The organism is Pseudoalteromonas sp. 20-MNA-CIBAN-0454, assembly GCF_040308685.1.
GTDB classification, from domain to species: Bacteria; Pseudomonadota; Gammaproteobacteria; order Enterobacterales; family Alteromonadaceae; genus Pseudoalteromonas; species Pseudoalteromonas nigrifaciens.
Genome location: NZ_JBEOOB010000037.1, coordinates 1 through 41,648, shown reverse-complemented (window position 1 = coordinate 41,648; position 41,648 = coordinate 1). Strand labels below are relative to the sequence as shown.

Here is a 41,648-nt window from a genome sequence, read left to right as displayed (position 1 = left end):
AAGAAGCAGCCTAGTCTCTAAGTCAAGGCTGTAGAAGCCCATTGATCGACACGGAGTGGCGTCGATGGGTAGTTCACGTTTAAGGTATTAGGTATCAGGTTAAATCCTGTGTTTGCGTGGTTTTAACCTGAAATACCAGCTTTGCTTACGGTTCAGTTACCGCTACTCCCTCAGTGTCACTCAATTCCACAGAAGACAAAGGATCTAGATGAATTAGAATATCAACTTCTGACTCAAATTCTTTAGTGATCATTGCCTCTACTTCATCGGCTACGTTGTGCGCGCGGATTAAACTTAGGTGATCGTCAAGCTCTAAATGCAGTTGAATAAACTTAACTTTCCCACCTTGGCGGGTACGAACGCCGTGTACACCGCGTACGTCAGTATGGCTTTTCGAAACATCTAAAATGCGTTGTTTTTCTTCATCTGGCAGTTCTTTGTCCATTAAGTGTTCTGCGCTATCTCGGGCTATATCCCAGCTGTTATAAAGTAGATAACCGGCAACGCCAACTGCAAAAATAGGGTCGGCGTACAACACACCATAATACGAGAGTAAAATAGCCAGTAGCACCGCAGCATTTAAAATCAAATCTCCTTTGTAATGTACTGAGTCGGCCTTTATTGCAATAGATTCGGTATGTTTAACTACTTTATTTTGTACAAATACAATCACTAACGTACAGGCAATGGCAAAAATACTTACCCATACACCTAACAATGAATGAGTGAGCTCTAAAGGATTAAACAAGCGCTCTATACTATGAAACGCTAATAAACAGCCAGAACCTGCAATAAATGCGGCCTGCCCTAGCCCAGCGAGCGCTTCGGCTTTGCCGTGACCAAAACGGTGGTCGTCATCGGCGGGGCGCAGCGCATAACCTAATACTAAAAAACTCATAGCTGTGGCGGTAATATCCATGAGTGAATCGGTTAATGAGCCCAGCATTGACGCTGAACCCGAGGCAAGCCATGCCCAGGTTTTAGCTGCAATCATTAAGCTCACCATGACCATAGTGACTAAACTAGAGGTTTTTACCCAAAATTCGTAACTGCGATTATGCACGTATTTATCCGTTAATAAGTGTATTGAATAAAGTGAGTATATCAGTTTTTTACACGCTTTCTGTGTATACTGCAAATCGTTAAATTACTGAATATTTTATAAGGCTCGTTATGCTGGATATTGTTTTATACCAACCTGAAATCCCACCGAATACGGGTAATATTATTCGCTTATGTGCAAATACGGGCTATTCACTACATTTAATTGAGCCACTTGGCTTTGCATGGGATGACAAACGAATAAAACGTGCCGGCCTTGATTATCATGAATTTAGCCATGTACAGCGCCATGCTTCGTTTGATGCTTACTTAGAGGCATGCAAACCTAAAAAAATATACGCTTGCACCACTAAAGGCAGCCAATTTCATCATCAGGCACAATACGAGGCTGGCGACTGTTTAGTATTTGGCCCTGAAACGCGCGGCCTTCCGGATGAGCTAATTCAATCGCTTCCAAACGAGCAACGGGTACGTATTCCAATGCAAGCCAATAGCCGCAGTATGAACTTATCTAACGCGGTTTCGGTGTTTGTGTATGAATCCTGGCGCCAGCTTGGGTTTCCGGGCGCAAAGTAAGAAGTAAAGAGTTTTAGGCGCAAGGTTTTAGGTAAATGATATAAACCAAGCGCCTAACTTGTAGGTGGAAGTTTACCTCGCGCAGGGTTTAAAGATTAACCTGCGCGACATTAAGCCCGCCTACGGTTTAAAAAAACACCGAGCTAGGCTAATGTCTACCTAAAACCTGATACCTAAAATCTGACACCTAAAATTTAGCTTTATGAAAGCTGCCCTTTTATTCTGAGCGCTGCTCTCGGCCTAATAAGGCCATAGCCGCTTCTTTCATGTCTTTATTTTCGTACAGTACTTTATAAATTTGCTCGGTGATTGGCATTTCTACACCGCTGCGCTGCGCTAATAAATACACTTCTTTAGTGTTTCTAAAGCCTTCGACCACTTGGCCTATAGACTCTATTGCAGCCTCTACGCTTTCGCCTTTACCTAACGCTAAACCAAAACGACGATTACGTGACTGGTTATCTGTGCAGGTTAAAATTAAATCGCCAAGGCCTGCCATCCCCATAAAGGTTTCGGGTTTTGCACCCAAAGCACAGCCTAAGCGTGTTAGTTCTGCAAGGCCGCGAGTAATTAGTGCCGTGCGTGCATTAGCGCCAAAACCCACACCGTCGGAAATGCCTGCACCAATAGCAATAACGTTTTTAACCGCACCACCTAGCTGTATGCCAATAAAATCATCATTGTTGTACACTCTAAATGAGCGACCGCAATGCAGTAAATCAGCTAACTGTTGTGCAAACTCTGTAGAGGTGGATGAAACCGAAATAGCAGTAGGTGATCCCATTGCCATTTCTTTAGCAAATGTTGGCCCCGAAAGCACCGCTAATGGAATTGCATCACCAAGCTCTTGTACTGCAACTTCTTGTAATAAGCGTCCGGTATTTGGCTCTAACCCTTTAGTTGCCCACGCAACTTTTGCGCCTTGCTGTAAAGCTGGTTTAATTTGCTTTAAGGTGTCGCCAAATGCATGACTAGGCACAACCACTAACACTATTTCATTACTTGCAGCAGCACGTTGTAAGTCGGCTTCAAGAGTTAAAGTGTCGGGAAAAGGAATATCAGGTAAGTAACGTTGATTTTTTCGCTCAGCTGCAAGCGTGGCAACGTCGTCGCTATTGCGCCCCCAAAGTGTCACTTGGTGACCATTTCGGGCTAAACAAATAGCAAGGGCGGTGCCATAAGACCCCGCCCCTAATACAGTAACAGCTGAAGTTGCTGTACTCATAATTTAAGCGTCTACTGATGCCTGCTCAGCTTGCGCTGTGCGTTGTTGCATGTATTGTGCAAATAATGCGTCAAAGTTAACTGGCGCAAGGTTAAGCTGTGGAAAAGTACCACGGTTAACAAGGTTAGAAACTGCTTCACGCGCATATGGAAACAATACGTTAGGGCAAAATGCACCAAGCATATGAGCAAGTTGTGTTTCTTCAACGTCAGCAATAGTAAAAATACCTGCTTGTTGAATTTCACATAAAAAGGCCGTTTCTTCGCCAATAGATGCAGTCACTGTTAGTGCTAAAACCACTTCAAATACACCTTCGTCTAACTTATTAGAGCGAGTGTCTAGGTCTAACTTAACTTCTGGTGTCCATTCTTTTTGAAAAATAGCTGGAGAATTTGGCGTTTCAAACGACACGTCTTTTGTGTAAATACGTTGAATAGTAAATTGTGCGCCAGTTTCTTGTTGTGCTGCTGCGTTTTGCGTTTCTTCGTTCATTGTAATCCTTAACCTGTTCGTTATTATAATTAGTTAAATTTAAGCGTTTAGTGTGGCATTTAGCTTTTTATCAAGTTGACCTTGTGCTTCTATTGCCATCATGTCGTCGCAGCCACCTATATGCTCATCATTAATAAAGATTTGCGGTACCGTGCTTGCGCCGCCTGCTTTGGCGATCATTTCATCGCGCAGCTCAGGCTGTACACCAATATCAAAGTTTGTGTATTGCACACCTTTACTGTCTAAAAGTGCACGAGCACGTTGACAAAAAGGGCAATACGCTTTGGTGTATAAAACAACATTACTCATAATATATCCTCTATCGGACTGCTAATATTTATTAGCGACCGGTTGTAGTTGGTAAGCTCGCAGATTGCCACGCGCCCATACCACCAGATAACACACTTACCTGCTCAAAACCCGCTTTATGCATAGCGGTTGCAGTTCCTGAAGCGGTCATGCCTGTAGTACATACCAATATAATGGGTTTACTCTTATACTTTTCAAGGCTTGAAAAGTCAGATTTTTTCGCATTTTCAGGGCTTAAATGCTGAGCACCGGCAATATGTCCGGTGTTAAACTCTTTTTGCGCACGCATATCAATAACTTGACCGTCTTCACGGTTGATAAGCAGCGTTAACTGCTGAGGGTTTATTTGGCGCACTGCTGAGAGTTTACTTTTTATCCAACCACTAACAATAAGAAACACAATACCCACCCAAGCTGCACTTAAAATTGGGTGATTGGTGATAAATTCAATATATTGATCCATTCGACATCCACTATAAAATTACATCCTAAAACGTGATGTTTTAGCTATTTTTTTCGTTCAATACCAATTGCATTAACCCTATAAGCAAGTATAACAAGAGGTAAGCTACTCACAAACAACATAAAATTAAACAGAAGCGCTAACTTTTGTGAAATTTTAAACACAATATATACCTAATTTACCTTACTCGCATACACAGCGCTTTAATAAAGTTGGTATTATACCAATTGCATTAAATTAATGGGCTATTGTAGCGTCAATAAATGATTCAATAACAAGTAAAAATATGATGGTATATAGTTGTTCTATATAAATTATTTTTAACGCAGTTAGTGAGCTATTTAATCAGCTAGAATGTGCATGTTTTTAATAAAATTGGTATTAGCTGCGCAAGTATACCCAAATCAGCTAAAAATGCGAGTTAAGGCAAAGCATAATACGCTTTTACGAGGCGCTTTTAGTAAGAACAAAGTAATAGCTTGTTGTTAATTTTTAGCCAGATATTAAAAAGTTTTAATATCTTATTTTGATTGCTGATCCTAGCTATAAAACACGGTATGCTTAGCATCAGCATGTTAGCGGTAATGTTAGCGTGTTTTATCGCAACGTTAACCTTGAGGAGTGACTATGTCAGAGCATAAAAAACCACTGGTATTAATGATTTTAGATGGCTGGGGATACCGCGAAGATGAGCAAAGTAATGCGATTCTGGCTGCAAACACCCCTGTATTAGATGAATTATGGGCCACCCGCCCGCGCACATTAATTTCAGCTTCGGGTTTTGATGTAGGCCTTCCTGATGGTCAAATGGGCAACTCTGAAGTTGGCCACGTTAATTTAGGCGCAGGACGCGTTGTTTATCAAGACTTTACCCGTATAACAAAAGCGATAAACGATGGCGAGTTTGACTCTACCCCTGCACTAGTCGATAACATAGATAAAGCCGTAAGTGCCGATAAAGCCGTGCACATTATGGGGCTATTAAGCCCAGGCGGCGTACACAGCCACGAAGATCATATTGTGGCAAGTATTGAACTTGCTGCAAAACGCGGTGCAAAAGAGGTGTACTTTCATGGCTTTTTAGATGGCCGCGACACACCTCCACGCAGTGCTAAAGCTTCTATTGAACGCATTGAAGCAGTATTTGCAAAGCTACAATGTGGCCGCTTAGCATCGCTAATTGGCCGTTATTACGCAATGGACAGAGACAACCGCTGGAACCGCGTAGAAAAAGCCTATAACTTACTTACGTTAGCACAAGGCGACTTTAGCTACCCGACTGGCGTAAGCGCACTTGAAGCTGCTTATGAGCGCGACGAAAACGATGAGTTTGTAGCCGCAAGCACCATTACTCCTGCAGGCGCAGAGCCTGTACAAATTAACGATGGCGACACGGTTATATTTGCTAACTTTAGAGCCGATCGCGCCCGTGAAATTACACGTGCATTTGTTGAGCCTAACTTTGACGGTTTTGCCAAACAAAAATCACCTGCCCTTAGCGCCTTTGTAATGATGACCGAATACGCTGCAGATATAGACGCCCCGGTTGCATTTGGCCCCACGCCACTGGTAAACGTACTTGGCGAATGGTTTGAAAAACACGGTAAAACTCAACTACGTATTTCTGAAACCGAAAAATACGCCCACGTAACGTTTTTCTTTAGTGGTGGCCGCGAAGACGAATTTAACGGTGAAACCCGCGAACTTATTCCTTCACCACAAGTTGCAACGTACGATTTGCAGCCCGAAATGAATTCAGAAATGCTTACCGACAAACTCGTTGCGGCAATTAAAAGTGGTAAATACGACGCTATTATTTGTAACTACCCTAACGGCGATATGGTGGGTCACTCTGGTGTATTTGCAGCGGCAGTTAAAGCCTGCGAAGCAGTTGATCACTGTATTGGCCGCGTAGTAGCTGCACTTAACGAATATGGCGGTGAAGCGCTTATTACTGCCGACCATGGTAATGCTGAGCAAATGGCCAACCTTAAAACAGGCCAAGCCCATACTGCACATACTAGCGAGCCGGTGCCATTTATTTACGTGGGCCGCGACGCAACACCATCTGAGGGTAAGGCGCTTAGTGATGTAGCGCCTACTATGCTGCACTTAATGGGCATGGAGCAACCAACTGAAATGACAGGCAAACCTATCATGACGTTGAAATAATCTATGCAAAAATGTATTAATAGCGTTACTAAGCTAATTTTAATACTGACTTTTTTAGCGACTGCAACTGCAGTCGCTAATGAAGATCGTACCAAAAAAGATCTCAGCGAAGTACAAACGGCACTTAAGCAAAGCCAATCTGAATACAACGCGCAACGCAAAAAAGTTGCCACGCTACAAAAAAACCTACAACAGCACGAACTCGAAATAGCTAAAAACGCCAAAGCCCTAAATATGGCTGAGCAGTCGGTTAAAAAAACCGAACAACAGCAACAACTGCAACAGCAAAAAGCCGATCAACTCGAACAACAACATGCACAGTTTCAACACGCATTAGCTGCGCAACTTAAAAGTGCTTATATGGCCGGTGGCGACGATGATTATGCAAAAATGCTGCTCAACCAAGAAGATACAGCTAAGTTTGAGCGCACTCTAAGCTATTATAATTATTTAAATAAAGCCCGTATTGAACAACTCGAAGAGCTAAAATCGCTGCAGTTACAAATAGCGCAAAACCAGGCTGAACTGGCTAAAACAAAGCAAAAACTAGTCAACCTGCATGACGAACAAAAAAGACGCCAAACCGCATTAGTTAGTGCTCAAAGTGAACGCCAAGCCAATTTAAAAAATTTACAGGCACAGCTAAACAGCACTAAAAGCTCAATTAACTATTTAAAAGAAAACCAACAAACACTGATCACAACTATTGAAGAGCTAGAGAAAGAAAAAAATAAAAAAGTTGAATTACTCGGCCTCAATAATAGCAAAGGCAAACTTAACTGGCCAAGCCGAGGTAAGTTAGAGCACACTTTTGGACAACGAAAACACGGTGGTATTGACTGGAAAGGCGTATTAATTGGCGCAAAAGAAGGCAGCAATATTAACAGTGTTCATAACGGCCAAGTGGTATTTGCCGATTGGTTAAAAGGCTACGGCTGGGTAATTGTAGTTGACCATGGTGAGGGCTTTATGAGCCTTTACGGCCATGCACAAACCTTATTGAAAGATGTTGGCGACATGGTAAGAGAAGGCGAAACTGTAGCGCTAGTTGGCCAAAGCGGCGGGCAAGCAAGTTCTGGTCTATACTTTGAAATGCGCCATAAAGGGCGTGCAGTAAATCCTGAAAAATGGTGCAAACGCATTTAGCAAATACCAATCTTATTTAAAACATACCATTGGTATAAATTAACCGCTGCGCCGCATTGGAGCAGCCGATGGACAAAAAAAGCACCGTAGCAAAATGGTTTAAAAATACAGGCTTTACGCTTAGCTTAAGCCTGTATTTACTTGCCCTATTTGTTTTTATTAGCTTTTCAGCTAATGTGTTTTCTAGTTCGATTAAAGAATTAAAAAACCAACAAATAACCGAAATCCTATTTAATATTCATACCTACTACGTTGAAGATCTTGCACTCCAAAACACCACACATACTAGCTATAACAACCAACAATTTGCGCATTTATATGCCCAGCTCGATCCCTATTCTAAATACCTTGATGAACACGAATTAAATACTTTATTTGATAACACTAATGGCCGCTATACCGGTTTAGGTATTGAGGTTAAACAAATAAATAACAGTGTAACCATTGTAAATGTAGTGAATAACTCACCTGCTAAAAGTGCTGGGGTTATGGCCGGTGACATTATCATTAGCGTTAATAATCAAACAACACAACACAGCTCCGTAGAGCATGTTGCTCAGCTAATAACAGCAAGCAAACTTAGCAATATTAGCTTAACCATAAAGCGTGATAACCAACCGCAACCACTTAATTTTAATGTGAGTCGCCGTAAAATAAAACTTGAAAGCGTTACTAGTCAGCGCTTAGATTTAGGCAGCGGTTATTTAGCTATCAATAGTTTTTCTAACCACACTTTACATGAAGTGGCTTTGCAAATAGCAGCCATGCAAAATCACTTTGGGCACCCACTTAAAGGCCTAGTTATTGATTTACGTGATAACCCCGGCGGTACACTTAGAAGCGCTGTTGCGGTATCGGATCTGTTTTTACAAAACGGTACTATTGTTACAACCAAAGGGCGCTATAACGAGGCAAATAAAGCTTTTTATGCCAAACACGGAGACATTTTAAAAGGCGCCCCTATTGTCGTGCTAATTAACGAAAACTCGGCATCAGCAGCCGAAATTTTAGCTGCCGCATTAAAAGATAATAACCGCGCCAAGGTTGTTGGCAGCCAATCTTTTGGTAAAGGCTCAGTGCAATCGCTTATTCCACTTGGTGATGGCAGCACTGCATTAAAGCTCACTACAGCTAAGTACTTCACTCCTTTGGGGAAATCAATCGAGGGTGTTGGTATTACGCCCGACGTGGCGATTAATCAAACAACCCTTTCACAAAGTGATAAAGCCGTTATAATCAAAAACCAGCAAGCTAAAAGCAAACAAACACAACTAGCCAGCAAGGTAACTGATTTACAATTAGCTAAAGCTAAACAATTACTTAACCTGCAATAATTTTAGCCTTACTGATGTTGAATTAATAAGCTCTAAAAATAATAAAAACTATAAATTTAAAAAGCGATAAAGATGAAAGTAATTATAGGGCTGATATTGATGCTTGGTTTTGCGTCACTCAATGCTAAAGCCAAGCAAATAGCGATAGTAATAGACGACATAGGCTATCACCAGAGAGATTTAGAACTGTTAACTTTGCCTGGCCAAGTGTCGTATTCAATTTTGCCTCACACGCCTTATGCACAAGCTTTTGCCACTTTAGCCAGTAAAACAAATAAAGAGTTATTACTGCATATTCCCATGCAAGCACTTAACGGCAAGGAGCTTGGCCCTGGCGCACTTACGTTAAATATGAATAAAGAGCAGATACAGCAAATACTTGGCACTGCTTTGGCCAGTTTACCGCAAGTTAAAGGGGTTAATAATCACATGGGATCGGCGCTCACCCAGCAAGGTCAAGCTATGAGGTGGATAATGGAAGTGCTTAAAAAGCGACATTTATACTTTTTAGATAGCCGCACCACTGAATTAAGCCAGGCACAAAATGCCGCTAACTTTTTAGGCGTTGAAAATATTGGCCGTCATATTTTTTTAGATAACATAACCACACCAGAACAGTTACAACTGCGCCTAGATGAGCTAAAACAACACGCTACTGAGCATAAGTTTGCCATTGCAATTGCCCACCCCTACCCTGAAACAATCGCATTTTTACGCCACGTTTTACCACAGCTCAGCAAACAAGGTTTTGAATTAGTACCCGTATCTAAGCTGGTAGAGCGTAAATATATACAACTGGCAGAGAAGTACTAAAGAGTAAATTGCAGCGGTTAGTAAAAGCCAGCTCTTTAATAAGCGCGGCATAAAGCCCTGCCTACGCACAACTTAAACACTGACCGTGGCTAATTTCGACCTAGTACCTAATGTAGCTAATCCCTGGATATACCCACGTTATGTCGCAGTATGATTTCAGCGACAAAAAGTAGAAATTTGATAATGCATTAGAATAATATTTATTTATTCATCGCAGCTTTTACATATACGTCGAAGCGGTTTTTTTTCGTTTTAATTTGCATGCTAGGAGTTTTATCGTTTAAAAACGGGGCATAGTCGGGGCGCTTTACTACCACGCGCTTACTGGCAAGTGGGTAGGCAAATTCGAGTAAATCGTCGGCGTCGGTGTCGGCGCCTACTAAGTCTTGAAATACGCGCATTTCTTTTTTAACTAAAGCTGATTTTTCGCGATGCGGAAACATAGGATCTAAGTAAACTACATCTGGCATGCTTTCGCATTGAGCAAGTAAGGTATGGCTTGAGCCAAATATGAGGCTCATGTTTTGCTGCATCCACGGACCAATTTCAATGTCGTTGTATGCGCGCTGCAGACCATCGTATAAAAGTGCTGCAACTACGGGGTGGCGTTCGTGCAATATAACTTTACAACCAAGCGACGCTAATACAAAACCATCACGTCCTAGCCCTGCTGTAGCGTCGAGAACTACCGGAGTAGCCCCTTTATTTAAGCCTACTGCTTTGGCAATTGCTTGGCCTTTACCGCCGCCAAACTTTCGTCTGTGCGCTGCAGCGCCCGTAACAAAGTCAACGCTTATTGCGCCTAGTTTAGGCTCATCGGTTTTATATAAGCTCAGGCCTGTATCATCGTAATGCAGGCTAAAGCCACTGCTTTGATCTGCCCAATGGGCTAAGCCAAAACGTGTTTCTAACTCATTTAAATAAGGACGGCATTCTTTAAAGGCACACTTAATAACCACTCTACACTCCGACGATAAAATACTTTTTCAGTATATCAAGCGCCTTAGTTTAAAGCATTAAATTAGCAATGAAAGGAAAACAATAGTCTTGAATTTGAGAGTAATTAAAGTTCAAATGCTGTAAAAAAGCGCTCAGTTTTGCAATGAAAACTGAGCGCCATGTGCTTGTGTGTAGCTCAAAGTATATAGAGTTAACTTTATACTTTAGGCAGCAATACCGCTGTGGCGAAGAAGTGCGTCAACATTTGGCTCGCGGCCACGGAAGTTTTTAAATAATTCCATTGGCTCTTCGCTGCCGCCTTTTTCTAGGATGTGCTGCATAAATGCTCGCCCTGTTTCTGGGTTAAAAATGCCCTCTTCTTCAAATTTAGAATAAGCATCGGCAGAGAGTACTTCTGCCCATTTATACGAGTAATAACCTGCGCTATAACCACCGGCAAAAATATGGCTAAAGCCATGCTGAAAGCGGTTAAATTCTGGCGCTTTAATCACCGAGGTACGGCTACGAACCTCGTTAAGCACAGCTTGAATATTACATGGCTCACCGGCTACGTAGTCGTTATGTATTTTAAAGTCGAATAACGAAAATTCTAACTGACGCAGCATTTGCATGCCCGAGTTATAGTTTTTAGCCGCTAGTAACTTATCTAGTAGCTCTTTTGGTAGTGGCTCGCCGGTTTCGTAATGCCCTGAAATAAAGCTAAGTGCTTGCTCTTCGTAGCACCAGTTTTCTAAAAACTGACTTGGTAGCTCTACCGCATCCCATGCAACGCCGTTAATGCCTGCAACAGGCGCTGCATCTACCTGAGTTAGCATATGATGAATACCATGGCCAAACTCATGGAATAATGTAGTTACTTCGTTATGAGTAAACAAGGCCGGTTTATCGCCTATTGCCTTGTTAAAGTTACAAACTAAATACGCCACTGGTGTTTGCAATTCGCCGCTAGCGCGTACTTTACGCCCCATACAGTCGTCCATCCATGCGCCACCACGTTTATGATCGCGAGCATATAAGTCGAGATAAAAACGGCCACGTAGCGTATTACTGCTGTCGTATATTTCAAAAAAGCGTACATCTTTGTGGTAGCTGTCAAAATCACTGACTTCTTTTACACTAATGCCAAATAAACGGTTAACTGTTTCAAACAAACCACTTAATACTTTATTAGCTGGAAAATACGGGCGGAGTACTTCGTCTGAAATGGCGTATTTGTCTTGCTTAAGCTTTTCACCGTAATAACCAAAATCCCACGCTGCTAGTTCGGTAATACCGTGTTTTTGCTCTGCGTAGGCTTGTAGCTCTGCAAGTTCTTGCTCTGCTTGTGGTTTTGATTTAGCCGCTAGGTCTTCTAAAAATGAGAATACTTGTGCAGGCGTCTCAGCCATTTTAGTGGCAAGTGACTTTTCAGCGTAGCTATTAAAGCCAAGCAACTGTGCTAGTTCATGACGTAGCGCTAGCTCTTCGCTCATAATTGCTGAGTTATCAAATTCACCCGCATTAGGGCCTTGATCAGACGCACGTGTAGAAAACGCTGTGTATGTTTCTTCGCGTAATTCGCGATTATCGGCGTAGGTCATAATAGGTAAGTACGATGGAAAATCGAGCGTAAATACCCAGCCGTCTAATTCTTTACTTTTTGCGGTATCGGCAGCTAAAGCCAACGCCGACTCTGGTAAACCAGCCAGTTCACTTTCATCGGTAATGTGTTTATGCCAAGCCAATGTGGCATCCATAACATTGTTGCCAAATTTAGAGGCCAGCTCTGATAAACGCGCGCTAATTTCGCCATAACGTTTTTGCTGCGCGGGCTCTAGTGCAATACCCGATAATTTAAAATCGCGTAATGCATTAGTAATCGACTTTTGCTGAGCGGTAGTGAGGGTTTTAAATTCATCACTGTTATATAACGCGTTGTAAGCTGCAAACAAACCTTGATGCTGCCCTACAAAAGTTGAGTACTCAGAAATAAGTGGTAAACATTGCTCGTATTGCTCACGTAGTTCGTCGTTATTCATTACTGAGTTTAAATGCGATACCGGCGAAAACATCCGTGATAATTTATCATCGGCTTCTTCTAGTGGCAGTACTAAATCGTTCCAAGTGTATGATTTTTTAGCAAGCACATCTTCAATGGCTTGGCGGCACTGCTCAATCCCGTGCTTTAGTGCTGGCACTACGTGCTCTGGCTTTATTTTTGAAAATGGCGGTAAGCCTTCAAGCCCAATTAATGGGTTAGTGTTTGCATTGGTCATATTTATCTCAAATTTGTGCATTATAAGCATTAAAGTTGGGGCAAAGTGACTAAATACAAGAGCATTTAAGCTTATGCTGATCGCAATAAGATCTTTTTCGTTTATACAGGGTGTATGGTAATTTTACCTATGCTGATTAAGTGATTTGCCTTGAGCATATGCTATCATCGGCACAATACAGTTAAATAAACTTTGAGGATTAAACATGGCTCAGCATTTTGATTATATTGCAATTGGCGGTGGTAGCGGCGGTATTGCGTCGGCAAACCGTGCGGCAATGCGTGGCGCTAAAGTAGCACTTATTGAAGCAAAACATATGGGTGGCACATGTGTAAACGTAGGGTGTGTGCCTAAAAAAGTAATGTGGCATGGTGCTCAAGTTGCTGAAGCAATTAATTTATATGCGCCTGATTACGGCTTTAATGTTGAAGTAAAAGGTTTTGATTGGGGCAAATTAGTAGAAAGCCGCGAAGCCTACATTGGCCGAATCCATAAAGGTTACGATAATGGCCTTGCAAACAACGGCGTTACCGTAATTAAAGGTTTTGCTAAATTTGTAGATAATAAAACAGTTGAAGTAGATGGTGAGCATTATACTGCTGATCATATTTTAATTGCTGTTGGCGGTCGTCCAAGCATTCCAAACATTGAAGGTGCTGAGCACGGCATTGACTCTAATGGCTTTTTTGAGCTTAAAGAGCAACCTAAACGCGTTGCTGTTATTGGCGCAGGTTACATTGCTGTAGAGCTTGCAGGCGTACTACATAGCTTGGGCACTGACACGCATTTATTTGTGCGTAAACACGCACCACTGCGTAACTTTGACCCATATATAATCGATACGCTAGTTGAAGTAATGGCAAAAGAAGGCCCTACGCTGCATACCGAATCTGTACCACATAAGTTGGTTAAAGAAGACGACGGCTCAGTAACCTTGCATTTAGATAATGGTAAAAGCCATAACGTAGACCAAGTAATTTGGGCTATTGGCCGCGAGCCAACCACAAATGCAATTAATATTGCTGCAGCAGGCGTAGAAGTTAACAGCAAAGGTTTTGTTAAAGTAGACGAGTACCAAAATACCACAGCTAAAAACGTATACGCTGTGGGCGACATTATCGAAAACGGCATTGAGCTTACCCCAGTAGCAGTTAAAGCTGGGCGTACTTTATCTGAGCGCTTATTTAATAAAGAACTGCCAGATGATTTAAAAATGGATTACAGCTTAGTTCCTACAGTAGTATTTAGTCATCCACCCATTGGTACTATTGGCTTAACAGAGCAAGAAGCTATATCGCAATACGGTGCAGAAAACGTAAAAGTATACCAATCAGCTTTTGCCGCTATGTATACCGCGGTTACGCAACATCGCCAGCCTTGTAAAATGAAGCTAGTGTGCGCAGGTCCAGATGAAAAAGTGGTCGGCTTGCATGGTATAGGTTTTGCTGTAGACGAAATGATTCAAGGTTTTGCTGTCGCCATGAAAATGGGCGCTACTAAAGCTGACTTTGATGCTGTGGTTGCTATACACCCGACTGGCTCAGAAGAGTTTGTTACTATGTAAATTTTTCTCTGGAAAAGTGAAACTTTACATTTGCTAACTCTGGAAAACGAACTAAGCTGACCAAGTAACGTACAATTTTTGGTCGGCTTTTTCATGCTCACAATAGTTCAATCAGATGATTTTAAAACTGAGATCCAAACTCCCTTTTGCAAAACAAAATCAAGCATTCAGCTAAAAGGCTTTCCAACTTTTTATGAAGATGGTGAATACGTCATGCCAATAAACCTTTGGATGAATCACCTCATTAACGTTAAGCGCGCAAAAAACATCAATTCAAACGTTCGTGCCATAAGTCGATATTGGCGCTTTTTAAAAAGCCATGAACTCTCTTGGAAAGACTTTCCAACTATCAAATCAAATAAGCCCACATATATTTTCCGAAACCAAGATCTTTTGGCCTCAGTGAAAGCCGGTGAGCTAAATAGTTCAACAGCAGCTGTATATATGAACCATATAATTAAATTCTACGAGTGGGCATATTACGAGAGGTTAATTAACTTCTCTAAGGAAAATAAACCATTTGAAGTAGAGTTTGTTAGCATCAAAACGACTGGGATGCTTGCGCATATCAATCGTAATTATGTTGTTAGAAGCTCAGACTTAAGGATCAGGGTCCCAAGGCGTACACCAGAGCAAAGCTTGAATCCCCTTACAGAAGATGAGGTAAAATTATATTCGCGAGCACTCAAAGAACAGTCAATTGAGTTCCAAATACATCAACTATTACAACTCATGTGCGGCCTTCGTATAGAAGAAGCCTGCACCTTTCCTGCTAATCTAGTGAATAGATGTGACCCGAATAAATACCATATTCAAGTTAGTATAGGACCTCATAACGGTGTACTCACCAAATTTGGCTCAGTCAGAACTATCGAAATTCCAACACTGTTAATGAACAAGATGCATCGCTACTTGATTAGTGAGCGTCGCCAGAAAAGAGAGTCTAAAACCGATAAACCGATTACGGAATTATTAATTACCAATCGAGGTAAACCATATACTACCAATGCAATACAGCGTCACTTTAGCTTAACTCGTAATTACATACGCAATGAGCTAAATACCCACTTTCAGCATAGAACTCACGATTTACGTGCAACTTACGGTACATTTCGCCTTGCGTCCCTTTTAGACGAAAAAGTTGGGTTGTCACCATTCGATGCTATGTCATTAATCATGGGGTGGATGGGACATAAAGATGAGAAAACAACTTGGCGATACCTGAACTTTATAAACCGAAGCAAGGCATCGATACGTGCAGTTTGCTTTTTAGATCAAGTTATGGAGTCAGTCATTAATGAGGATCTCTCGTGATTAACAAATCAAATTTAAATATTGACCTTAAACTTAAGTTAAATATTTATGGTGATCAATTTGTATACCCAGACTTTCAAAGATTTAGATACAAAGGCGTGCCTAAACTTTTTGAAATGCATCGGGGTACTTTGCTTAACCGAGACAACCAAATTATTAAGTGGTATCAAGCATTCAAAGCTAATACAGAATATACTGACACAACAATGAATACCCTTTTTAGAACATTTACACGGTATGTGAATATTTGTGACAGTATTCCAGTAAATCCAGATTCAAAAGAGGGTATCAATGCATTTGAAACAGCTCTAGTTCACAGCGTTAGAATTGGCAGCAAAAGTTCAAACACAGCAAAAGGTGAATTAAGTAGTATAAGAACAATAATGAAGATGCTAGATCACCCTGTTGATGAGTGGTTTTCTAAATTCAAACTATTTCGCAGCCAAATAAATCCAACTCAAGCATACTCAGAATCTGAATTGAAAAAGTTAATTAAAATACTAAAAGAACTATATTTTCAGCTTTCCAAGCAAATTCAAACCTCACCTAAAGAATACATTCAAGCAAGGAGAAGCGACCAATACGCGAGCTTTTCTTTTAATAAAATCGAAGTGCCTGTAAGTGGTGCTATTACCAAGTGTTACTGTGCTGCATATTTCTTACTTGCCTATTACACATGGGCAAACGCTAGTACGATAAGAGATATGGATATCCCCAAAGCTTCACAAAAAAAGGGACAGCAAGGTAAGTGGTTTGTGCAAACAGCGTTAAAGAAGAGAGCTAATAAATTTGTTACCATCGAGCTCGGCGATAATCTTAGCACAGACATTCCAAAGCATGCGCTAAATTTTATTAATGACCTTATCACCCTTACGCACGTGCTGTTTCCAGATGCCAATAGACTACTTCATCAATGTCTAAACGGGATAAATAAGCCCTTGTGCCCAACGCATATTCGTTCCAATATGAATTGGCTAATTAATATATTCGATTTGACTGATGACAATGGTCAACAACTTAGGCCTGAAGCTAAACGCTTTAGAGCTACAGGTGCATCTAATTACTTAGCACTCACAGGAAACTCACTCGAAACATCCATGTTGCTCAATAACACACCTGATGTAGTTCGAAAGCACTATAGCAGAGGTAACGAGTCAGAAAATAACGCCCAACTTCAAGCCACAGCTAACACCTTAGAAAATGCAATTAAATGTGGCGATATTAGTAGAGCACGAGAACAAACTCTTGAGCAAATGAATCTAGAAATACTACCCTATGATGAATTCGTAAACCGCTATGCTAAATCAGGGAATGGTCAAAAAACACCTTTAGGTACAGGTTGCAAAGACCCCTTTGATAACCATGGTGACCGTTTTCGACGAAAGGCCTCTATCGATAGCGTTGACATGACCCATCTTGCCTGTGCAGACTTATTAAATTGCTTTTCCTGCCCAAATCAAGTGCTGGTTGAAGAAGTTGATGATATTTGGTGTTTATTGAGTTTTTATGAAGCGTTAGAGGATGCCAAAGAAGATCACCTCAACATGTCACACTTTAAAAACAATTTTGATCGAGTACTAAGAAAAATAAAGCAAGTGCTTTTTAGTATCGACTTAAAAGTGCGCAGGCAAGCTGAGCGGAAGCTACATACAATTGGTCGCCACCCTTTTTGGCCCGATACGCTTAATTTGGTTTTATAAGGAAATGCTATGAAACCGTTACTTGCTGCACCAGAACAAGTTATAAAAGAGAATACTGTTTTTGTTGAACAGGCAATACAGTATTTTGAAAATAAGGATTGGGACAATTTAAACAAAATCCCAGTAATGATTGACCAAAATGGTAAAACCATAAGTTACTTTGGCGATAACACATGGGATTTAACACACTATGTAGATGTCAAAATTGTTTCGAAAAAGCGGGCTTCTTTTACTCATTTAACAACTATTTCCTTGTTGCAAGAACAAAAGTTACTCGCATTCCTTGGTTTATTTGCTGTCGGCACCTTAAGGCAAGGGGCAATGATAAAAACCACAACATTTTTAGAGAGAAATATCAATTTAACCCAAGTATATAAATACATAGAATCCATCAAAGCAGATTCGATTTGTGTCCTTAACCATCCCATACAGTTTTCTAGGTTTTGCGAATATTTAAAGTCACTTAAAATGAGTGGGCCATATACTTCAAAACTTATTTTCGCATTAAACTGGATCGAAGCGGTTAAGAACCAAACCCCCATAAAACTATCATTACCTTTGACGACATCAATTACAGAATTAGGCCGTCAATTAGGTTGCCCAACCAAACTAGAAAGTGAGCAGTATTACGCTATACCATCACGCTTGATGCAACTCATATACTCAAAGGCTATCGAGTATATAGATACTTACTATCCTATTCGAGATACATTATTAGATATCCATACCGAGCAGCAAGAAAACTATGAAATTGGCAAAGCGGCTGTTGATAACAAAATAAAATCAGGTCAATGGAACTGGTTAACATCTGATTCCCCTCACTACAAAGCTGAGATAACTAAAGCTAAACCCCAAACTTCTACCAATATACTTAAAAGCTATATTTCCAACGCTGATATCGAAAAATTAATTCCTAGTGATATACGAAGATTCAATTGGTTATACTCCCATATTCTAACTTGCTGCTTTATAATTTGTGGAGCCTTTTCGGGCATGAGAAGAAGCGAGATCTATAGTTTACACTCTGATAGCTTTAAAACATTAAAATTAAAAGACCAAGTGTTTTATTCGTTACAATCCTACCACAGTAAAATGACACCTGCGGTGCCTGAAAAAGCAGAGTGGTTGGCATCTCCAATTACTGGGAAAGCAATCGAGCTCGCATCACTACTCACTCAAAATATGAGAACTCAACTCATGCTCTCAGATGACCGAGTCGAAAATGCTAGAGCCTCAAGCATCTGGCTAGTTCAACAAATGAAATGCAGAAAGCCAAACATGCTGACAGGTCCACCTTTTGCTCTTCATCATAAGCAGCTAGTAGAAGAGGCTGGCGCCATCGTAAATGAGCAAGATTATGAAGAGTTTAAACTTCTAAATCCAAACCTAAACATACACGCTTACAAGCAAAAGATAGTTATAGGTAAGCCTTGGGCTTTTACAACCCACCAACTCAGGCGAACTTTTGCAGTATTTGGTAAACGCTATAATTTACTCTCTGACGTTGCCATTAAACAACAGTATAAGCATATATATTTACCAATGTCTCAATGGTACTCAGAAGGAGGCGTAGCAGCCAAAATAAAACATGTAAAAGTGGACTCAGAACTCAATAATTTACTTCAAGAAGTGGATAAAGAAGTCACTACACAACTATTGCATCAGTGGTATAACTCAGATGACAAGCTATATGGTAAGAAAGGTATAGATGTTGTTAAAGATAGAGAAGATACCGCTGTTAAATACTCATCCTGGGATGCTCTTTATGCTCAAGTATCTGCTGGTAGAATATCTATTGCTGGTACACTTCACTCATACTGCATGGCTGGTTATGAATGCAGAATGGAAAAGGTCGTATCACCAACCAACTGTTTTAACTGCGAGAACGTTGTCATAGACGAAACTAAAGCACAAGCTTGGCAAAAACGACATCAGTGGATTGTTGAGACTATAACTGAAATGGAGCAGCATACTAAACTATCTCAATCGCAGCTAAGCCATTTTATTACGCAATTACGTGCAGCTGAAAAGGTTATGGACTACTTTGAGATAAGCTACACTCCATACAAACCCGAAATTGAGATCAGACAGCTTTGAGTAAGTCAGAGAATACAAGGTTAGAGCTTCTAAGCGCAATTGACAGGATACTTTCTGGCGATACAGTACGTATTGATGCCAAACGAGGTTTAAGTGCCATTGCAGTTGAGGAAGAAGCTAACCTTGGTAATGGCTCAGCTTACTATTACTCAGACGTCATTGAAAAAATTAAACTACTAAAATCAAAAGCTATAACAAAAAAGCAAGCACAGCAAAACTCAGATGTTACTAAGTTACGTGAAAAGCTTGCCAACGAGAAACGGTTAAAAGAAAAATATCGAGCGGAAATAGCCAGCTTAAAAGAGCAAATGGCACAAATGGCTTCTACCCACAATGCCCTAGCGCTTTCAAATCACCAGCACTTAAAAAAGATTAATGACCTCGAATCTGAGTTATTTCTGCTTAAGGGAAGTAACTAGCAGAATGTACCAATTTATAGCATGTATTAGTTTAGACTTGAACTTACAGCTATATATTTTTATATCATAAGCTTAAATTTCATAATGAGAAAACGACAAAAGTACTGACGCTTAGGTGAGAATAAAAAGCCCTCTTCAATATTATGTACAACTAAAGCCTTCCTTTTCTCGAAAAAGAGCCAACTTTCATTAGTAAAGCGGCTTAAAGACCAGCTAATACAAAAATATTTTATAAAAAACAAATGCGACACCCATTTTAGTTATTACCTACTAAGCCTTACCTTCTAATTTAATTAGTGTCAAAAATACAAATTGAAAATTGACACTGTAAAAGCTCACAGTGCCAATTTACCTTTAAGCTTAGAAATCGTTCTTCGGTTTTACATCTAGTAGCTGACCATTTTTAGCTATTTTGAAATAAACGTGATCACTACCGTTATTATTTGATGCTTGAACAACATAATAGTCACCGTTCTTGCTTATGACTGAAAACGCTTCTGAAGAAATATCTTGCCAAGAATCATTTAATTTTCCAACTTCAAAACCATAGTCTTTAAAGGTCAATTTTTTTATTGATTTAGCTGCGATACTAATCGCTTGTTGATCATTAATGTAGCCATGGGCATGATCACTATGTGCTAAAACACCAGTACTCATTAACGTAATACAAACTAAGACGATTGAAATTAATTTATTCATTGTTTTCTCCGGTTAAATTTTAAGTTTACTTTTTTAAGCCAATCACTTTAAATTGACCTTTTACTAAAAGTTGTATAGCCACGGGGTTATCTGAGTTGTTTTTCCAGTACCAGCCATGTGAGCCCCCAAATGGGGCGGTAAAGCTGCCCTTCATTTCGCTTAAATTGGCAATTGCATAGCTTTCGAAGTAACCGGTTGTGTCTCCTGCTGGCTCTCCGTGTAAATCAAAATGTAAAGAAGCGCCATCGGTCATCCATTCGTAGGTCATTTTTTCATATTGTTGCATCTCAAATTTATATTCAACCCCGCGATTTGCAGGGATAGTGACTTCAATTGTTTGAAACTCATCACTGCCCACTTGCAATGAATCTGATGTTTTAAGTGGTTTTTGCGCTGATGCCTGAGCTATTTTAGTAACGCCCAGTTGTTTACCGATCCCGGTTGGATCAATGTTATATTCTGCCGGAAGGATAAATAGCACAAAGGCGATTATCGCAACTAATGAAGCGGTGATACTGGCTTTTATAAGTGTTTTTGAACTAACTGTATGTTGCATATATTTCTCTAAATTAATTAATTATATAGCCGGTTAATTGAAGGCCGACTAGCATTAAGCCGGCACTCATTAACGCACCGTTGATAAATGTTGAAAAACGATGAAATGACGGCCGTTTACGCCACACATTAATGGCAATTAAAATAACTGCGAGCGCTAAAAATTGGCCAAGCTCTACGCCAATATTAAAGGCGATTAGGTTTGTCAGTAATCCATCTTCGGGTAATTGAAACTCTTGTAACTTGGTTGCTAGACCAAAGCCATGAAACAAACCAAAAATAAGCACCGCCATTTTTGTATTTGGCTGCCAATTAAAACAACGCTTAAACCCACCTAAGTTATCAAAGCCCTTATAAATAACTGAAAAACCAATAATAGCGTCAATTAAATAGGCATTAATCTGAATATCGCCAAGCACACCTAATAGTAACGTTGTGCTGTGGCCGATGGTGAACATGGTGACATACAGCAAAACCTCTTTACTGCGATACAAAAAGAAGATAACACCGATTAAAAACAATATATGGTCGTAACCGGTGATCATGTGCTTTGCACCAATATAAATAAATGGCACAAACTGTACGCCTTGGTTTTGCTCTAAAAAAGCGCGAGTGCTGTCATCAACTCCATGGGCCAAGGTCTCAAAGCTAAGAAAAGCCAAAACAAGCACCATAATCATTATGCTAACGTTTATTATTTTAGTTGACATCATGTTGCTCCAACGTTTCACTTTCAGTCAAAATAGACTCCTTTTCATTGTGTAAAAGTCGATACAGTGCGGGGATCACAAATAATGTTAGTAAGGTCGACGAAATAATGCCGCCAATTACCACGGTTGCTAAAGGCCGCTGTACTTCTGAGCCAATCCCTGTATTAAGTGCCATAGGAATAAATCCTAATGAGGCAACCAGTGCTGTAGTTATCACTGGGCGAAGACGTGTTAATGCCCCCTCTGTTATCGCTTGATTAAGCCCCATTCCTGAGCTGCGTAATTCACGAATAAACGATACCATTACCAAGCCGTTTAATATGGCAATGCCGGATAAAGCAATAAAACCGACCGCTGCAGATATTGAAAATGGAATATCACGTAACAGCAGTGCTGCAATTCCACCGGTAAGCGCTAAAGGCACACCGGTAAAAATAATCGCAGCATCTTTAAGTGAGTTTAAAGCTAAAATAAGCAAGCCTATAATCATTAACAATGTAACGGGCACAACCACACTCAAACGCTCAGAGGCCGATTGTAACTTTTGATACGTTCCTCCGTATTCAATCCAATAACCAGCAGGAATAGTGACTTTATCTTCAATAATTGTTTGAATATCTCCAACAAAGCTTCCTAAGTCACGTCCTCGTACATTGGTAGTCACTACAATACGACGTTTAGCATTTTCGCGATTAATTTGACTTGCGCCATTAGTGAGTTTGATTGTTGCTAACTCTTGGAGCGGCACAGCGCGACCATTAGGTAAATTAATAGGTAAGTAACCTATCTCTTGCACATTATTACGCTGCTGCTCTTCTAAACGAACAACAATATTAGAGCGGATATCCCCTTGATAATACTTACCTGCAATAGTCCCTCCTAATGCGGTGGCTAACTGTGACTGAATGTGTGCTTTGCTGATACCAAACTGGCTTAGCTTTTCAGTATTGGGTACAATTTCAAGCATTGGCAACCCGCTTGTTTGCTCTACCATTAAATCGGCAATACCGTCAACATTTCCAATAGCGGATTCAATCTCCTTACCTAACGCAGCAAGTGTTTCAAAGTCATCACCAAACACTTTAATTGCCAGCTCAGCGCGTACACCTGCTAATAATTCATTAAAGCGCATTTGAATTGGTTGTAAAAACTCATAGCGGTTACCTGGAATTGGCTTAACTAAGGCTGCTAACTCTTCAACAATTTGTGCTTTTGACTTATCAGGGTTTGGCCATTGCTCTCGTGGTTTTAGAATAATAAAGTTATCGGCTACGCTAGGGGGTACTGCATCTGTTGCTACATCTGCGGTGCCGATTTTTGCAAATACACGCTCGACTTCAGGCATCTGCGTAATTTTTTCTTCCAACACTTTTTGTAGCTCAATCGCTTGGCTTAATGATGTACCAGGAATACGAAGCGCATGCATGGCAATGTCTCCTTCATCAAGATTTGGTGCAAACTCGCTTCCTAAGCGTGTCGCTTGATAACCAAAGAATGTTACGAGTAAACAAGTTATTAGCACCACAGCCCAGCGGCCTTTTAATGCTAATGAGAGTACCGGCTTATAAATACGACTTAACCCCAGCATAATATGATTAGGTTTTTCTTTAATTGGCTTTTTAAATAATAGGGCGATCATTGCAGGCACAAATGTGATCGAAAGCGCCATTGAACAAAGCAAAGCAATCACAACCGTTAATGCCATTGGATGGAACATTTTTCCTTCAACGCCTTCAAGCGCGAAAATAGGTAAATAAACAACGGTGATGATGAATACACCGAATAAAGCGGGTCGAATAACCTCTCGTGTAGCCGTAAAAACAATGTCTAAACGTGCTTTTAAAGAAAGAGGGGTATCACCTCTCATACTTAAACGACGTAAGCAGTTTTCGACGATAATTATCGTACCATCAACCAATAGACCAAAATCTAATGCCCCTAAACTCATCAAGTTTGCACTGACTCGCGTATGTACCATACCGGTTATTGTCATCAACATTGCAAATGGGATCACTAAAGCCGTTAAAAATGCGGCTCTGAAATTCCCCAGTAATATAAATAATACAACAATAACTAAAATGGCCCCTTCGAGCAGGTTAGTTTGAACAGTATTAAGCGTTTTATCTACCAGTTTAGTTCGGTCATAGACGGCTTTTGCAACTATACCTTCGGGTAAACTGCCATTGATTTCTTTTAACTTTTCACCAACGCCTTGTGCAACTGTGCGACTGTTCTCACCTATTAACATGAACACGGTGCTCATCACCACTTCGCGGCCATTTTGTGTAGCAGCACCAGTACGCAATCCTTTGCCATCACTTATAGTGGCAACATCTTTAATAAACACTGCACTGCCGTCTATGGTTTTGATGGGTAAATTAGTGATTTCAGTTAAACCAGCAACCTGACCTGGGACACGAATTAACCATTGCGCACCGCTTTTTTCAATAAATCCGGTGCCTTGGTTTTGGTTGTTTTGACCAATAGCATCAACAACATCTGCTGAGGTAAGATTATAAGCCAGTAGTTTTTCAGGTTTAAACGCAACGAGAATTTCACGCTCGTAACCACCAATAGGGTTTACTTCAACAACACCTGGTACCCGCATTAATTGAGGGCGAATTGTCCAGTCATGTACTGTTCGTAAATCAATGGGGGTTATATCACTACCGTCGGGATTTTTAGCACCAGGCACAGCATCAACCGTAAACATAAAAATCTCACCTAATCCAGTAGCAATGGGACCAAGCTCAGGTAAAAGGTTTATCGGCAACTCCGAACGTGCACTAGACAACCGCTCATTAACCAACTGACGAGCAAAGTAAACATCGGTATTATCAGCAAAAATAGCAATAACCTGAGATAAACCATAACGAGACACTGAGCGTGTGTTTACAAGTCCTGGTAACCCCGCAAGTGCGTTTTCGAGGGGGAAAGTAACGCGTTGTTCAACCTCTAACGGCGTATAGCCTGGCGCTTCGGTGTTGATCATAACCTGAACATTGGTTATATCAGGTACTGCATCAATAGGCAGTTTAGTAAAATTCCATAAGCCTAATCCTGCAATGGCTAATACCATGACAAGAACGAGGATATTGCGCTTTATAGCAAAGCGTAAAATCGATTCTAACATTACGCTCTCCTAGTGATCGTGTGACGCGCCAGATTTTTCAATATCGGCTTTGATGACATAGCTATTTTCAGTAACATACTCGGTACCGGCAGGCAGTCCACCTAGTACTTCTATCCATGTTGCATCTGAACGACCCAGCTCAAGCATCCTGACTTCATATTCATCAGCGACTTTTGCATACACGACCGTAAAATCACGAAAGCTCTGTAAGCCTATTTTCTTTACCGCTAAAGGAACTTCAAAAGAAGCAGTTTCAATATCGGCTTTAACAAAACTCCCTTCCAACAAAGGCTCAGTCTGTTGTGCCAACGTAACCCACACCATTCTTGCCTGATCACTTCTAACTTTTGGCTCTATAAATGATACCTTACCAGCAATATTCACAAGACTACCTTCTGCCTTAATGCTCACTAGAGTGCCTTGAGATACTTTGCTGTAATCGCTCGGGTAGACAGCTAATTTAACGACAGATTGACTCGCGTCTGTGATAACAAGCAGTTCACGGTTATTCGTTTGCTCACCTGAATTAGCCATTTGTTTTGCGACAAAACCAGCAATAGGCGATTTTATCTCATAGGGGTTTAAACTTTCATTACTTTCAATCGTCATTAAAGTTTGGCCTTTATTTACTTTATCGCCAAGCTTTACATTTAAGTGCGTAATAACACCTTCAAAACGTGCAAAAACAGTGCGGTGCGCACTCGGCGGTAACCAAACCTGTCCATAAGCAGGGATCGTTTGATGAAGCTTTTGAGACCCTGCAATTGCAGTTTCAATCGCCATTGCATCTACTACTGCGGGTTCGATTTTTGTTCGCCCCTCTAGGTTATCGTATTGCCAACGATATGTTTTTCCTTGGTAGCTCGCATTTACTGTGACAATAAAAGAGTGCGGTTCGTAAATTTCCATATCCCCACGTAAAAAGTCACTTTGGCTAATAAACTTAATATCATCAATCACATTACCTAATCGGGTTAACGTAACCGTTAATTCAACATCGTCGGGATTAATTGGGTTTTTATTATCTGTTAACCATACTCTAAACTCAGGTGGTACGCCTGTTTCGAAAATCGCTAACTCCAATGCGAAGTTTCCTTCACGAAGCATACGACCATTATGCGGCCCTTTTTCAGGCTCTGCTTGCTCTGTAGTAGGTGTTGATACTGCGCTAGCGGGTAAATGTACCCCCGCGCTGAGGCCGAGTAATACGGCAACGGTTATGGAGGAAATAAAGTTTGTCGTTTTCATAAATAATCTCATTGTTCTATCGATGCGCCAGTAAGACGCTGAATTTCTATATGTTGTAAATGTAAGCTTTCATAAGCGCTAAGTAGTTCTGATTGCGCGCTTAATTGCGCCTGACGCACGCTACTCCACTGGTTGTAATTCAATTTACCAACGTTAAATGCTTGTTTTGCTTGGGTAAGCGCGGTTTCTAGCGTGGGAATGATTTCATTTTTTGAGGTGGTAATTACATGAACAGAATGCTTAACTTCTTGAAGCAAAGCATAAAGCTGGCTATTAGCTTGTTGAGTTAAACTCTTCGCTTGCGCTGTTAATACATCTTGCTCGGCACGTAACTTAGCGACCGTTCCGGCATTGCTGCCAGATGCTCCCCACGGAATAGAAACACCGGCCACGAGCCCATAGTCATCCGTTGATTCATAACGACGTAAGCCTGTTGTAAATTGCCATTGTGGTTTTGCTTCAATTTGAGCTAATTCAATGTGTGATTGTGCAATACGTTTTTGACTTGCTAACTGCATCAAACGAGGCGCATTTTTAAAGCGCTCGAACTGTGACTGAAAATCTACAATTTTAGGTAACTGCAATAAGTTACCTGTAAGTGTAAAGTCAGTGCGAGGCTCTGCCCACAAGGCTGAAAGCTGATATTTTCCGCTGGCTATTTCATGCTCAAGATCTTCGACAAGTAATTTTTGTTTAATTAGTTCAGCTTTGGCTAAATTTTTATCAATAGCCAACGACTGACCAATACGAACTCGTTTATCTATTGCATTTACAACTTCATTCGCTTGTCTTACTGCCATTTTATTGAGCTTTAGTGCCTCTTCTTTCACCAGTAGTTGAATAAATTGCTTCGCAGTCATCGCGGCTAAATCAAGTGCAATAATTTGTTTATCTAAACGTAACTGCTCAAGTTCAGACTGGCTTGCTTTTACGCGACTATCAATTTGCTCTTGTTGAATCAGCCAAGAGAAAGTTAAGGTTGATTGCATATTTTGCAAACCACTATGCTCACCTGTCCCAAAAGCATCTTCAACCATTAAGCCTATTTGTGGTCTTTGGCCTATACTTGCTTGCTTTATTTTGCCTTGCTGGGCTTTATCTCGATAAAAGAAGCCCTGTAACTGCGGGTTGTTAGCAAGCGTGAATGAGATGGCTTGCTTTAGATTTAATGTTTGATAAGCCTCAGCACTTGCAAAACACGGCAGTGCTGTAAAAGCCATCAATACCCCCACAAAAAACCGACTGCCAATCGGTTTTTTGTGGGTGAAATGACTACTAAATGATTTCATTTTAATCCTTACTTAGTGGATGAAAAAAGTTTCGATAAGATGGTGGACACTATCGACAGTCGACAGTGTGAATAAACTGATAACCACAAAGCTAAACAAAGTGATCATTAAAAGTAGCTTAGGCGTAGTGGAGATTGGCATTAACAATGTTTGTATACGCTGAGTTATTTGCTCATTACTAAAATGACTCATGTATATATTGTCATTCGTAATATGTTGTTGTCGTTGAAATCGAGCAACATTAATAAGTGCTTGAGCCACATCTAAGCCATCAAAACTTTGCGTTGCACCGACATCAGCAATTTGTTCTGTTAAAGCCGTATAAGATTGCTGTAACGCCGCGCGCGTTGACGCAGGAAAACACCAACCAAATAGACTAAACAGTGTTTTAAAAAGCGGATCTCGGGCTTTTAAATGTGCTAGTTCATGCTGTATGACTATGTGTACTGTTTTTTCATCAAGTGCTTGTAATCCGCTGGTTATATATACTTTTGGATTGAAAAAACCAACAGTAAATGCCTCTGGTATAAGGTGTTCAATAACGTGTACAGACTGGTTTGGATAATCTTTGTGAGGTTGAGTATTTGATAAAGCCAACAGACTGCTCATTGCTGAACTATGTCTATTAAGACTAAAAAATGCATGTACGCTAGCACTTGCCATCAAACAAACAGCCGATATAAGCAATACCGAATGCCAACTATATACAGAGAAAACCTCAAGGTGATGCCAGTGAGCGACTCCTTGCCACCAATTAGACATTGGATTTTGATGTGCCTGCCAAAATACAGCTGCACACAATAATGAGATCCACCAAGGGCTGCTAATAGTTAACCAAAGCATGAACTTACGCTCGGTAAACTGGAAAATAGTAAGTTTTTTACAAAGCGAGGTGTGGAAGAAGGAAATCAATATGATCACACAAATAAAAGCGGTCACCGCTGCGCTCGCTAGATTTAAAAACACGGCCCAATTTCCAACAATCATGTTTACACTTTTCCGCTTCGTAGTTTTCGCTGCTGCTCTATAAGTTTTTCGAGCTCATCTAATTGTGTATCATTAAAATTAGTCGAAGTAGAAGAAAATGCAGCAATTAAACTGTTTTCACCCTCTTCAACAAAGTCAGCTGTAATATCATTTATTAAAGTAGCTATAAGCGAGTTACGATCAACTTTAGTTCGGTAATTATAAGCATGACCCTGCTTAGTTCTGCTAAGAAGGCCTTTTTTATAAAGTCTTTCAAGGGTGCTTTGAATAGTATTGAGAGTGCAGCCACGTGTTTTACCTAAACGACTGTGCACATGCTTTGCATCCGCTTCTTTAGAAGACCACAAATATTGAAGTACTAGTTTTTCTAATTCGCCTAACTGCATAATCAAATATCTCTTAACAACATAGCCATATCATGGCAAAATAAAAACCGATAGGCAATCGGTTTTTATTTTTTTATTTAAAAAGGAAAGTAATACATGGGTTGGATAATTTTTAAATACTTAGTGACAGCAGCAATTGTTGTAGCGGTTTCAGAGGTCGCAAAGCGCAGTGATAAACTCGGAGCACTAATTGTAGCACTTCCATTGGTAACCATTTTAGCGATGATTTGGTTGTACGTTGAAAAACAGCCGCCAGAGAAAATTGCGAGTCATGCCTGGTACACATTTTGGTATGTTGTGCCTACCTTACCGATGTTTTTAATATTTCCATCATTACTACACCGATTTGGTTTTTGGCCATCACTCGGCCTCAGCGCCTTAATAACTTGTTTTATTTTTGGAGTGTTTGCATTCGTCGTTAGTAAATTTGGAATAAATTTATTACCCTAAAAGTTGTTTCTGAAATTAATAATATGGTGAAATCAAGGATGTAGCTGAGGCAATAATTTCGATACTTATCTCTAAAAAATTTCCCATTACTTAGCAGAGTCAAATAAAAGCTAGCCTTATTTATGTACTAAGAGTGATAATATAAACAGAATATGGCTCATTTTATGGAACTATAAAAATGCTTCTATAACTCTAGTTCTAAGTGATTTAATTTGTATACTGCTCAATGAACAACCTGAAAGCAGCTCATAATAAGCTAAACCGCGCTCTGAAGTTAGGCCCCCTAGAACGAGTTTATCAAGGTTTTCTTTTAACTTATTATCCCTGTTTATTTTTGGCAATGTTAAAGGTCTAAATGTATCTTTTCTCACCAAAGTTGTGTCACATTCCATATCAACATAAGAGCAACTATCTGGTATATCAATATTAATACGCTCAGCAAACTCAATTAAGCTTGTTTCTGCAAATGTGAATAACCAGGCGAATTCAACTTTACCTTTGCCAGACCTAAGAATGCGCCCTAGAACTTGCCTAAAATACAACTCTGTTTTTATAGAGCTTAAATGACAACATACTTGTAGCCTAGGTATGTCGGTCCCTTCACTGATCATACCAACACTAACGATCCACTGTTCAGTAGATGACTTAAATGAGTTGATCTTCTGTGTTGAATTATCGTGTAAGTAAGTAACTATGGTTGACGTTTGATTAAATTCTTCAATTAATAAGCTGTTTATCATTTCAGCGTGCTTAACTGAAGACGCAACAACTAGGCCGCCGGCAGCCGGGTTTGAAGCTCTTATCTCCGACAGTTTTAATACGGCTAACTTCAATAAATACCTAAGTGCAGAGTCATTATTAAGTACCTCTTGGTACGCTGATTGAGCTTGTTTAACAAATTCAGCTATTGATCCATATGTATCTTGGCCATCCGAAATACTATTGCTATCAACTAAAACTATTTTTGGCTCTCTACAGACGTTATCTCTAATAGCTTGACTCAAGCTGTATTGATAATCGCATATCAACTCACCTTCTGGGTCAGAATAATTCACTAAAGCAATAGGAAGGGCGTCTGAGCGCCAAGGAGTGCCCGATAGCGCAAGTGTGTAAGTTGCAATATCCTGTAAATGGAAAACAACTTTCTCACCCCACGTATTGATTTTAGATTTATCTTGCGAGAATGAGCAGTGATGTATTTCATCAAAAATAAAAAATGTACGATACTTTCTAAGCCCATCCCAAGTACTTTCAGGAATAGAGCATAAGCTTTGATAAGTCATAGAGGCACCTACAGCCGTAAATGAGCCATCAAACGAACACCCAATTATTTTTCCAAATGTTCTTTTGATATTATTAGCCACTTCAACCGATGGTGAAAAGCAGATCACTCTATCTATCATTCCTTTATCAAATAACGTTTTGGCCAATGAAGCTGCCATTATTGTTTTACCAGCACCAGGAGTGGCCTGACATAGAAAGTGCTTATCAATAGCTGTATATTTTTTTACTGCTAACTCAACACATTCCCTTTGCCAACTTCTCAGCATTGCCGTGCACCATTATCCAAAGAGGCCAATATATTAGTTAAAGCGTTAACTTTTCCTAATAACTTCGCTGAATTATTTTTAGCATCGTCTAATGCAGAATAAAACAAGCTAAGGTGCTCAGGGAATCGCTTTTGTAGAGCTTTATATTCATCAACTTCCCCTAACAAAATCGCAAGCTCAGCCTCAAACTGTTTCTTTTCATTCAATAAAGTTTCAACAAGCGGTGATGCTTGATTATTAGTATGACTGCTAATTGATTTTTCTTTTTCAATTACAACTTGTTTCGCCACAAACGTAGCGTTATTAAACAGCTCAGTTTTAAAATACTTTTTATGGCGGCCACTTCCTTTTGTTTTTAAGAGCTCTTTTCGTTCAAGCGCTGTAATTTGCCTATAAATGAATTTACGCGCCTCATCGATATCTTGATATTTATCAGTTACGGTTAATAACTCATCTCTGAGCTCGACAATTGTAAAACCATTGCACTCTTTTTCGATCAAAAGGGAGTAAATGTGTTGGTTTAATTTGATAACTTGGGGCATTTCTTATACTACAACAATTAAGAAAACTTAGGGTTGCTAAGTATATAGAACAATGCAAAACTTAGAAATACTAAGTTTTATGCTCGAGAGTGATTTTAAGAACATTCCCACAAATAGAACTTAGGATTCCTAAGTGTACAAACCTTTGTAAAACTTAGACAATCTAAGCTATTAGAGACTGAAAAATGATGCTTCTGTGTTCCAAAATCCAATTCCAATTAGACTCAAACAAGCCCGCGCTAAGTCAGGTATTACTCAAAAGCAACTGGGTATACTTATCGGTATGGATGAAAACTCAGCGAGTGGTCGCATGAACCACTATGAAAAAGGCCGTCATATTCCAGATTTAACGACTCTAAAAAAGATCGCTAATGAACTAAATGTTCCATTGAATTATTTTTTCTGTGAAGATGAGACAACAGCAGAACTAGCAATTGAAATATCAAAGTTAGATACAGAGAAAAAGCTTTTATTAATTCAAGAGCTTAAAGGACCATCTAAATAGCTATATTGTACCCATACACAAGGAAGGTTAAATGCGATTTAATGAAAATGGACCTAATATTCCAGATGAACTTCTTGATAAATGTGACCACGGCAAAGTAGTTTTATTTTGTGGGGCTGGTGTTTCTTTTAACTCTGGACTACCAAGCTTTATAGAACTAACAAAAGCTGTAATTGATTTTTTTTCTCCACTAGAAAGCTCCGAGGTTTACCAAGAGTTCTTACCTTGGATCACCGAAAACTCTAATAAGTCACATCTAAGAACTCCATTGGATCAAATTTTCCACTTGCTATACCAAGACTATGGACGTGACGAAGTTAATCAAATCGTTGCCAGGGTACTTTCCAAATCTAATTCTATTGATGATGTTGGCAAGGAGCATGGTATATTAAAACTCTTATCCAGTGGTCAAAGCGGTAAACCAAAAATAGTAACTACAAATTTTGACCTACTTTTTGAGCAGAACGAAATCCTCTCTTATAGTGAACCTCCATTTTTCCCTGATTTATCATCCGGCGCAAGTCTCGAAGCAATAACCTATTTGCATGGCAGGCTAAAAGATCCGTCTGAAAAACATCATCCTTATATTTTAAGTAGCGCAGATTTTGGAAGAGCATATTTATCCGAAGGTTGGGCAACTAAATTTATAATTCAATTATTAGAGGTATACACAGTTGTTTTAGTCGGCTATCAAGCTGAAGATCCTCAGGTGAAATATTTACTTCAGGGACTTAATCATGATGAAAAGTTTGACCGGACAAAAATTTACGCATTTGATAAAGGTGAGGCTGAAGACATCGAAGTCAAATGGCGTGATCGCGGTGTAACTGCAATAGCATACCCTGACCATAGTGATTTATGGGAAACACTTTCTATTTGGTCAGAAAAAGTCGATAAGCCAAAAAAATGGATAAGTTACATATTAAACCTTGCAGCCTCAAGCCCAAGGCAGTTGAAATCATTCCAAAGAGGCCAAGTTGCTAATTTTCTTACTACCTCAGCTGGGGCTAAATTATTTAGTACTACAGAGCCCACACCTTTAGCTGAATGGTTATGTGTTTTTGACCCGCAAATAAGGATAGGAAACCCGAGTAAAGGTCACAATTTTAGGGATAGTGATGGCGAATCATTTGACCCATTTATTGAGTATGGACTAGACGATGATCCTTCGAGACCGGTGGATAAAGAAAACTACAATTTACCAACACTACCACATAAAAACTATTTATCATGGTTACCGTGTGACAATATTGCAACTGAAGATATGGACTTGCGCTCAAACAATAACTTGATATCACCTAGACTCTGGTATATCACAAATTGGATAGTAAAGAACTTAGACGATCCTGTCATTGCATGGTGGGCCATTAGAAAAAGAGCTTTGCATAACGCCTTAAAAGAAAGAATCTTAGTGAAGCTTTATAGTGCCAATTCACTTCCCGCTAAGGCACAAAAAATACTAGGCTTTATAGCTAGCAAGCAGTTTGAGAGTAGTGAATGGTTTAACCCGTCCCATAACTACTATAGATTTCAAGATCTAATAAAAAATGAAGGATGGAATTTAACAACCTTGCGTTTTTATGAGACAAAGTTAGAGCCTTTCGTAGAGTTTGAAAACCCTTATGGTATACATGCATCAAAGCCTCCTTTAAAAGCATGGAGTGCAATACATTTATCTGATATTTGTAATTTCGAAATAAAGTTTCCTTTAAAGCTTAACCCTAGTATTGAAGTTCCATATGACAACTTGTACAGAATATTGCAAGCTACTTTAACCCACTTGGAATACGCTAGTGATTTATCAGATGAGTTTGGCCACAAGCACTTTTATAATACTCCTTCGTGTTATCCAGACCCTAATGAAGACACTTACAACTTAGAAGAGCACAGCTCATTTTATTTCTTTATTGAAAACTTTAAACGATTAGTTGATAAGTTTCCTTCACAGGCAAAAGCGCTTAGCTTTAATTTAAATTTAAAAAACTCCTTATATTTTAATAAACTAAGCTTATATTCATTTGGGTTTAACTCTATTTTCTCCGCTTCAGAAGCCGCAAACTACGTATTATCAATTGATCTAGAATACTTTTGGAATAGAAGTTATCAACTCGATTTGCTTCGTTTATTAGAAAAACGATGGAAAGATTTTTCTAATACAAATAAAGAAAAGCTAGTTAAAAAAATCTTAGATGGTCCTAATAAATCTAAACAAATAACAGATGAAGAATTTCAAATTTTCAAGAACTTAGAGATATTTCGCTACATTAAATGGTGTGAACTCAGTCAATTGGTACTGCCTGAAAAGTACAGAAAAAAAATCGATATGATCATATCCATGCATCAAGACTGGCAGGTTAAAGAACCGGCAGAGCTGGTGCATAACACATCTGTAAAAGTTCATGGAATTACAATTGATGAAGAAGCTGATTTAATCATTAATGCGCCTATTAGTGAAGTAATTAAAAGATCAATACAAGTTTATAATAGAGGCTTTGAAGAATATACAGCTAGGAGGCCATTTGATGGCTTAGTAAAACTTAGGCCTAAAAAAGCGTTATTAGCATTGTCGTATTTGAGTAAAAGAAAAGATAACCCAAAGTATTTCTGGTCGGTTTTATTAGATAATTGGCCGGATAGTGCAAGCAGAAAGACTAAAATTACATTACTAAATCGGCTTTATTTATTACCTAAAGAGATATTAACTGAGCTAAGTTATCACTTAGGTAATTGGCTTGATCGCCACGGACAAATCTATCTAAAAGAGTTGCCCAACTTATGCTATAAATTTTTTGACCACTGTACATTAGTAGTTTTAAGGGGTAAGCAAGGTGCTTCGAAATCCAAGGAGACTTCATTAAGTCATATTACATGGGTTGAAGCTAAAAGTAGCCTGACAGGGGCTATTCTTAATACATATATTCAAGAAATTGACTCCTATCGTTTAGACAAAGATGCTGAAATACCAAGCATATTTAAAGACAAAATTGAACAATTTTTAATAAGTGAAGATACTGTTAGCGCTTACGCATCAGCAATACTCTCTTATCAAATAAGTTGGTTACATTATATAGACTCTTCTTGGGTTCAAAGCTTCCTGTTGCCATTACTAAATCTAGATAATAAGTTATCTGGTCCTGCTTGGAGTGGTGTGATTGCAAATAAATTACCATCTGTCGAAGTAAGCGTCCTATTGAAGCCAAAGATTACTCATCTATTCCCCAAAATTTATGAATGGGCTTGGGATCAGAGACTCATAGAGGCCACATCACATAAAATAATTGAGCTTGCCTTACCTTCATATAAAGGTAAGGATAAAATAAACGCTTCAGATGCTAAAAATTGCTTTAGAAATATGAGAGAAAAAGAAAGAGCAGCGGTAATTCGTTATTTGAGTAAGGGCTTTGCAAAAAATTCTAATGAATGTCTTAGAGACGTAACTACTATTATCGAGAGTATTTGGCCCAGAGAGAGAAAATACAGAACTAAAGAACAAACTTCTGCATGGATTAACTTATTAGAGAAGTCTGGTAGCTATTTTCCCAACTTATTTCACTCTATGGAGTGGTGTTTAACACCATTGGAAGTTCAACATCATTGGTTAAATTCATTTGCACGCAATACTTCAGATTCAATTCCATTAGCATCTCAATTTCCCAATGAGGTTCTAAGCCTGTGTGATTTGATAATACCAAAAGAGACACGTTCATCCCTTTATCACTTAAAAGAAGTTCTAGATCTTATAGAGCAAGCAAACAATGATATTGTTAATAATCAGCAATTTATGAAACTAACTAAAATATGTGAAAATAATTAACTTACAATTAAGAGGTTAGAATGGATATAAACCTTTTGGTTCAGCTCATTACAACAATAACAGCGTTATTAGCTATTGGGCTTACCTATTGGACTATTAGAACACAACAAAAACACAATAAACTATCGGTTGCACCAAGGCTAAGTGACTGGCTTCATACGGACGATAGCTCCATTTGTTTTGATATAATCAATAAAGGGCTAGGTACTGCACAAGTTAGATCATTTGAGTTCATTGTTAATGATAAAAGCATCTCTTGGCCTGAACTTGATAGTGATATTCGTAATTATTTTAAAGCTGAGTTAGACACTAAGAATATATATACATCAAGTTTATCTGCCACGAGCTACATAGCTCAAAATGAAAAAGTATGTATTCTTAAATTACATTTTTTACCTGGAATGGATATGAGCTCTATCGAGAAGAGACTAACTACCAGATATCAACTAAAAATAGAATATGCCTCGTTATATGAGCAAGTATATTTTTACAGCTCCCCCCTTGAGAGTTAATAGTATTTAGGTGTATGTAATGATGAAAAATGAAGTGGAAAAAGAAATCTTTGAGCTGCAAATACAATTTACTGAGTTAATGCGCCTATTTGATGACAAAGAAATAAATTTGGATGTTATCTCAGTCAAATATTCCAAATTAAAACAACAAGTAAATGGTCGTGTAAACGATTTAGAAAAAGCTAAAAAGAATAATCGGCTCAATGAATATGAAGGCTATTTCTTACTTCCATGCATGAAGAAGATAAGCCTCAGCTGTAATGCTAGAGTAGGTTCAAAAGATAAATCCGCACTAAGCTCATCTATATATGATGGTGAGGATTATTGCTCATATTGGCTGACAGAAATAAGAAGCTGTTGAATTACTTTTAGGTAAACAATTAATGTCAAACCAAATAGAAATATCTATTGTTAGATCGCAACGACTTATATCTGCTGCAAAAACTTTGCTAGATTTAATCGAAGACGATGAGCTATTTTTGTGCGATAAGCGAGAGCCCTTTGTTTTACTTTGCGCTTTAGCAATAGAAGCAATACTAAATGAAGCTCTAAGCGACTTAAAATACTTATTGCAAGAACAAGAGCTAGGCAAAAGCTTAATTGATGCCTTTGCGACTATGGGGTTACAAGCAAAGCTTAATAGTTTGTTTTATATTCTATCTAAGGGGCGCTATACAATAAATAAATCTTCAAACTGTTTGAATCGCCCCGTGTTTGCCAGAGACTCAATAACTTGAGAAACTGGAACTATGAAAAAATCAAATCGCTATACATCAGAATTTCGTGAACGTGCAATTAGGCTTGTTACCACACAACAGCATGAATACCCTTCTCTTTGGGCTGCGCTAGTATCGATTTCAGATAAACTGGGATGTACCCCAGAAACACTTAGAGCATGGGTCAAGAAATCTCAAGCTCAACCGTCTAAACCCTCTTCTAATACGCAATCAACTGAAGAACGCCTTGCCGTCTTAGAGCGCGAGAATAAAGAGCTCAAGCGAACGAATGATATCCTGAGGCAAGCTGCCGCTTTTTTCGCCCAAGCGGAGCTCGACCGCAAACAGAAGTAATAGTGGATTTTATTGATGCTTGCAGAGAGCATTACGGTGTCGAGTCAATTTGCAAGGAATTGCCGATTGCACCATCAACGTATTATTCTCATAAACAGATACAAAGAGAGCCTGAGCGACTGTCTAACCGCAAAAAGCGTGATGCTGAGCTGATAATACTCATTCGCGAAGTGTGGGAGGATAATATGTCAGTTTATGGTGCAAGAAAAATATGGAAGCAGCTACAGCTTGACGACCATCAAGTCGCCCGCTGTACAGTCGAACGATTGATGCGAGTTATGGGAATTCAAGGTGTTCGTCGGGGTAAAGCACATAAGACAACGATACCTGACGAGCAACAAGATAAGCCACTTGATTTAGTTAATCGTCAATTTACTGCTGAGCAGCCAAATCAACTTTGGGTAGCTGACATCACCTATGGTGTGCCCGGAGTTCAGCACTAGCAAGGAATGCTTTAATGAACCACGAGTCTATCTGAAATACATGAGCAATACGGTAGGAGCCAAATTGTTTATGGCACTATCTGGTTGTGCAGATAGTTGAGTCTGAGCGGCAGTGACTTATCGTATGCTGATAAGGTGATGGAACTCGCTGACAACGGGGAGTGAGGCGAATTCGTTACGCCAAGATGCTCTTCTAGACTAAGTATTGGACGGATGAAGTACATGAACCGATTAACCCGCATCTATGGGCTGAAACGTCGCCATTGCCTACACGAATTAACAGGCAATATGATGCTGCAATAATACTAAATGTATGAGTATTATTGCCGACTTGATAAATCACACGTAGGTATTTATCAATGGATAAACGCTAAATCACAATTCAGCGTTTAAGTATTATCACCTTACAGCACGATAAGGTTAAAGACTGCGATCGGCATCCACCCCAATATGTTCGAGTTCAGATAGGTAAACCGGGGAAGGTTTGTTTGAATGCTAAGGGAGCACGACCCCGATGACAAACAAGCTGGCGGAGCGTTCGTAGTAGTCTGAGATGGGGAAAGCCCATTACATGGCGAAGGGGCGCAGTTTAATTGATTTGCGCAAGCAAATTACCTGACCTTAATGAGGTGAAGACCTGTGATAATCAGCGAACTGCAACGTAAATTAGCAACATGGACAGCAACCGATAAAGCGCGTCGCGTTAATCGATTACTGCGCCTTATCAGTCACCCACAATGGCTTTGCCAAGCGGCTGAAGTAACGCTTTCTTCAAAAGGTGCCAAAACACCTGGCGTTGATGGAATAACTAAAATTCACTTACAGGATAAGCTGACTGATTACTTAGATGGGATCAGAAATGATTTACTCTCGGGTAATTATCAACCAATGCCTGCCAGACGAATTTATATTCCTAAAGCGAATGGAAAGCAACGCCCTTTAGGCATACCCACCTTAAGAGACAGAATAGTGCAACGTGCCATGCTCATGGCAATGGAGCCGATATGGGAAAATGATTTTCATTCACTATCCTATGGTTTTAGACCTGAACGCAGTGTCCATCACGCCATTAGAACTGTTAAGTTACAAATGACAGGCTCAAGTGAACCACGTGGGCGCTGGGTAATTGAAGGGGATTTATCAAGTTATTTTGATACAGTCCACCATCAATTACTGATGACATGTGTGCGTAAGCGTATCAATTGTCGACGATTTAATGAATTGCTCTGGCGGTTCATCAAAGCAGGACATATTGAACGTAATCTATTCTGTGCAACAAGCGAAGGCGTACCACAAGGTGGTGTCATTTCTCCATTATTGTCAAATATCATGCTCAACGAATTTGATCAGTATTTGGATAAATGCTACTTGAGCAAGAAAGCACGTAAAGATCGCTGGTACTGGAATCGTACAATCCAAGATAAGCGTACCATTGCACTAGAGGAAAATAGACAATGGAAACCTGGGGTTGCTTATTGTCGTTATGCCGATGACTTTCTTGTGATTGTCAAAGGTAACAAACAACAAGCAGAAGCCATTCGTGATCAGTGTCGAAATTTTCTTGAAGGTAAACTTAAACTCACACTTAACATGGAGAAAACCCATATTACGCATGTGAATGATGGATTTATCTTCCTTGGTCATAGGATCATAAGGAAACGTGGTCCTAAAGGGAATATGCGTGTGGTGTCTGGTATTCCACATGGTAAGGCTAAAGCATTTTCTCATTCCTTGAGCCAAGCTTTATCCAGTGATCACAGTTGTAGCAAGATAGACAAAGTTGAACAACTCAGCCGCAAGCTTAAAGGCTGGGCGCAATTTTATCGTCATACTGATTATACCGCTAAAGTTTACAGTAAAATTGATCGTATAGTTTTCTGGAAATTAGCAAAATGGCTAGCGCGGAAATATCGTTGCTCCGTTAAGTCATTAATGATGAAGTGGATAAAACGACCGACGCCAAATCAGGCCAAGACTTGGGTATTATTTGGTAAAAGCAATCGAGGTAATTTATGTAGCGCTTCACTATATCGACTGGTGAGCAGTCCTAAGTTGCCCTTCCGTTGGCGATTACCTGAATCAAACCCTTATCTTAGAGATGAAATGAGAAATACTGTCACATCTCGCTACAGCGATGTTGTAATGGCTGTAAGCCACAATTAAGCGGAGAGCTGTATGCGCTGAAAGGTGCACGTACGGTTCGGAGAGGAGAGGCAGAAAAATAGTTCGACTACGTTCTGCCTCTTACTCTACTTGCCACATGGAGTGGGTTTGTTTATGTCGCTTTCGTGATAGATGTTTTTTCACGATACATTGTAGGTTGGCGTGTATCAACGACAATGCACACAGAGCTTATTCTTGATGCGTTAGAGCAAGCTATTTGGCATCGTGGCAACCCCGAAGGGTTAATTCACCACAGCGACAGAGGCAGCCAATATTTGTCTATACGATACACTGAGCGACTTGCTGAAGCTGGAATTCAAGCGTCTGTAGGCAGTGTGGGTGACTCTTATGACAATGCATTGGCTGAAACAATAAATGGATTATTTAAAACAGAGATTATTCGCAGAAATGGCCCGTGGAAGAATGTTGATGCTGTTGAATACGCAACGTTAGAGTGGGTCAATTGGTTTAATAATCAACGCTTATTATCTTCAATTGGGTATATTTCACCAGCTCAATATGAAACAGACTACTATGATAATTTAAACGAGTCAGGTAAAGTGGCCTGACTTAAACAAACTGGTCTCCGATGAACTCGGGGCGATTCAGTTATTCATATTTGAGAAAAATTATAAAAGCTAGAAACATAAGTGCTCACCCAAAACCTGTTGAATTGGGTTCATTTGAAATTTGCATGTACAAAAATACCGATGGTTTTGATTCTTTTTTGCTGCCAAAAGAAGTGTTTACTAAAGGGCTGTTGCAATCCGATATTTTTACGGCTCAAGAATTAAAAAACTGCTTATTAAATATTCTTTTATTACAAAACACCCTCAAATATATAGTCAGAAAAGATCCCCTAGAAAACAGAGAACTCTTACTAGAGATTAGCTAAGATACATCAATGTAATATCTGTTAAAGCTACTTATATTTAGTAGCTTTGACAGACATTACGCTTTTGGTATCTAGGTTTGTACTTCATCTAAAAGGCAGCTATAAAAGAAGCTGTCTTTCATATTTTTTACGAGCTTAATTTTGCTTCCATAGTCAGTAAGAACGGGCGATAATACTGAAGAAAACATACGACTAACTCGCTATAAACATGTTCTGTAAATCAATTAAGCTAGGTGTAAATGGTTAAATATATTCTCGGTCTTCTAACAGGTTTTTGTTTAACTGTCTGGTATCTAGTTTTTGACCTTAAATTTAATTTTGATCATGCGTTTACTCTTAACCTAATAATCGCAGCGGGAACTATTACGGCTACCGCGATACACTTCGATTCAGTCAGGAAACAAAGAAAAGATCGAGTTTGGGAAATAAACAAAGAAAGTCTAATTCAGCTATCTAAATCGTTAGCCGACGCTATAGAAGTTTCATCTAAATTGTCTGACCAAGAATTTAATATTATGAACAATATTCCTGATGATACTTGCACTGAGGGTGCAGCTGAAATAAACCAAAAGTTCCAAATGACAATTTCCGACTCGTTAAATGTTTACAAGCCTCTACTTAACGCTGAATTAATTACTGCTATTGAAAAATATCAACAAGCAGAAAAAAACATAGAGAGTTCATTTGATCACGATCAAATTAATGTGTTTGAAGCTTATTGCATATTCCGGAGCATCGTGAACAGTGATTCCGGCCCATCGTGAACACCCGTTCTGGTTTTAGCGTGAACGCTCAT

Annotated in this window: 38 protein-coding genes, 1 pseudogene and 1 other annotated feature; of the genes and pseudogenes, 22 read left to right on the top strand and 17 right to left on the bottom strand. The window is 39.5% G+C overall.

What is annotated here, in order from left to right; translation table 11 throughout:
- Positions 1 to 145: 145 nt before the first annotated feature.
- Positions 146 to 1,063 carry a cation diffusion facilitator family transporter gene (locus AAEZ22_RS15500; protein WP_310735838.1) on the bottom strand — a complete coding sequence of 306 codons (918 nt, stop codon included), beginning with the start codon at positions 1,061 to 1,063 and terminating at the stop codon, positions 146 to 148.
- A gap of 110 nt (positions 1,064 to 1,173) precedes the next feature.
- Here AAEZ22_RS15500 and trmL point away from each other — a divergent pair, with 110 nt between their 5' ends.
- Positions 1,174 to 1,638 (top strand): tRNA (uridine(34)/cytosine(34)/5-carboxymethylaminomethyluridine(34)-2'-O)-methyltransferase TrmL, encoded by a 465-nt coding sequence (trmL, locus tag AAEZ22_RS15495; protein ID WP_352297926.1) that lies wholly within the window; start codon positions 1,174 to 1,176, stop codon positions 1,636 to 1,638.
- A 217-nt stretch (positions 1,639 to 1,855) separates the two neighbouring features.
- Here trmL and gpsA read toward each other — a convergent pair whose 3' ends face one another.
- From gpsA to AAEZ22_RS15475, 4 genes are read right to left on the bottom strand one after another with little or no spacing between them, the layout of a single operon-like run.
- The gene (gene gpsA, locus AAEZ22_RS15490) at positions 1,856 to 2,863 is read right to left on the bottom strand and encodes an NAD(P)H-dependent glycerol-3-phosphate dehydrogenase (protein WP_011327081.1); all 1,008 of its coding nucleotides are present in this window, start codon (positions 2,861 to 2,863) and stop codon (positions 1,856 to 1,858) included.
- A gap of 3 nt (positions 2,864 to 2,866) precedes the next feature.
- Positions 2,867 to 3,355, bottom strand: a complete 489-nt coding sequence (gene secB / locus AAEZ22_RS15485) for a protein-export chaperone SecB (protein WP_011327080.1) — start codon at positions 3,353 to 3,355, stop codon at positions 2,867 to 2,869.
- Between the two features lie 39 nt (positions 3,356 to 3,394).
- Positions 3,395 to 3,664, bottom strand: a complete 270-nt coding sequence (grxC, locus tag AAEZ22_RS15480; protein WP_011327079.1) for a glutaredoxin 3 — start codon at positions 3,662 to 3,664, stop codon at positions 3,395 to 3,397.
- A 31-nt stretch (positions 3,665 to 3,695) separates the two neighbouring features.
- A complete protein-coding gene (locus tag AAEZ22_RS15475) occupies positions 3,696 to 4,127 on the bottom strand; it encodes a rhodanese-like domain-containing protein (protein ID WP_058372459.1) in 432 nt (143 codons plus the stop codon).
- A gap of 627 nt (positions 4,128 to 4,754) precedes the next feature.
- On the opposite strand from AAEZ22_RS15475, the gene gpmM reads away from it, so the two are divergent.
- The 4 genes from gpmM (at position 4,755) to AAEZ22_RS15455 (ending at position 9,592) form a co-directional block, all read left to right on the top strand.
- Positions 4,755 to 6,299: a 2,3-bisphosphoglycerate-independent phosphoglycerate mutase gene (gpmM, locus tag AAEZ22_RS15470; protein WP_089367686.1), complete on the top strand. Its 1,545-nt coding sequence runs from the start codon at positions 4,755 to 4,757 to the stop codon at positions 6,297 to 6,299.
- Positions 6,300 to 6,302: 3 nt separating this feature from the next.
- Complete coding sequence (locus tag AAEZ22_RS15465) at positions 6,303 to 7,445, top strand: murein hydrolase activator EnvC family protein (RefSeq protein WP_352297922.1); 1,143 nt, start codon at positions 6,303 to 6,305, stop codon at positions 7,443 to 7,445.
- Positions 7,446 to 7,513: 68 nt separating this feature from the next.
- Positions 7,514 to 8,779 (top strand): S41 family peptidase, encoded by a 1,266-nt coding sequence (locus AAEZ22_RS15460; RefSeq protein ID WP_352297919.1) that lies wholly within the window; start codon positions 7,514 to 7,516, stop codon positions 8,777 to 8,779.
- Between the two features lie 72 nt (positions 8,780 to 8,851).
- The gene (locus AAEZ22_RS15455; protein WP_179807181.1) at positions 8,852 to 9,592 is read left to right on the top strand and encodes a divergent polysaccharide deacetylase family protein; all 741 of its coding nucleotides are present in this window, start codon (positions 8,852 to 8,854) and stop codon (positions 9,590 to 9,592) included.
- Between the two features lie 200 nt (positions 9,593 to 9,792).
- Here AAEZ22_RS15455 and AAEZ22_RS15450 read toward each other — a convergent pair whose 3' ends face one another.
- Positions 9,793 to 10,551 carry a class I SAM-dependent methyltransferase gene (locus AAEZ22_RS15450; protein WP_089367660.1) on the bottom strand — a complete coding sequence of 253 codons (759 nt, stop codon included), beginning with the start codon at positions 10,549 to 10,551 and terminating at the stop codon, positions 9,793 to 9,795.
- 204 nt (positions 10,552 to 10,755) lie between these two features.
- Positions 10,756 to 12,807 (bottom strand): oligopeptidase A, encoded by a 2,052-nt coding sequence (gene prlC, locus AAEZ22_RS15445; protein WP_193039026.1) that lies wholly within the window; start codon positions 12,805 to 12,807, stop codon positions 10,756 to 10,758.
- A 205-nt stretch (positions 12,808 to 13,012) separates the two neighbouring features.
- On the opposite strand from prlC, the gene gorA reads away from it, so the two are divergent.
- The 5 genes from gorA to AAEZ22_RS15420 all read left to right on the top strand — a co-directional run bounded on the left by gorA (position 13,013) and on the right by AAEZ22_RS15420 (position 19,901).
- On the top strand, positions 13,013 to 14,371 hold the full coding sequence (gorA, locus tag AAEZ22_RS15440) for a glutathione-disulfide reductase (RefSeq protein ID WP_086996592.1): 1,359 nt from the start codon (positions 13,013 to 13,015) through the stop codon (positions 14,369 to 14,371).
- Between the two features lie 93 nt (positions 14,372 to 14,464).
- A complete protein-coding gene (locus tag AAEZ22_RS15435) occupies positions 14,465 to 15,685 on the top strand; it encodes a tyrosine-type recombinase/integrase (RefSeq protein ID WP_008467214.1) in 1,221 nt (406 codons plus the stop codon).
- The gene (locus AAEZ22_RS15430; protein ID WP_008467212.1) at positions 15,682 to 17,385 is read left to right on the top strand and encodes a hypothetical protein; all 1,704 of its coding nucleotides are present in this window, start codon (positions 15,682 to 15,684) and stop codon (positions 17,383 to 17,385) included. The genes AAEZ22_RS15435 and AAEZ22_RS15430 overlap by 4 nt, the downstream gene beginning before the upstream one ends.
- 9 nt (positions 17,386 to 17,394) lie before the next feature.
- The gene (locus AAEZ22_RS15425) at positions 17,395 to 19,482 is read left to right on the top strand and encodes a hypothetical protein (RefSeq protein WP_008467210.1); all 2,088 of its coding nucleotides are present in this window, start codon (positions 17,395 to 17,397) and stop codon (positions 19,480 to 19,482) included.
- Entirely contained in the window at positions 19,479 to 19,901 is a 423-nt protein-coding gene (locus AAEZ22_RS15420; protein ID WP_008467209.1) for a hypothetical protein, read from the top strand. The genes AAEZ22_RS15425 and AAEZ22_RS15420 overlap by 4 nt, the downstream gene beginning before the upstream one ends.
- 360 nt (positions 19,902 to 20,261) lie before the next feature.
- Here AAEZ22_RS15420 and AAEZ22_RS15415 read toward each other — a convergent pair whose 3' ends face one another.
- The 8 genes from AAEZ22_RS15415 to AAEZ22_RS15380 are packed head-to-tail and all read right to left on the bottom strand — an operon-like array spanning position 20,262 to position 28,908.
- Positions 20,262 to 20,600: a DUF6488 family protein gene (locus AAEZ22_RS15415; protein ID WP_008467207.1), complete on the bottom strand. Its 339-nt coding sequence runs from the start codon at positions 20,598 to 20,600 to the stop codon at positions 20,262 to 20,264.
- A gap of 25 nt (positions 20,601 to 20,625) precedes the next feature.
- Complete coding sequence (locus tag AAEZ22_RS15410) at positions 20,626 to 21,156, bottom strand: hypothetical protein (protein WP_008467204.1); 531 nt, start codon at positions 21,154 to 21,156, stop codon at positions 20,626 to 20,628.
- Positions 21,157 to 21,169: 13 nt separating this feature from the next.
- On the bottom strand, positions 21,170 to 21,865 hold the full coding sequence (locus AAEZ22_RS15405) for a HupE/UreJ family protein (RefSeq protein WP_008467202.1): 696 nt from the start codon (positions 21,863 to 21,865) through the stop codon (positions 21,170 to 21,172).
- Positions 21,855 to 24,998: an efflux RND transporter permease subunit gene (locus AAEZ22_RS15400; RefSeq protein ID WP_008467199.1), complete on the bottom strand. Its 3,144-nt coding sequence runs from the start codon at positions 24,996 to 24,998 to the stop codon at positions 21,855 to 21,857. The genes AAEZ22_RS15405 and AAEZ22_RS15400 overlap by 11 nt, the downstream gene beginning before the upstream one ends.
- Positions 24,999 to 25,007: 9 nt before the next feature.
- Positions 25,008 to 26,246, bottom strand: a complete 1,239-nt coding sequence (locus tag AAEZ22_RS15395; protein ID WP_008467197.1) for an efflux RND transporter periplasmic adaptor subunit — start codon at positions 26,244 to 26,246, stop codon at positions 25,008 to 25,010.
- A gap of 8 nt (positions 26,247 to 26,254) precedes the next feature.
- Positions 26,255 to 27,535: a TolC family protein gene (locus tag AAEZ22_RS15390; RefSeq protein WP_008467195.1), complete on the bottom strand. Its 1,281-nt coding sequence runs from the start codon at positions 27,533 to 27,535 to the stop codon at positions 26,255 to 26,257.
- Positions 27,536 to 27,547: 12 nt separating this feature from the next.
- Positions 27,548 to 28,522, bottom strand: coding sequence for a M56 family metallopeptidase (locus tag AAEZ22_RS15385; RefSeq protein ID WP_008467193.1), 975 nt, complete (start codon positions 28,520 to 28,522; stop codon positions 27,548 to 27,550).
- Between the two features lie 2 nt (positions 28,523 to 28,524).
- On the bottom strand, positions 28,525 to 28,908 hold the full coding sequence (locus AAEZ22_RS15380) for a BlaI/MecI/CopY family transcriptional regulator (RefSeq protein ID WP_008467191.1): 384 nt from the start codon (positions 28,906 to 28,908) through the stop codon (positions 28,525 to 28,527).
- Positions 28,909 to 29,004: 96 nt separating this feature from the next.
- On the opposite strand from AAEZ22_RS15380, the gene AAEZ22_RS15375 reads away from it, so the two are divergent.
- The gene (locus tag AAEZ22_RS15375) at positions 29,005 to 29,358 is read left to right on the top strand and encodes a DUF3147 family protein (protein WP_008467186.1); all 354 of its coding nucleotides are present in this window, start codon (positions 29,005 to 29,007) and stop codon (positions 29,356 to 29,358) included.
- A gap of 170 nt (positions 29,359 to 29,528) precedes the next feature.
- Here the strand turns inward: AAEZ22_RS15375 and AAEZ22_RS15370 are convergent, their stop codons facing one another.
- Together AAEZ22_RS15370 and AAEZ22_RS15365 are read right to left on the bottom strand one after the other, a co-directional pair.
- Positions 29,529 to 30,908: a DEAD/DEAH box helicase gene (locus AAEZ22_RS15370; protein WP_008467184.1), complete on the bottom strand. Its 1,380-nt coding sequence runs from the start codon at positions 30,906 to 30,908 to the stop codon at positions 29,529 to 29,531.
- Positions 30,902 to 31,450, bottom strand: coding sequence for a VspR family transcription factor (locus AAEZ22_RS15365; RefSeq protein ID WP_024597111.1), 549 nt, complete (start codon positions 31,448 to 31,450; stop codon positions 30,902 to 30,904). Before AAEZ22_RS15365 ends, AAEZ22_RS15370 begins: the two co-directional genes overlap by 7 nt.
- Before the next feature lie 196 nt (positions 31,451 to 31,646).
- Here AAEZ22_RS15365 and AAEZ22_RS15360 point away from each other — a divergent pair, with 196 nt between their 5' ends.
- From AAEZ22_RS15360 to AAEZ22_RS15310, 11 genes and pseudogenes are all read left to right on the top strand, one after another.
- Positions 31,647 to 31,955: a helix-turn-helix domain-containing protein gene (locus AAEZ22_RS15360; RefSeq protein WP_008467181.1), complete on the top strand. Its 309-nt coding sequence runs from the start codon at positions 31,647 to 31,649 to the stop codon at positions 31,953 to 31,955.
- A gap of 31 nt (positions 31,956 to 31,986) precedes the next feature.
- On the top strand, positions 31,987 to 35,769 hold the full coding sequence (locus tag AAEZ22_RS15355; RefSeq protein WP_024597110.1) for an SIR2 family protein: 3,783 nt from the start codon (positions 31,987 to 31,989) through the stop codon (positions 35,767 to 35,769).
- Positions 35,770 to 35,789: 20 nt separating this feature from the next.
- Complete coding sequence (locus tag AAEZ22_RS15350) at positions 35,790 to 36,281, top strand: hypothetical protein (RefSeq protein WP_008467177.1); 492 nt, start codon at positions 35,790 to 35,792, stop codon at positions 36,279 to 36,281.
- Positions 36,282 to 36,300: 19 nt separating this feature from the next.
- Positions 36,301 to 36,642 carry a hypothetical protein gene (locus AAEZ22_RS15345; RefSeq protein ID WP_008467175.1) on the top strand — a complete coding sequence of 114 codons (342 nt, stop codon included), beginning with the start codon at positions 36,301 to 36,303 and terminating at the stop codon, positions 36,640 to 36,642.
- A 22-nt stretch (positions 36,643 to 36,664) separates the two neighbouring features.
- Positions 36,665 to 37,018, top strand: a complete 354-nt coding sequence (locus AAEZ22_RS15340) for a hypothetical protein (protein ID WP_024597109.1) — start codon at positions 36,665 to 36,667, stop codon at positions 37,016 to 37,018.
- A 12-nt stretch (positions 37,019 to 37,030) separates the two neighbouring features.
- Positions 37,031 to 37,351, top strand: a complete 321-nt coding sequence (locus AAEZ22_RS15335; protein ID WP_008130909.1) for a transposase — start codon at positions 37,031 to 37,033, stop codon at positions 37,349 to 37,351.
- Positions 37,309 to 37,425: a sequence feature (AL1L pseudoknot), on the top strand. (Overlaps the previous gene by 43 nt.)
- Positions 37,354 to 37,794 carry an IS3 family transposase gene (locus tag AAEZ22_RS15330; protein ID WP_080670014.1) on the top strand — a complete coding sequence of 147 codons (441 nt, stop codon included), beginning with the start codon at positions 37,354 to 37,356 and terminating at the stop codon, positions 37,792 to 37,794. It overlaps the preceding feature by 72 nt.
- Before the next feature lie 639 nt (positions 37,795 to 38,433).
- Complete coding sequence (ltrA, locus tag AAEZ22_RS15325; RefSeq protein WP_008109360.1) at positions 38,434 to 39,957, top strand: group II intron reverse transcriptase/maturase; 1,524 nt, start codon at positions 38,434 to 38,436, stop codon at positions 39,955 to 39,957.
- Positions 39,958 to 40,025: 68 nt separating this feature from the next.
- Positions 40,026 to 40,526, top strand: a pseudogene (locus AAEZ22_RS15320) (IS3 family transposase); the annotation flags it as partial.
- Between the two features lie 50 nt (positions 40,527 to 40,576).
- Positions 40,577 to 40,852 carry a hypothetical protein gene (locus AAEZ22_RS15315; protein ID WP_352297904.1) on the top strand — a complete coding sequence of 92 codons (276 nt, stop codon included), beginning with the start codon at positions 40,577 to 40,579 and terminating at the stop codon, positions 40,850 to 40,852.
- 239 nt (positions 40,853 to 41,091) lie between these two features.
- On the top strand, positions 41,092 to 41,616 hold the full coding sequence (locus tag AAEZ22_RS15310; RefSeq protein ID WP_352297901.1) for a hypothetical protein: 525 nt from the start codon (positions 41,092 to 41,094) through the stop codon (positions 41,614 to 41,616).
- Positions 41,617 to 41,648: the final 32 nt, after the last annotated feature.

Coding starts and splice junctions, on each gene's coding strand:
- trmL (WP_352297926.1), top strand. CDS start 1,174: ATGCTGGATATTGTTTTATACCAACCTGAAATCCCACCGAATACGGGT.
- gpsA (WP_011327081.1), bottom strand. CDS start 2,863: ATGAGTACAGCAACTTCAGCTGTTACTGTATTAGGGGCGGGGTCTTAT.
- secB (WP_011327080.1), bottom strand. CDS start 3,355: ATGAACGAAGAAACGCAAAACGCAGCAGCACAACAAGAAACTGGCGCA.
- grxC (WP_011327079.1), bottom strand. CDS start 3,664: ATGAGTAATGTTGTTTTATACACCAAAGCGTATTGCCCTTTTTGTCAA.
- AAEZ22_RS15475 (WP_058372459.1), bottom strand. CDS start 4,127: ATGGATCAATATATTGAATTTATCACCAATCACCCAATTTTAAGTGCA.
- gpmM (WP_089367686.1), top strand. CDS start 4,755: ATGTCAGAGCATAAAAAACCACTGGTATTAATGATTTTAGATGGCTGG.
- AAEZ22_RS15465 (WP_352297922.1), top strand. CDS start 6,303: ATGCAAAAATGTATTAATAGCGTTACTAAGCTAATTTTAATACTGACT.
- AAEZ22_RS15460 (WP_352297919.1), top strand. CDS start 7,514: ATGGACAAAAAAAGCACCGTAGCAAAATGGTTTAAAAATACAGGCTTT.
- AAEZ22_RS15455 (WP_179807181.1), top strand. CDS start 8,852: ATGAAAGTAATTATAGGGCTGATATTGATGCTTGGTTTTGCGTCACTC.
- prlC (WP_193039026.1), bottom strand. CDS start 12,807: ATGACCAATGCAAACACTAACCCATTAATTGGGCTTGAAGGCTTACCG.
- gorA (WP_086996592.1), top strand. CDS start 13,013: ATGGCTCAGCATTTTGATTATATTGCAATTGGCGGTGGTAGCGGCGGT.
- AAEZ22_RS15435 (WP_008467214.1), top strand. CDS start 14,465: ATGCTCACAATAGTTCAATCAGATGATTTTAAAACTGAGATCCAAACT.
- AAEZ22_RS15425 (WP_008467210.1), top strand. CDS start 17,395: ATGAAACCGTTACTTGCTGCACCAGAACAAGTTATAAAAGAGAATACT.
- AAEZ22_RS15415 (WP_008467207.1), bottom strand. CDS start 20,600: ATGAATAAATTAATTTCAATCGTCTTAGTTTGTATTACGTTAATGAGT.
- AAEZ22_RS15410 (WP_008467204.1), bottom strand. CDS start 21,156: ATGCAACATACAGTTAGTTCAAAAACACTTATAAAAGCCAGTATCACC.
- AAEZ22_RS15405 (WP_008467202.1), bottom strand. CDS start 21,865: ATGTCAACTAAAATAATAAACGTTAGCATAATGATTATGGTGCTTGTT.
- AAEZ22_RS15400 (WP_008467199.1), bottom strand. CDS start 24,998: ATGTTAGAATCGATTTTACGCTTTGCTATAAAGCGCAATATCCTCGTT.
- AAEZ22_RS15395 (WP_008467197.1), bottom strand. CDS start 26,246: ATGAAAACGACAAACTTTATTTCCTCCATAACCGTTGCCGTATTACTC.
- AAEZ22_RS15390 (WP_008467195.1), bottom strand. CDS start 27,535: ATGAAATCATTTAGTAGTCATTTCACCCACAAAAAACCGATTGGCAGT.
- AAEZ22_RS15385 (WP_008467193.1), bottom strand. CDS start 28,522: ATGATTGTTGGAAATTGGGCCGTGTTTTTAAATCTAGCGAGCGCAGCG.
- AAEZ22_RS15380 (WP_008467191.1), bottom strand. CDS start 28,908: ATGCAGTTAGGCGAATTAGAAAAACTAGTACTTCAATATTTGTGGTCT.
- AAEZ22_RS15375 (WP_008467186.1), top strand. CDS start 29,005: ATGGGTTGGATAATTTTTAAATACTTAGTGACAGCAGCAATTGTTGTA.
- AAEZ22_RS15370 (WP_008467184.1), bottom strand. CDS start 30,908: ATGCTGAGAAGTTGGCAAAGGGAATGTGTTGAGTTAGCAGTAAAAAAA.
- AAEZ22_RS15365 (WP_024597111.1), bottom strand. CDS start 31,450: ATGCCCCAAGTTATCAAATTAAACCAACACATTTACTCCCTTTTGATC.
- AAEZ22_RS15355 (WP_024597110.1), top strand. CDS start 31,987: ATGCGATTTAATGAAAATGGACCTAATATTCCAGATGAACTTCTTGAT.
- AAEZ22_RS15350 (WP_008467177.1), top strand. CDS start 35,790: ATGGATATAAACCTTTTGGTTCAGCTCATTACAACAATAACAGCGTTA.
- AAEZ22_RS15345 (WP_008467175.1), top strand. CDS start 36,301: ATGATGAAAAATGAAGTGGAAAAAGAAATCTTTGAGCTGCAAATACAA.
- AAEZ22_RS15340 (WP_024597109.1), top strand. CDS start 36,665: ATGTCAAACCAAATAGAAATATCTATTGTTAGATCGCAACGACTTATA.
- AAEZ22_RS15335 (WP_008130909.1), top strand. CDS start 37,031: ATGAAAAAATCAAATCGCTATACATCAGAATTTCGTGAACGTGCAATT.
- AAEZ22_RS15310 (WP_352297901.1), top strand. CDS start 41,092: ATGGTTAAATATATTCTCGGTCTTCTAACAGGTTTTTGTTTAACTGTC.